This is a genomic window from Nocardioides sp. NPDC059952, assembly GCF_042730435.1.
In the GTDB taxonomy this organism is placed as follows: Bacteria; Actinomycetota; Actinomycetes; order Propionibacteriales; family Nocardioidaceae; genus Nocardioides.
In genome coordinates this window covers 40,704-95,943 of sequence record NZ_JBHWLY010000009.1, presented here as the reverse complement: position 1 = coordinate 95,943, position 55,240 = coordinate 40,704, and the positions used below count along the sequence as shown (strand labels likewise).

The 55,240-nt window shown below is 69.5% G+C and carries 60 protein-coding genes (1 of these 60 running past the window's edge); 47 read left to right on the top strand and 13 right to left on the bottom strand.

Annotated features, from left to right (window positions below):
• Together ACFV9G_RS06680 and ACFV9G_RS06675 are read left to right on the top strand one after the other, a co-directional pair.
• On the top strand, positions 1 to 324 hold the 3' portion of the coding sequence (locus ACFV9G_RS06680) for a type IV toxin-antitoxin system AbiEi family antitoxin domain-containing protein (RefSeq protein WP_378726043.1). Its footprint begins 243 nt before the window's first position; 324 of the gene's 567 nt are visible here — the last part of the coding sequence; its start codon lies beyond the left edge, outside the window; its stop codon occupies positions 322 to 324.
• Complete coding sequence (locus tag ACFV9G_RS06675) at positions 293 to 1,168, top strand: nucleotidyl transferase AbiEii/AbiGii toxin family protein (RefSeq protein ID WP_378726041.1); 876 nt, start codon at positions 293 to 295, stop codon at positions 1,166 to 1,168. The genes ACFV9G_RS06680 and ACFV9G_RS06675 overlap by 32 nt, the downstream gene beginning before the upstream one ends.
• A gap of 8 nt (positions 1,169 to 1,176) precedes the next feature.
• Here the strand turns inward: ACFV9G_RS06675 and ACFV9G_RS06670 are convergent, their stop codons facing one another.
• Positions 1,177 to 2,334 carry an acyl-CoA dehydrogenase family protein gene (locus tag ACFV9G_RS06670; RefSeq protein WP_378726039.1) on the bottom strand — a complete coding sequence of 386 codons (1,158 nt, stop codon included), beginning with the start codon at positions 2,332 to 2,334 and terminating at the stop codon, positions 1,177 to 1,179.
• Between the two features lie 35 nt (positions 2,335 to 2,369).
• Positions 2,370 to 2,975 (bottom strand): TetR/AcrR family transcriptional regulator, encoded by a 606-nt coding sequence (locus ACFV9G_RS06665; protein ID WP_378726037.1) that lies wholly within the window; start codon positions 2,973 to 2,975, stop codon positions 2,370 to 2,372.
• 91 nt (positions 2,976 to 3,066) lie between these two features.
• On the opposite strand from ACFV9G_RS06665, the gene ACFV9G_RS06660 reads away from it, so the two are divergent.
• The 13 genes from ACFV9G_RS06660 to ACFV9G_RS06600 all read left to right on the top strand — a co-directional run bounded on the left by ACFV9G_RS06660 (position 3,067) and on the right by ACFV9G_RS06600 (position 13,960).
• Complete coding sequence (locus ACFV9G_RS06660; protein WP_378726035.1) at positions 3,067 to 3,522, top strand: type II 3-dehydroquinate dehydratase; 456 nt, start codon at positions 3,067 to 3,069, stop codon at positions 3,520 to 3,522.
• 69 nt (positions 3,523 to 3,591) lie between these two features.
• Positions 3,592 to 4,179, top strand: coding sequence for a hypothetical protein (locus tag ACFV9G_RS06655; protein ID WP_378726033.1), 588 nt, complete (start codon positions 3,592 to 3,594; stop codon positions 4,177 to 4,179).
• Positions 4,180 to 4,295: 116 nt separating this feature from the next.
• Complete coding sequence (gene efp / locus ACFV9G_RS06650; protein WP_091041298.1) at positions 4,296 to 4,862, top strand: elongation factor P; 567 nt, start codon at positions 4,296 to 4,298, stop codon at positions 4,860 to 4,862.
• A 3-nt stretch (positions 4,863 to 4,865) separates the two neighbouring features.
• Positions 4,866 to 5,279, top strand: coding sequence for a transcription antitermination factor NusB (gene nusB, locus ACFV9G_RS06645; protein ID WP_378726030.1), 414 nt, complete (start codon positions 4,866 to 4,868; stop codon positions 5,277 to 5,279).
• A 174-nt stretch (positions 5,280 to 5,453) separates the two neighbouring features.
• A complete protein-coding gene (locus ACFV9G_RS06640) occupies positions 5,454 to 6,635 on the top strand; it encodes a MinD/ParA family protein (protein ID WP_378726028.1) in 1,182 nt (393 codons plus the stop codon).
• 24 nt (positions 6,636 to 6,659) lie between these two features.
• Positions 6,660 to 7,670, top strand: coding sequence for an NADPH:quinone reductase (locus ACFV9G_RS06635; RefSeq protein WP_378726027.1), 1,011 nt, complete (start codon positions 6,660 to 6,662; stop codon positions 7,668 to 7,670).
• Positions 7,671 to 7,732: 62 nt separating this feature from the next.
• Positions 7,733 to 8,308 carry a bifunctional pyr operon transcriptional regulator/uracil phosphoribosyltransferase PyrR gene (pyrR, locus tag ACFV9G_RS06630; protein WP_378726025.1) on the top strand — a complete coding sequence of 192 codons (576 nt, stop codon included), beginning with the start codon at positions 7,733 to 7,735 and terminating at the stop codon, positions 8,306 to 8,308.
• Positions 8,305 to 9,246, top strand: coding sequence for an aspartate carbamoyltransferase catalytic subunit (locus tag ACFV9G_RS06625; protein ID WP_378726023.1), 942 nt, complete (start codon positions 8,305 to 8,307; stop codon positions 9,244 to 9,246). The genes pyrR and ACFV9G_RS06625 overlap by 4 nt, the downstream gene beginning before the upstream one ends.
• On the top strand, positions 9,243 to 10,532 hold the full coding sequence (locus ACFV9G_RS06620; RefSeq protein ID WP_378726021.1) for a dihydroorotase: 1,290 nt from the start codon (positions 9,243 to 9,245) through the stop codon (positions 10,530 to 10,532). Before ACFV9G_RS06625 ends, ACFV9G_RS06620 begins: the two co-directional genes overlap by 4 nt.
• Before the next feature lie 11 nt (positions 10,533 to 10,543).
• Positions 10,544 to 11,305: a methyltransferase domain-containing protein gene (locus tag ACFV9G_RS06615; RefSeq protein WP_378726019.1), complete on the top strand. Its 762-nt coding sequence runs from the start codon at positions 10,544 to 10,546 to the stop codon at positions 11,303 to 11,305.
• 10 nt (positions 11,306 to 11,315) lie between these two features.
• On the top strand, positions 11,316 to 11,666 hold the full coding sequence (locus ACFV9G_RS06610; protein WP_378726017.1) for a DUF2200 domain-containing protein: 351 nt from the start codon (positions 11,316 to 11,318) through the stop codon (positions 11,664 to 11,666).
• A gap of 126 nt (positions 11,667 to 11,792) precedes the next feature.
• A complete protein-coding gene (locus tag ACFV9G_RS06605) occupies positions 11,793 to 13,415 on the top strand; it encodes an ABC-F family ATP-binding cassette domain-containing protein (protein ID WP_378726014.1) in 1,623 nt (540 codons plus the stop codon).
• 110 nt (positions 13,416 to 13,525) lie between these two features.
• Positions 13,526 to 13,960, top strand: a complete 435-nt coding sequence (locus tag ACFV9G_RS06600) for a hypothetical protein (RefSeq protein ID WP_378726012.1) — start codon at positions 13,526 to 13,528, stop codon at positions 13,958 to 13,960.
• Here the strand turns inward: ACFV9G_RS06600 and ACFV9G_RS06595 are convergent.
• Positions 13,944 to 14,135: a type II toxin-antitoxin system VapB family antitoxin gene (locus ACFV9G_RS06595; protein ID WP_378726010.1), complete on the bottom strand. Its 192-nt coding sequence runs from the start codon at positions 14,133 to 14,135 to the stop codon at positions 13,944 to 13,946. The genes ACFV9G_RS06600 and ACFV9G_RS06595 overlap by 17 nt on opposite strands.
• Before the next feature lie 123 nt (positions 14,136 to 14,258).
• Here ACFV9G_RS06595 and ACFV9G_RS06590 point away from each other — a divergent pair, with 123 nt between their 5' ends.
• Positions 14,259 to 14,846 (top strand): NUDIX hydrolase, encoded by a 588-nt coding sequence (locus ACFV9G_RS06590; protein WP_378726008.1) that lies wholly within the window; start codon positions 14,259 to 14,261, stop codon positions 14,844 to 14,846.
• Between the two features lie 218 nt (positions 14,847 to 15,064).
• Here the strand turns inward: ACFV9G_RS06590 and ACFV9G_RS06585 are convergent, their stop codons facing one another.
• Complete coding sequence (locus tag ACFV9G_RS06585) at positions 15,065 to 15,571, bottom strand: endonuclease V (RefSeq protein WP_378726006.1); 507 nt, start codon at positions 15,569 to 15,571, stop codon at positions 15,065 to 15,067.
• A gap of 109 nt (positions 15,572 to 15,680) precedes the next feature.
• Between ACFV9G_RS06585 and ACFV9G_RS06580 the strand changes: the two genes are divergently transcribed.
• The 15 genes from ACFV9G_RS06580 (at position 15,681) to ACFV9G_RS06510 (ending at position 33,036) form a co-directional block, all read left to right on the top strand.
• Positions 15,681 to 16,667 (top strand): AIM24 family protein, encoded by a 987-nt coding sequence (locus ACFV9G_RS06580; RefSeq protein ID WP_378726005.1) that lies wholly within the window; start codon positions 15,681 to 15,683, stop codon positions 16,665 to 16,667.
• Between the two features lie 155 nt (positions 16,668 to 16,822).
• Positions 16,823 to 17,959, top strand: coding sequence for a glutamine-hydrolyzing carbamoyl-phosphate synthase small subunit (gene carA / locus ACFV9G_RS06575; protein ID WP_378726003.1), 1,137 nt, complete (start codon positions 16,823 to 16,825; stop codon positions 17,957 to 17,959).
• Between the two features lie 3 nt (positions 17,960 to 17,962).
• The gene (gene carB, locus ACFV9G_RS06570; protein ID WP_378726001.1) at positions 17,963 to 21,298 is read left to right on the top strand and encodes a carbamoyl-phosphate synthase large subunit; all 3,336 of its coding nucleotides are present in this window, start codon (positions 17,963 to 17,965) and stop codon (positions 21,296 to 21,298) included.
• Complete coding sequence (locus ACFV9G_RS06565) at positions 21,295 to 22,335, top strand: quinone-dependent dihydroorotate dehydrogenase (protein WP_378725998.1); 1,041 nt, start codon at positions 21,295 to 21,297, stop codon at positions 22,333 to 22,335. The genes carB and ACFV9G_RS06565 overlap by 4 nt, the downstream gene beginning before the upstream one ends.
• On the top strand, positions 22,332 to 23,159 hold the full coding sequence (pyrF, locus tag ACFV9G_RS06560) for an orotidine-5'-phosphate decarboxylase (RefSeq protein ID WP_378725996.1): 828 nt from the start codon (positions 22,332 to 22,334) through the stop codon (positions 23,157 to 23,159). Before ACFV9G_RS06565 ends, pyrF begins: the two co-directional genes overlap by 4 nt.
• Before the next feature lie 127 nt (positions 23,160 to 23,286).
• Complete coding sequence (locus tag ACFV9G_RS06555; RefSeq protein WP_378725994.1) at positions 23,287 to 23,736, top strand: hypothetical protein; 450 nt, start codon at positions 23,287 to 23,289, stop codon at positions 23,734 to 23,736.
• A gap of 164 nt (positions 23,737 to 23,900) precedes the next feature.
• Positions 23,901 to 24,221 carry an integration host factor, actinobacterial type gene (mihF, locus tag ACFV9G_RS06550; protein WP_168381123.1) on the top strand — a complete coding sequence of 107 codons (321 nt, stop codon included), beginning with the start codon at positions 23,901 to 23,903 and terminating at the stop codon, positions 24,219 to 24,221.
• Positions 24,218 to 24,853: a guanylate kinase gene (gene gmk / locus ACFV9G_RS06545; RefSeq protein ID WP_378725992.1), complete on the top strand. Its 636-nt coding sequence runs from the start codon at positions 24,218 to 24,220 to the stop codon at positions 24,851 to 24,853. The genes mihF and gmk overlap by 4 nt, the downstream gene beginning before the upstream one ends.
• Positions 24,854 to 24,860: 7 nt before the next feature.
• The gene (gene rpoZ / locus ACFV9G_RS06540; RefSeq protein WP_378725991.1) at positions 24,861 to 25,184 is read left to right on the top strand and encodes a DNA-directed RNA polymerase subunit omega; all 324 of its coding nucleotides are present in this window, start codon (positions 24,861 to 24,863) and stop codon (positions 25,182 to 25,184) included.
• A gap of 70 nt (positions 25,185 to 25,254) precedes the next feature.
• Positions 25,255 to 26,466: a bifunctional phosphopantothenoylcysteine decarboxylase/phosphopantothenate--cysteine ligase CoaBC gene (coaBC, locus tag ACFV9G_RS06535; RefSeq protein WP_378725989.1), complete on the top strand. Its 1,212-nt coding sequence runs from the start codon at positions 25,255 to 25,257 to the stop codon at positions 26,464 to 26,466.
• Between the two features lie 130 nt (positions 26,467 to 26,596).
• Entirely contained in the window at positions 26,597 to 27,796 is a 1,200-nt protein-coding gene (gene metK, locus ACFV9G_RS06530; protein ID WP_378725987.1) for a methionine adenosyltransferase, read from the top strand.
• A gap of 199 nt (positions 27,797 to 27,995) precedes the next feature.
• Positions 27,996 to 30,074, top strand: a complete 2,079-nt coding sequence (locus ACFV9G_RS06525; RefSeq protein WP_378725985.1) for a primosomal protein N' — start codon at positions 27,996 to 27,998, stop codon at positions 30,072 to 30,074.
• A gap of 55 nt (positions 30,075 to 30,129) precedes the next feature.
• The gene (gene def, locus ACFV9G_RS06520; protein ID WP_378725983.1) at positions 30,130 to 30,675 is read left to right on the top strand and encodes a peptide deformylase; all 546 of its coding nucleotides are present in this window, start codon (positions 30,130 to 30,132) and stop codon (positions 30,673 to 30,675) included.
• On the top strand, positions 30,675 to 31,595 hold the full coding sequence (fmt, locus tag ACFV9G_RS06515) for a methionyl-tRNA formyltransferase (protein ID WP_378725981.1): 921 nt from the start codon (positions 30,675 to 30,677) through the stop codon (positions 31,593 to 31,595). The genes def and fmt overlap by 1 nt, the downstream gene beginning before the upstream one ends.
• Positions 31,579 to 33,036: an RsmB/NOP family class I SAM-dependent RNA methyltransferase gene (locus tag ACFV9G_RS06510; protein ID WP_378725979.1), complete on the top strand. Its 1,458-nt coding sequence runs from the start codon at positions 31,579 to 31,581 to the stop codon at positions 33,034 to 33,036. The genes fmt and ACFV9G_RS06510 overlap by 17 nt, the downstream gene beginning before the upstream one ends.
• Before the next feature lies 1 nt (position 33,037).
• On the opposite strand, the gene ACFV9G_RS06505 is transcribed toward ACFV9G_RS06510, so the two are convergent.
• Complete coding sequence (locus ACFV9G_RS06505; RefSeq protein ID WP_378725977.1) at positions 33,038 to 33,877, bottom strand: hypothetical protein; 840 nt, start codon at positions 33,875 to 33,877, stop codon at positions 33,038 to 33,040.
• Positions 33,874 to 34,389, bottom strand: a complete 516-nt coding sequence (locus tag ACFV9G_RS06500) for a SigE family RNA polymerase sigma factor (RefSeq protein WP_378725975.1) — start codon at positions 34,387 to 34,389, stop codon at positions 33,874 to 33,876. The genes ACFV9G_RS06505 and ACFV9G_RS06500 overlap by 4 nt, the downstream gene beginning before the upstream one ends.
• Before the next feature lie 103 nt (positions 34,390 to 34,492).
• Here ACFV9G_RS06500 and ligD point away from each other — a divergent pair, with 103 nt between their 5' ends.
• On the top strand, positions 34,493 to 35,464 hold the full coding sequence (ligD, locus tag ACFV9G_RS06495) for a non-homologous end-joining DNA ligase (RefSeq protein ID WP_378725973.1): 972 nt from the start codon (positions 34,493 to 34,495) through the stop codon (positions 35,462 to 35,464).
• A gap of 3 nt (positions 35,465 to 35,467) precedes the next feature.
• On the opposite strand, the gene ACFV9G_RS06490 is transcribed toward ligD, so the two are convergent.
• On the bottom strand, positions 35,468 to 37,720 hold the full coding sequence (locus ACFV9G_RS06490; protein WP_378725971.1) for an acyltransferase family protein: 2,253 nt from the start codon (positions 37,718 to 37,720) through the stop codon (positions 35,468 to 35,470).
• A 57-nt stretch (positions 37,721 to 37,777) separates the two neighbouring features.
• Entirely contained in the window at positions 37,778 to 38,671 is an 894-nt protein-coding gene (locus tag ACFV9G_RS06485; protein ID WP_378725969.1) for a RecB family exonuclease, read from the bottom strand.
• A 76-nt stretch (positions 38,672 to 38,747) separates the two neighbouring features.
• Here ACFV9G_RS06485 and ACFV9G_RS06480 point away from each other — a divergent pair, with 76 nt between their 5' ends.
• From ACFV9G_RS06480 to ACFV9G_RS06445, 8 genes are all read left to right on the top strand, one after another.
• A complete protein-coding gene (locus ACFV9G_RS06480; protein WP_378725967.1) occupies positions 38,748 to 39,941 on the top strand; it encodes a site-2 protease family protein in 1,194 nt (397 codons plus the stop codon).
• Positions 39,942 to 39,989: 48 nt separating this feature from the next.
• Positions 39,990 to 40,979 (top strand): tRNA (adenine-N1)-methyltransferase, encoded by a 990-nt coding sequence (locus ACFV9G_RS06475; RefSeq protein WP_378725965.1) that lies wholly within the window; start codon positions 39,990 to 39,992, stop codon positions 40,977 to 40,979.
• 149 nt (positions 40,980 to 41,128) lie between these two features.
• Positions 41,129 to 42,892 (top strand): proteasome ATPase, encoded by a 1,764-nt coding sequence (gene arc, locus ACFV9G_RS06470; protein WP_378725963.1) that lies wholly within the window; start codon positions 41,129 to 41,131, stop codon positions 42,890 to 42,892.
• A gap of 193 nt (positions 42,893 to 43,085) precedes the next feature.
• Positions 43,086 to 43,586 carry a MarR family winged helix-turn-helix transcriptional regulator gene (locus ACFV9G_RS06465; RefSeq protein ID WP_378725961.1) on the top strand — a complete coding sequence of 167 codons (501 nt, stop codon included), beginning with the start codon at positions 43,086 to 43,088 and terminating at the stop codon, positions 43,584 to 43,586.
• A gap of 167 nt (positions 43,587 to 43,753) precedes the next feature.
• On the top strand, positions 43,754 to 44,071 hold the full coding sequence (locus tag ACFV9G_RS06460) for a GNAT family N-acetyltransferase (RefSeq protein ID WP_378725959.1): 318 nt from the start codon (positions 43,754 to 43,756) through the stop codon (positions 44,069 to 44,071).
• Between the two features lie 2 nt (positions 44,072 to 44,073).
• A complete protein-coding gene (locus ACFV9G_RS06455) occupies positions 44,074 to 44,325 on the top strand; it encodes a (4Fe-4S)-binding protein (RefSeq protein ID WP_378725958.1) in 252 nt (83 codons plus the stop codon).
• Positions 44,322 to 44,876, top strand: a complete 555-nt coding sequence (locus tag ACFV9G_RS06450) for an NADPH-dependent F420 reductase (RefSeq protein WP_378725956.1) — start codon at positions 44,322 to 44,324, stop codon at positions 44,874 to 44,876. Before ACFV9G_RS06455 ends, ACFV9G_RS06450 begins: the two co-directional genes overlap by 4 nt.
• 108 nt (positions 44,877 to 44,984) lie before the next feature.
• Entirely contained in the window at positions 44,985 to 45,827 is an 843-nt protein-coding gene (locus ACFV9G_RS06445) for an alpha/beta fold hydrolase (protein WP_378725954.1), read from the top strand.
• Positions 45,828 to 45,909: 82 nt separating this feature from the next.
• Here the strand turns inward: ACFV9G_RS06445 and ACFV9G_RS06440 are convergent, their stop codons facing one another.
• The gene (locus ACFV9G_RS06440; RefSeq protein WP_378725952.1) at positions 45,910 to 46,662 is read right to left on the bottom strand and encodes an SDR family NAD(P)-dependent oxidoreductase; all 753 of its coding nucleotides are present in this window, start codon (positions 46,660 to 46,662) and stop codon (positions 45,910 to 45,912) included.
• A 136-nt stretch (positions 46,663 to 46,798) separates the two neighbouring features.
• Here ACFV9G_RS06440 and ACFV9G_RS06435 point away from each other — a divergent pair, with 136 nt between their 5' ends.
• A complete protein-coding gene (locus ACFV9G_RS06435; protein WP_378725950.1) occupies positions 46,799 to 47,749 on the top strand; it encodes an AraC family transcriptional regulator in 951 nt (316 codons plus the stop codon).
• Positions 47,750 to 47,755: 6 nt separating this feature from the next.
• Here the strand turns inward: ACFV9G_RS06435 and ACFV9G_RS06430 are convergent, their stop codons facing one another.
• Together ACFV9G_RS06430 and ACFV9G_RS06425 are read right to left on the bottom strand one after the other, a co-directional pair.
• On the bottom strand, positions 47,756 to 48,217 hold the full coding sequence (locus ACFV9G_RS06430) for a GDYXXLXY domain-containing protein (protein ID WP_378725948.1): 462 nt from the start codon (positions 48,215 to 48,217) through the stop codon (positions 47,756 to 47,758).
• The gene (locus tag ACFV9G_RS06425) at positions 48,214 to 49,383 is read right to left on the bottom strand and encodes a DUF2157 domain-containing protein (RefSeq protein ID WP_378725946.1); all 1,170 of its coding nucleotides are present in this window, start codon (positions 49,381 to 49,383) and stop codon (positions 48,214 to 48,216) included. The genes ACFV9G_RS06430 and ACFV9G_RS06425 overlap by 4 nt, the downstream gene beginning before the upstream one ends.
• A gap of 167 nt (positions 49,384 to 49,550) precedes the next feature.
• Here ACFV9G_RS06425 and ACFV9G_RS06420 point away from each other — a divergent pair, with 167 nt between their 5' ends.
• Together ACFV9G_RS06420 and ACFV9G_RS06415 are read left to right on the top strand one after the other, a co-directional pair.
• Positions 49,551 to 49,757 carry a hypothetical protein gene (locus ACFV9G_RS06420; RefSeq protein WP_378725944.1) on the top strand — a complete coding sequence of 69 codons (207 nt, stop codon included), beginning with the start codon at positions 49,551 to 49,553 and terminating at the stop codon, positions 49,755 to 49,757.
• Between the two features lie 19 nt (positions 49,758 to 49,776).
• On the top strand, positions 49,777 to 50,118 hold the full coding sequence (locus ACFV9G_RS06415) for a hypothetical protein (RefSeq protein WP_091041348.1): 342 nt from the start codon (positions 49,777 to 49,779) through the stop codon (positions 50,116 to 50,118).
• Between the two features lie 10 nt (positions 50,119 to 50,128).
• Here the strand turns inward: ACFV9G_RS06415 and ACFV9G_RS06410 are convergent, their stop codons facing one another.
• On the bottom strand, positions 50,129 to 50,752 hold the full coding sequence (locus ACFV9G_RS06410) for a class I SAM-dependent methyltransferase (protein WP_378725942.1): 624 nt from the start codon (positions 50,750 to 50,752) through the stop codon (positions 50,129 to 50,131).
• A gap of 6 nt (positions 50,753 to 50,758) precedes the next feature.
• The gene (locus ACFV9G_RS06405) at positions 50,759 to 51,385 is read right to left on the bottom strand and encodes a GNAT family N-acetyltransferase (RefSeq protein ID WP_378725940.1); all 627 of its coding nucleotides are present in this window, start codon (positions 51,383 to 51,385) and stop codon (positions 50,759 to 50,761) included.
• A 223-nt stretch (positions 51,386 to 51,608) separates the two neighbouring features.
• On the opposite strand from ACFV9G_RS06405, the gene dop reads away from it, so the two are divergent.
• The 4 genes from dop (at position 51,609) to prcA (ending at position 55,107) form a co-directional block, all read left to right on the top strand.
• Complete coding sequence (gene dop / locus ACFV9G_RS06400; protein WP_378725938.1) at positions 51,609 to 53,120, top strand: depupylase/deamidase Dop; 1,512 nt, start codon at positions 51,609 to 51,611, stop codon at positions 53,118 to 53,120.
• Positions 53,121 to 53,236: 116 nt separating this feature from the next.
• Complete coding sequence (locus ACFV9G_RS06395) at positions 53,237 to 53,434, top strand: ubiquitin-like protein Pup (RefSeq protein WP_008356645.1); 198 nt, start codon at positions 53,237 to 53,239, stop codon at positions 53,432 to 53,434.
• A 3-nt stretch (positions 53,435 to 53,437) separates the two neighbouring features.
• Complete coding sequence (gene prcB, locus ACFV9G_RS06390) at positions 53,438 to 54,274, top strand: proteasome subunit beta (protein ID WP_378725937.1); 837 nt, start codon at positions 53,438 to 53,440, stop codon at positions 54,272 to 54,274.
• Positions 54,271 to 55,107: a proteasome subunit alpha gene (gene prcA, locus ACFV9G_RS06385; protein WP_378725935.1), complete on the top strand. Its 837-nt coding sequence runs from the start codon at positions 54,271 to 54,273 to the stop codon at positions 55,105 to 55,107. Before prcB ends, prcA begins: the two co-directional genes overlap by 4 nt.
• Positions 55,108 to 55,240: the final 133 nt, after the last annotated feature.

Genomic DNA, 55,240 nt, shown 5'->3' with positions numbered 1-55,240 from the left:
CTGGCTGCGTACGACCTCGGGCAGATCAACGTGCGCCGGATCAAGGTCGCCACGACCGCTCGAGTCCGCAAGCGGCTGCCTCCTACAGTCCAGGTCGTGCGAAAGCATGTACCCACACATCTCCGGGGCGATATCGAGGGGATCCCCTCGATGCGTGTCGGTGCCGCTGTGCTCGCCTGTCGTGGCAAGGTGATGGAGACACGACTGGTCGATGCAATGATTTCGGCGTCGGCCCGGGGCCTGGTCGACCACGACGAGGCGCAGCAGATCATCTCGGAACTGGAGGCGGCGGATGGGTGGAGCACAGCCGAGGAGGGTCGGTGACCTCATCCGGTCGACGACGGTCCTGGCCGCAGAGCGCGGCATCTCCCAGAAGCGGCTGGTGGCGCTGGTTGCGAATGTAGTGCTTGCGCAGATGCTGCCCGCTGCGGCGGTCAAGGGTGGCACGGGCCTGAAGCTGCGCTTCGGCGAGCGGCTCACCCGGGAGACTCCTGACGTCGATGCCGCCTATCGGGGTGACCTCGACGCGTTCCGCGATGAGCTTGCGGACCGTCTTGGCGTGGGCTGGCATGGATTCACCGGCGAGGTGACGATGGGCGAACCGCGTGCGCCCGAGTCGGTTCCGGTGGCGTACGTCATGCAACCCTTCCGGGTGCAGCTCAAGTTCGCGCACAAGACGTTCAAGGCGATCGACCTCGAGATCGGGTACGACGAGCTCGAGGCGACGACGAACGAGCCGCCCGAGATGGTGATGTCGTCGGAGGTTCTGGAGATCTTCGACGCACTCGGCCTCCCGGAGCCGGCCGCGGTCCGGGTCCAGCCGCTCCCTCACCAGATTGCTCAGAAGATCCACGCCTGCACCGCTCCGCGGAGCCAACGAGCCCACGACCTCATCGACCTTCAGCTGATCGTTCCTGCGACGGATCCGAGGCTGGTCGCGACGGTGACCGAGCGGCTCTTCGCCTTTCGTCAGGAGCACGACTGGCCGCCGCTGCTGTCGCCGGGTGCGCGATGGGACTCGCTGTACGAGGAGGCGTCCGAAGGGCTCGACGTACTGGCCTCGGTCTCCGAGGCGGTCGTATGGCTCAACGACTACATCGCCGAGCTGGAACTGGCAACGGGGGAGACCAAGCGGGCCGGACCTTCGGAGAAGACCCAGCCCGCCTGACGCTCGTCTTACAGACCCATGTCCTTGGCGATGATCAGCTTCATGACCTCGGAGGTACCGCCGTAGATCCGGTTGACGCGGTTGTCGGCGTAGAGGCGGGCGATGGGGTACTCGTTCATGTAGCCGTAGCCGCCGTGGAGCTGGAGGCAGCGGTCGATGACGCGGTGTGCGACCTCGGTGCAGAACAGCTTGGCAGAGGCGGCTTCGGCGGCGGTCAGGGTGCCGGCGTCCTCGGCCTCGATGGCGCGGTCGACCACGGCCTCGGCGGCGTCGACCTCGGCCTTGCACGCGGCCAGCTCGAACTTGGTGTTCTGGAAGGAGGCGACGGTGGTGCCGAAGACCTTGCGGTCGTGGACGTACGCCTTGGCGAACTCGACGGCGGCCGCGGCCTGGGCGTAGGCGCCGACAGCGATGCCGAGGCGCTCGACGGGAAGGTTCTGGCCGAGGTAGGAGAAGCCCTTGCCGACCTCGCCGAGGACGTCCTCGACCGGGACGTGCACGTCGGTGAAGGAGAGCTCGGCGGTGTCGGAGACCTTGAGTCCGAGCTTGTCGAGCTTGCGGCCGACCTCATAGCCCGGGAGCGAGGTGTCGACGGCGAGCAGGGTGATCCCGCCACGCCGGTCGTCGGCGGAGGCCGGCGCGGTGCGGGCACAGACGATCACCCGGTCGGCGTTGACGCCGCCGGTGATGAAGGTCTTGGCGCCGTTGAGGACGTAGTGCTTGCCGTCCTCGGTGAGCTTGGCGTTGGTCGTCATCCCGGCCAGGTCCGAACCGGTGCCCGGCTCCGTCATCGCGATCGCCCACATCTCCTCACCGGCGACGAAACCGGGCATCCAGCGCTCCATCTGCTCCTTCGTGCCGAGCTTGAGCAGGTAGGGCAGGCAGAGGCCGACGTGGGTGCTCGAACCGCCGAAGGAGACTCCGGCGCGGGCGAGCTCCTCGGTGATGACCGCGGAGTACTTGAACGACTCGATCCCGGCGCCGCCGTACTCCTCGGGCACCTGGATGCCCCACACGCCGAGCTCACCGAGCTTCAGGTAGAAGTCGTGGGGAACGATCCCGGCCGAGTACCACTCCTCGTAGACGGGGGTGACCTCCTTCTCGATGAACGAGCGGATGGTCTCGCGGAAGGACTGGTGGTCCTCGGTGTAGATGGTGCGGCGCATGACGGTGCTATCTCCTCGGGTGCTTCGTGTAGGGGTCAGGGTCGGACGCCGACGACGCGGAGCGCCAGGTCGGCATAGAAGTCGGCGAGGGCATCGGGGGTCCAGGAGCCGTCGTCGCGGTACCACCGGGCAAGGTCGATGCCGAGGGAGAGCAGGGCGGTCGCGGCCTTGGCGGGGTCGGGGGTGTCGAAGTCGCCGCTGCGTACGCCTTCCTCGACGACTTCGCGCATGACGGTGTCGATGGCGCGGCGCAGTCCGGCGATCTCGCGGAAGTGCTCCTCGGTCAGCGCGGCGAGCTCGTAGTTGATGACCCGGGCCGTCGTGTGGGAGCGCGCGTGGAAGAGGACATAGGTCCGTACGGCGGCCGCGACCCGCTCGGCGGGCGTGGCGTCGGCGCGGGTCGCGTCGGTGACCGCCTCGAGGATCACCTCGTGGCCGCGCACCGCGATCGCGTGCAGGAGCTCCTCCTTGGAGCGGTGGTGGACGTAGACCGCGGCCGGGCTCAGCCCGGCCGCCGTGGCGATGTCGCGGGTGCTGGTGCCGTGGAACCCCTTGGCGGAGAAGGCCTGGACCGCCGCATCGAGCAGACGGGCACGGCTACGGTCGCCGCGCGCCTGGGTGCTGGTGCGGAGCTCGTTCATCAGGCATCCTCGTGTAGGAGTCGTGGCTGTCGGATCCAGTGTCGCACAATATAAGTGACCGCTTAGATTTGGTTCGTGACAGGATGACCCGGTGAGCAAGAAGCTGCAGCCGGTCCTGGTCCTCAACGGCCCCAATCTCGGACGACTCGGGAAGCGTCAGCCCGAGATCTACGGGCACACCACCCACGACGAGCTCGCCGCGATGTGCGTCGACTGGGGTCATGCGCTCGGCTTCGCCGTGGACGTACGTCAGACCAACCACGAGGGCGACATGGTCGACTGGCTCAACGCCGCGGCCGACAAGGGCGTCCCGATCGTGCTCAACGCGGCCGCCTGGACCCACTACTCCTACGCCATCTACGACGCCTGCGCGCAGCTGACCGCCCCGCTCGTCGAGGTGCACATCTCCGAGCCGCTCGAGCGGCCCGAGGTCTTCCGGCACACCAGCGTCATCACCCCGCACGCCGCCGCGGTCGTGGCGGGCAAGGGCATCGACGGCTACCACGAGGCGCTCTCGGTCATCGCCGCGAAGCTCACCGACGCCTGACCTGACCCATATTGGCGATCGCCGCCGCCTGACTCCTGACAGGACGGCTTCCTGGGCCACCGTGAGCACATGGGTCGGGTGGCGGCAGGTCTCGCGCGGGTCCTCGCCGTCCTGCTCGCGGGCGGGGTGCTCGGCGCGCTGATCGGTGGCGCCGGCGGGCGGGTCGTGATGTACCTGATCATCCGGCTCAGTCCGGAGGCCGAGGGCGCCACCAGCGACGACGGGTTCGAGATGGGCCGGTTCACCCTGGACGGCTCACTGAACCTCGTCGTGGTCTGCACGGTGCTCGGTGTCGTCGGCGCGGTGGTCTACCTGATCATCCGGTGGCTGCTGTTCGGGCCCTGGTGGTTCCGCGTCCTCAGCGTCACCCTCGCCGCCGGCGTCGGAGTGGGCAACATCATCGTCCACACCGACGGCGTCGACTTCAGCCTGCTCCAGCCGGCCCTGGTCTCCGTGCTGGCGTTCGTGGCGGTTCCCGCGGCGTACGGTGCCGCCCTGACCGTCGTCGCGGAGCGATGGATCCTGGCTGCCTGGCCCGTTCCGCCCGAGACCGGGGCGGTGGGGAGCGCCACGCTGTGGGTGTTGCGCGCGGTGGCGCTGGCCGTCGGCGTACTGTCGCTGGTGGATCTCGCCGGTAAGACCGCGGTCGTTGCTTGATTCGGCCCTGTGCGGACTCGCGGATAGGATTCTCCGAGGCCCTTCGGGCCCCAGGGACATTGACAAATGAAGCCTGCATCGGTGCAGGTCAAAGAGACGAAGGCTGACGGACGGTTATGGCGACGACGAACGACCTCAAGAACGGCATGGTGCTGAAGATCGAGGGCCAGCTCTGGCAGGTGGTCGAGTTCCAGCACGTGAAGCCCGGCAAGGGTCCGGCCTTCGTCCGCACCAAGCTGAAGAACGTCGAGTCGGGCAAGAACGTCGACAAGACCTTCAACGCCGGCACCAAGGTCGAGACCGCCACGGTCGACCGCCGCTCGTTCCAGTACCTCTACAACGACGGCTCCAACTTCGTCTTCATGGACGTCGCGGACTTCGACCAGGTCGAGGTCGACCCGGAGATCATCGGCGACAGCGCCGGCTTCCTCCTGGAGAACCAGGAGGTCATCCTGGCCACCAACGAGGGTCGCGTGCTCTTCGTCGAGCTCCCGCCGTCGGTCGAGCTCGTCATCTCCTACACCGAGCCCGGCGTCATGGGTGACTCGGCCACCGGCCGCACCAAGCCCGCCACCCTGGAGACCGGCGCCGAGATCCAGGTGCCGCTCTTCATCGAGCAGGGCGAGAAGATCAAGGTCGACACCCGCGAGGGCGGTTCCTACCTCTCCCGCGTCAAGGGCTGACCTGTGGCTCACGTCGCCACCGCCCGCACCAAGGCCCGTAAGCGCGCGCTCGACCTGCTCTTCGCCGCCGAGGCCCGTGGACTCTCCGCCGGTGATCTGCTCGACCAGCAGATCCGCGAGGGTGAGGTGCCCAACAACCCGTTCACGGTCAAGCTCGTCCGTGGTGTGGTCGCCGAGTCCGAGCGCATCGACGCTCTGATCTCCGCCTTCGCCAAGGACTGGTCGCTGACCCGGATGCCCGCGGTCGACCGCAACGTGCTCCGCCTCGGCGTCTGGGAGCTCATCGACGGCGACGTCGCCGCCGAGGTCGCGATCAGCGAGGCCACCGCCCTGGTGACCGAGCTGTCGACCGACGACTCGCCGTCCTTCGTCAACGGTGTGCTCGCCGCGGTCGCGAAGGACCTCGCCAAGGCCTGATCGGCATGAGACGTACGCCTGTCCGGGACCGTTCCGGGCAGGCGTAGCGTCATTTCAGGGTGCGGCGCGACGCGTGTGTTTTCCGGTTATCGACGATTGCTTCGGTCGGGACCGTATGTTTGGACCCAAGGCTGAGATGGAGGCCGTAACCCAGCACCCGTATTCGGAGAGCGCATGACGCAGGAGAACAACCCCTACGACGAGCCGGACTCGCGCACCCGGCCGACCGGAGCACCCTCGCACTGGGTGACGCCGCCTCCGCCGCAGACGGCGGGACGGCCGCCGACGCCCCCAGCACAGCCCCAGCCCGACCCGAGTCAGGAGGCGACTCGCATCACCAACCCACAGGTCACCACGACACCCGCCCCGCCCCCTCCGGTGGCGGTGACGCCGCCCCCTCCGGCCGTCCACGGCCTCGAGGTGCCCAGCGCAACCGACTTCCTCGACCGGCGCGCGGAGTCGGCCGGGTTCGGTCCCGCGACCTGGGGCTGGCGAGGCGCGATCCGCAAGATGTCCGGTGGGCTGATCAGCCCCAAGATGGGCCAGGACGAGGTCGCCTACGAGCAGGACCGGGCGATGATCCAGCGCGACTTCGACGGGCCTCGCACCATCGTCTTCATCAACCCCAAGGGTGGTGCCGCCAAGACCACCGGCGTGCTGGCGGCGGGCTACACCTTCGGCACCGTGCGTGGTGGCGGGATCGTCGCCTGGGACAACAACGAGACCCGCGGCACCCTCGGCATCCGCGGCATGCGGAGCACCCACCGCAACACCACCCGCGAGCTGCTCGACAACCTCGCCGCGTTCAACAACGTCCACCAGTCCCGCATCGGCGACCTCGGTGCGTTCGTACGCTCCCAGGGTGACGCTCACTTCGACGTGCTCGCCTCCGACGAGCGCCCCGATGTCACCGGCCAGATCCACGCCGACGACTTCGGGCAGGTGCACCAGCTCCTGGAGCGCTTCTACAAGGTGATCCTGGTCGACACCGGCAACAACATGCGTGCCGAGAACTGGCTGGCCGCCGCCGACACCGCCGACCTGCTGGTGGTGACCTCGACGGTGCGCGAGGACACCGGCTACAGCGGCCTGTGGATGCTCGACGCGCTGCAGGAGTCGGGCTACGCCGACCTCAAGCTGAAGACGATCACCGTGCTCTCCGACCCGTCCCCGAAGGTCGACACCAACCTGGCCCGTGACCTCACCGAGGTCTACCAGCAGCGCACCCGCGGGGTCTACCGGGTCCCGTTCGACCCGGTGCTCGTCGCGGGGTCCACGGTGCAGTACTCCCAGCTCTCGGAGGACACCAAGATGTCGTGGCTGAAGGCCTGCGCCGGGATGGCGCACGCTCTCTAGCCGCGGGCCGCTAACGTCGGAGTCATGCGCGCAGTCGTCTACTCCGAGAACGGTCCCTCCTCCGCCATGCGTCTGACCGAGCGCCCGGTGCCGAAGCCCGGCCCGGGCGAGGTCCTGGTCAGGCTGGTGCGGGCGGGGGTCAACCCCACCGACTGGAAGGTACGCGCCGGCCTGAGCGCCACCCTCACGACTCCCGAGGCGACCCCGGGCCAGGACGGCGCGGGCGTGGTCGAGGAGGTCGGCGAGGGCGTCAGGACCCACATCGTCGGTCAGCCGGTGTGGCTCTTCATGGTCCAGCACGGGCAGGCCTGGGGCACCGCGGCGGAGTACGTCACCGTCCCTGCCCACAAGGCCGTCGAGCTGGCCGCGGGTGCCTCCTACGACCTCGGCGCCTCGCTCGGCGTCCCGGCGATGACGGCCCACCGGGCGCTCACCTCCGGCACGGTGGAGCGGGTGGCCCCGGGGTCCTTCGACGGCCTCACCATCCTCGTCCACGGCGGTGCCGGCGCGGTCGGCAACGCCGCGATCCAGCTGGCCGTATGGGCCGGTGCAACCGTGATCACCACGGTCAGCTCCGCGGAGAAGGCGGAGCTGGCGAAGGCCGCCGGTGCGCACCACATCGTCAACTACCGCGAGGATGACGCGGCCGCTGCGATCCGCGAGATCGCGCCCGACGGCGTTGACCTGATCGTCGAGGTCGCCCCGGCGGTCAACAACGACCTGGACCGTGCGGTCATCGCCAAGCGCGGCACGATCGCGATCTACGCCAACAACGGCGGCGACGAGCTCACCATGCCGCTGCGGGCGACCTTCTCGCTCAACCTGCGCTACCAGTTCATCCAGCTCTACGGCATCGAGCCGGAGCAGATCCGGGCGGCGGCCGACGACGTCGCCGCCGCTGTGGCGGCAGGGGCGCTGCGGGTCGGCCCGGAGGGCGGCGTACCTCTTCACCACTACCGGCTCGAGGAGACCGCCGCCGCCCACGACGCGGTCGAGGCGGGTGCGGTCGGGAAAGTGCTGATCGACCTGGAGTGAGGATAGGGTTGGCCCGATCCTTTAACGAGCCGTCCCGTGAGGCGGAGAAGGAGACCACAACCTTGTCTGATGCTGTCCACGAGCCGTCGACCGATGGCCGTGTCGTGCTCGATGCCCGTGACATCTCCCGGGCGCTGACCCGGATCTCCCACGAGATCCTGGAGCGCAACCGCGATGCGGAAGACCTGGTGCTGCTGGGTCTGCACACCCGTGGGGTGCCGCTGGCCAAGCGGATCGCCACGCGGATCGAGGCCGCCGAAGGCCATCCGGTCGCGCACGGCGCGCTCGATGTGACGATGTACCGCGACGACCTGCGCACCCATCCCACCCGCGCCCCGCATCACACCGAGATCCCGCCCGGCGGCATCGACGGCAAGACCGTGGTGCTGGTCGACGACGTGCTCTTCTCGGGCCGCACCGTCCGCGCCGCGCTCGACGCCCTCGCCGACTACGGCCGCCCCGCCGTCGTACGCCTGGCCGTTCTGGTCGACCGCGGCCACCGGCAGCTGCCGATCCGGGCCGACCACGTCGGCAAGAACCTCCCCACCGCCCGCTCCGAGCGGGTCGGGCTGCGCCTGGAGGAGATCGACGGCATCGACGAGGTACGCATCGTGGAGCTGGAAGGGGTGCCCGCATGACCCGCCACCTGCTGTCCATCGACGACGTGAGCGCCGAGGAGATCCAGCGGCTCTTCGCCACCGCCGCCGAGATGCACGACGTCCAGAAGCGCGAGGTCAAGAAGCTCCCGGCGCTGCGCGGGCGTACGGTGATCAACCTCTTCTTCGAGGACTCGACCCGCACCCGGTCCTCCTTCGAGATCGCGGGGAAGTGGCTCTCGGCCGACGTGATCAACCTGTCGGCGAAGGGCTCCTCGGCCTCGAAGGGTGAGTCGCTGCGCGACACCGTGCTGACCGTGACCGCGATGGGAGTCGACGGCCTGGTGATGCGCCACTCGGCCTCCGGCGGGGCTCATCAGGTCGCGGGCTGGCTCGACATCCCGGTGATCAACGCCGGCGACGGGATGCACGAGCACCCGACCCAGGCCCTGCTCGACGGCTACACGCTCCAGCGTCAGCTCGGCGGACCTGGCTCCCTGGAAGGTAAGCGGATCGCGATCGTCGGCGACCTGACCCACTCGCGGGTGTTCCGGTCCAACGTGAAGTCGCTGATCAAGCTCGGCGCTTCCGTGACCGCCGTCGCTCCGCCCACGCTGATGCCCTCGGGCATCACCGAGTGGGCCAAGGCCGACGGCTTCGCCACCTCCTACTCGCTCGACGACGTGCTGCCGGAGGTCGACGCGGTGATGATGCTGCGCGTCCAGCGGGAGCGGATGAGCGGTGGCTACTTCCCGACGTCGCGGGAATACACGGTCGGCTACGGGCTCACCCGTCAGCGGCTCGGCATGCTGCGCCCGGGCGCGCCGATCCTGCACCCCGGGCCGATGAACCGTGGCCTGGAGATCTCTCCGGAGGCCGCCGACGACGCCTCCTCACGGATTCTCGACCAGGTCTCGGCCGGGGTCGCGATCCGGATGTCCGTCCTCTACCACCTGCTTGCCGGCGAGGAGTCCGCATGAGCCTGTTGATCAAGGGAGCCTCCGTCCTCGGGGCCGAGCCGACCGATGTGTACGTCGAGGACGGGGTGATCCGCGAGGTCGGTGCCTCCGCTGCTTCGGCTGACGAGGTCGTCGACGCCTCGGGGCTCGTGCTGCTGCCGGGCCTGGTCGACCTGCACACCCACCTGCGTCAGCCGGGCCGCGAGGACGCCGAGACGGTCGCCTCGGGTGCGGCGGCGGCCGCTGCCGGCGGCTACACCGCCGTGCTCGCGATGGCCAACACCTCGCCGGTCACCGACACGGCCGAGGCCGCGGTCTCGGTGTGGGACCTCGGCCGCGAGGCGGGGCTGGCCGACGTGTTCCCGGTCGGCGCGGTGACCAAGGGCCTGGCCGGGGAGGAGCTCGCCGAGCTGTCCCTCATGAACCGTTCCCGGGCAGGCGTCAAGGTCTTCTCCGACGATGGCAAGTGCGTCTCGGACCCGCGGGTGATGCGGCGGGCGCTGGAGTACGTCAAGGCGTTCGGCGGCGTGATCTCCCAGCACTCCCAGGACCCCTCGCTGGCACCTTACGGTTCGGCCTGCTGCCACGAGGGTGAGCTCTCCGGCAGGCTCGGTCTGCCCGGCTGGCCGGGAGTCGCGGAGGAGGTCATCGTCGCCCGCGACGTGATGCTCGCCCGCCACACCGGCTCGCGCGTCCACGTCGCCCACGCCTCCACCGCAGGCACGGTCGAGGTGCTGCGCTGGGCGAAGGCGCAGGCCGAGAAGGACGGCAGCTGGGCGGTCACCGCGGAGGTCACCCCGCACCACCTGCTGTTGACCACCGACCTGCTCGCCGGCTACGACCCGACCTTCAAGGTCAACCCGCCCCTGCGCCCCGCCGAGGACGTCGAGGCCCTGCGGGCGGCCCTGGCCGACGGCACCATCGACGCGGTCGCGACCGACCACGCGCCGCACGCGCGTCAGGACAAGGAGCACGCCTTCGTCGACGCGGCCTTCGGGATGCTCGGGCTCGAGGAGGCGCTCTCGGTCGTCTCGACCGTCATGGTCTCTGCCGGCCTGCTGGACTGGGCCGGCGTCGCCCGGGTCATGTCCACCACCCCGGCGCGGATCGCCGGGCTCGAGGAGCACGGTCGCCCGATCGCGGTCGGTGAGCCGGCCAACCTGGCGCTCGTCGACCCGGCCGCGACCTACGTCGTGGATCGCGCCCGCTCGCTCTCGCTCTCCCGTAACAATCCCTGGCACGATCGCAAGCTCACCGGTCGCGTCGTCGCCACCTACCTGCGGGGGAAGCAGACCTACGCCGGTTAGGCTCCACCGCCGTGACCGACGTCTTCTCCGAGAAGCTGGCGCAGTGGCGCGCCTACACCGCGACCCCGTGGGGCCGGATCCGCTACACCGTGGTGGAGGAGATCCTCCGGCGCCAGTGTGCGGAACTGGGGGAGGGGCTCCGGATCCTCGACGTGGGCGGCGGAGACGGAATGGACGCGCTGCCGCTGGCGCTGGCCGGGCACGACGTCACGATCCTCGACCCGTCGGAGTCCTGGCTGGCCGAGGCGGAGCGGCGGGCTGTGGAGGCGGGCACGTCGGTGACCACGCTCGTCGGCGGTCTCGACGACCTGCTCGAGGGGGAGTGGGATCTGGTCCTGTGCCACTTCGTGCTGCACTATCGGTCGGCCGCGGCTGGAGACGTACGCCGCCTGGCGGCCGCCGTGCGCCCGGGCGGTCGTGTCTCGGTGATGGTCCCCAACCCGGCGAGCATGGTGCTGCGCCAACTGGTCACGGGCGGTCCCGAGGCCGCGCTCACCGAGCTGCGCGCGGACACCAAGCGCACCGTGACCTTCGACCATGACGTACGCAAGGTCTCGATGGGCGACCTCGAGGCCGAGCTCGCTTCGGCGGGGCTTCGGCTCACCGGCCGCTTCGGCACCAGGATCGCCAACGACCTGCTCACCGACGACGCCGCGAAGGCTGACCCCGCCTACTTCGACCGCCTCCTCGAGCTCGAGCGTGAGCTGTGCGACCAGGAGCCGTTCGTACGCGTCGCCGGGATGTACCAGCTCGTCGCGGAGCGGCCGGGTTAGGCTCGGGAGGGTGGATAACCTCGAGCGCGTCTACAAGATGCCCTTCGGCTCCGTCTACCCGCACTACGTGACGAAGGTGGAGAAGAAGGGCCGGACCGCGGCCGAGCTGCACCAGGTGATCACCTGGCTGACCGGCTTCGATGACGACGCGATCGCCAAGCACATCGAGGCGGGGACGAGCTTCGAGGAGTTTTTCGCCGCCGCCGACCTCAACCCGAGCTCGGAGCTGATCACCGGTGTGGTGTGCGGCGTGCGGGTCCAGGAGATCGAAGACCCGGTGATGCGCCAGGTGCGCTACCTCGACAAGCTCGTCGACGAGCTGGCCAAGGGCAAGGCGATGGAGAAGATCCTGCGCGGTTAACCGGTTGGACGGCGCAGCGGTCGCCGCGTACTCTTTACTCATCATGAAGTTCCTGCGCTGACCTCCGACCCGCGCCCGAGGCACATGCCCGGCGGGTCGTCCTCGAACCCGAAGGCCAGCGCTCTGATGTCATCTTCCATCGTTTCCGGACCGATCGTCGTCCGCGACCTCTCCGTCTCCTTCCGCAGCGGCTCCGTCCTCGCCGGGATAGACCTCACCGTCTCCCCGGGCGAGCGGATCGCGCTCGTGGGGGAGAACGGTGCCGGCAAGTCCACGCTGCTCCGCGCTATCGCACGCCGGCTTCCGCGCACCGCTCAACGCACGGGCACGCTCGAGGCGCCGGATGATCTCGTCTGGCTGCCCCAGGAACCGCCGTTCCGCGACGCGGCGAGCATCGAGGACGTACTCGCGACCACCCTGCGCCCGCTTCGCGAGGCCGTCGCCACGGTCGAGACGCTCGCCGACCGTCTCGACGACCCCGAGGTCGCCGAGACGTACGCGAGCGCGCTCGACTTCGCGGTGGCCCACGACGCGTGGGACGCCGACCGGCGGGCGATCCTGGCCGCCGAGCGTCTCGGCCTCAGCGGCCTGGACCGGGAGCGCCCGGTCAGCACGCTCTCCGGCGGGCAGCGGACCAGGCTGGCGCTGGCGACCGCGATCACCCGCCGCCCCGACGCGCTGCTGCTCGACGAGCCGACCAACCACCTCGACGACGAGGCGGTCGCGGTCCTGGGGGAGTTCCTGCGCGACCTCCCCGGCGTCGTGCTGATGGCCTCCCACGATCGCGTCTTCCTCGACGAGGTCGCCACCGGCCTCTTCGACCTCGACCCCACAGCCTTCGGCACCGACGGTGCCGGCGGGCGGCTCTTCGGTGGCGGCTGGAGCGCCTACGAGGAGGCACGGCAGGCAGCTCGCGAACGGTGGGAGCAGACGTTCGCGGAGCAGCAGGACGAGCTCAAGCGGCTGCGCACCGCGACCAGGATCGGCAACGACGCGATCGCCCACAACCGCGGCCCGACCGACAACGACAAGTTCATCTACAAGTTCAAGGGCAGCAACGTCGAGCGCACCGTCGCCCGCCGCAAGAAGGACGCCAACCGGCGCCTGGAGGAAGCCGAGGAGGCACAGGTACGCAAGCCGCCACCGCCACTGCGGCTCAACGCCGAGCTGTCGGCTGCGGGCACGAGCGGGAGGATGGTCGTCGTACGCGACCTGGTCGTCGAGGAGCGGGTCAGCCTGCCGGTCCTGGACATCACGGCGGGCGAGCACCTGCTGATCACCGGGCCCAACGGCAGCGGCAAGTCCACGCTGCTCGGCGTGATCTCCGGCCGGGCGAAGCCGACCTCGGGCGAGGTCCAGGTCAGCGCCCGTCACGTCGAGGAGCTCACCCAGGACCCGCAGTTCGGGGATCTGCGCCGCAGGGTCGCCGACGTCTACCTGGAGTCGGTCGGGGAGGTGCTGGCGACCCGGGTGCCGTTACGTGACCTCGGCCTGGTCCACCCGCGTGACCTCAACCGGCCCGTCGGCGCGCTGAGCGTCGGACAGCGTCGCCGGCTCGACCTGGCGATCGCCATCGCCACCGGCCCGGACCTGCTCCTTCTCGACGAGCCCACCAACCACATCTCGCTCACCCTGGCGGGCGAGCTGGAGGAGGCGATCGGGGTCACCCTGGGCACCATCGTCGTCGCCTCTCATGACCGTTGGCTGCGCCGACGCTGGTCCGGTCCGGAGCATCGCCTGGTGCCCTGAACGGGGCGCTGACGGGCCACTTACGAGCGAAGCCCTGTGGATGAGCAGCGTTATCCACAGGGCTTCGGATCATCGTTGTCCTCGCCGGCGGGCCATGGTGCCGTTGACCCATGACCGACAAGATTCCGTACGCTCCAGTCCTCCGCACCCAGGCCGACGTCGAGGCGGCCTGGCGACACCTGATCAACCCGCTCGGGTGGCCCGAGCCACGGCTGTGGTTCATGCTCGTCGGTGCGGACGGCGTCCCGTTCCCGCAGCTGTGCCAGATCGAGGAGGTGCCCGTCGAGATCGGCGACGACGGTGCTGCCCAGGTTGCCGCGATGCTCCATCACCTGGTCGATGATCTGGGCCTCGACCGGGTCGAGCTCCTGCTCTGTCGGCCGGGCGGTGGCCCACCCAGCCAGTCCGACCGGACGAACGCCGCTCATCTCTACGGAGCGTGTGCCGCGGCCGCGGTGCCGCTCGATGTCATCCACCTCGCGACCGACCAAGACTTCTGGCCCGTCCCGTTGGACGCGCTCGGCGAGCTCAGAACTCCAGCGTGACCTTCGTGTCGCCGAGCTCGCGCGAGACGATGCCGTCGAACTCCGCCGAGGCGGCCTCACGCTCGACCAGGTCACGCAGCGCGTGGTCGATCGCAGCCTGGTTGGTCGTCGTCCCGGCGATCTTCCTCGCTTCGGCCAACAGCTCTTCGTCGATGCTGATCGACGTCTCGGTCATGGCGTACCCCCGCACGGAAATCTGGATGAAACATCGAAACGCTAGCGGTGCACAACCATGCAACGCAATGACCTGCGAGAACCGTCACATCGTGTCGCACTCACCCGGCTATGGTGCACGACCATGAGCCCGGAGGATCGACTGCTGACCGACATCTCGATCATGGTGGACACGATCGAGCCGATGGACACCGAGGAGAGCGGCCACATCGCCGACGCGTCGGCCTGGCTGTGCGTGACCAACGACGTCTTCCGACGTCGCACCGCTCCGACCGAACCTGCCAAGCACCTGGTCTCCTACTTCCTGCTGCTCGACCCGGTTAGTGGCCACATCCTGCTCGGGGACCACCGCAAGTCGGGCCTCTGGCTGCCCTCGGGCGGTCACGTCGAGCCAGGGGAGAATCCCGCCGACACGGTCCGTCGGGAGTGCGTCGAGGAACTCGGCGTCGAGGCTCGGTTCCACCCCGACCTCGGGCCACGCCCGATGTTCATCACTGTGACCACGACCCGGCCCGACCGCCCGGACCCGCACACCGACGTCAGCCTCTGGTTCGTGCTCGCCCACGACCACCGGATCGGTGTGGTGCCGGACGAGCGGGAGTACGCCGGGGTGCGCTGGTGGACACCGTCCGAGATCCGCGCCGCCGACCCGAGATCCTTCGACCCGCACATGGGCCGGATGCTTGACAAGCTGAAGACCCTCGGCGCCTGAGCGTCATTCGTCCCTCCTCGTAGGGCGCCGTCAGGTGGCTGGGGCGTCCGACGTGCTCGAGGATCGGGGGAGTGGCCGCCGAAGCATTTGTCCAACAGCCGTTGGACAAATGCTTCGTGCAACGAAGAACCGACAACGGGATTGTGCAGCAGACGGCTGCACAAACATCCGCGCCGCGTGTCATGCCCACGCGCCGATTGCAGAACGAGACCGACCGGTCAGGGCAGCGATCGGGCGAGGCGGTCGACGAGTCGCAGTGCTTCGGGGATACGGGCGGTGCCGGACATCGCGCTGACGAGGGCCGCGGCATCGGTCGGCGAGATGCCGGCGGCCGTGACGTACAACGGTTTGGTCGAGCTTCCGCGGAGGACGGGTTCGGCGTGGGTGGCGCTGCGGAACGCGGTCTTGGCGACGCCGATGACCGCTGGTGCGAGGCCGGCGTTCCAGACGTGCCACCCCAGACCGGGCCGTCCCGTCGGGTCGAGGTCGACGTATCCGTCAACGATGAGTACCTCGAGCGGGTCAACGTCATCGAGAAGGGCGATCAGCGCGGGGAGCTCCCGCTCGTAGAACCTTCCCGGGACGTAGTCGGCGACCTCGTCGAGCCAGGCAGTACGTTCCTCCGCGACCGAGGTGAACTCTGCCTCGCGGCTCGCCACGAGCGCGGCGCGGCCCCCTCCGGACGGCGGGTAATGGACGTCGACGGCCCCGAACCTGATCGTCACGGTCACAGAATAGGGCGGGCGGGCGGAACACCGGTGAGTCGCGCATCGAGCACATGCCAGGATGGAGGCGAGAAGGGCCGACGTGGGTCCATAGACGTAGGGGTTAGAGATGACGGACGCGAACTGGTACCCGGACCCGACGGGTCAGGCCGAGCTTCGCTACTACGACGGGAGCCAGTGGACCGAGCACGTGTCCACGGGCGGGCAGCAGTCGACGGCACCCCTGACGCCGCCTCAGGCCACTGTGGAGCAGGAGGCGCCGACGCAGGTCGGGTCGGCGCAGGCGGTGCAGGCCGCGTACGGCGAGAGCGCCCAGGCGCAGCCGGCCCAGGCTGCGTCGGCTCAGTACGCGTCGGGTCAGTACGCGCAGCAGGCCGCGCATGCGCAGGCCGCTCAGCCACAGCCCACGGGCGACCCGTTCGCCGGGATCTCGGGTGACCTGATCGACGGCCGCTTCGCCGAGATCGAGGGCAGCGGCGCGGTGCTGCAGAACAAAAAGCTCCTGCGCGTACGTGTCGGGGAGCCGTTCCAGGCGCGCCAGGGCTCGATGGTGGCGTATCAGGGCAACGTGCAGTTCAAGTACCAGGGCGGCGGTGTGGGGAAGTTCCTCAAGAAGGCCGTGACCGGTGAGGGCCTGAGCCTGATGGGCGTCGAGGGTCAGGGCGATGTTTTCCTGGCCGACGCGGCCAAGGAGGTCCACATCCTCCAGCTGAACAACTCCGGCATCTCGATCAACGGTGACCACGTGCTGGCCTTCTCCGGCAGCCTGCAGTGGAACATCGAGCGCGTCCAGGGCGCCGGCATGCTCACCGGCGGTCTCTTCAACACGACGCTGCGCGGCACCGGTTGGATCGCCGTCACCACGGAGGGCGACCCGGTGGTCCTCAACGCCGGTGAGGCACCGACCTTCGCCGACACCAACGCGGTCGTCGGCTGGTCGCTCGGTCTGCAGACCAGCCTGCAGAAGTCGCTCACCGCCGGTGCGCTCATCGGCCGGGGCAGCGGCGAGGCGTTCCAGGTCGCCTTCCACGGCGCGGGCTTCGTCATCGTGCAGCCGTCCGAGGGCGCGGTCGTGCCGCCCCACTCGCACGGCTGAGCACGTCCCGAACGGGCTGAGTGCCGCGTACGTCACATGGTGGCGTACGCGGCGGACGCCAACTGCCGTCAACCGGCATCGGCTTGATACTGTCACCAGCAAGTTGACCGACATCCTTTAAGCACCGTCCTGTGAGGCGGAGAAGGAGGTACGGCGTGCCGCTGCATGCCCACAAAGAAGCACTCCTCGTACTCGAGGATGGTCGATCGTTCCGGGGGGAGTCGTTCGGTGCCGAGGGTGAGACCTTCGGCGAGGCGGTCTTCTCCACCGGCATGACGGGCTATCAGGAGACGCTGACCGACCCGAGCTACCACCAGCAGGTGGTCGTCATGACCGCGCCGCACGTCGGCAACACCGGCGTGAACGACGAGGACCCCGAGTCCCGCCGGATCTGGGTCGCCGGATACGTCGTCCGCGACCCTGCCCGGGTCTCCTCCAACTGGCGCGCCCAGCGCACCCTCGACGACGACCTGCGTGACCAGTCCGTGGTCGGCATCAGCGGGATCGACACCCGCGCCCTGACCCGCCACCTGCGGGAGCGCGGCGCGATGCGCGTCGGCATCTCGACGATCGAGACCGACCCCGAGGTCCTGCTGAAGAAGGTGCTCGCCAGCGCCGAGATGAGCGGTGCGAACCTCTCCGACGCGGTCAGCACCCAGGAGGCGTACGTCGTCCCCGCCAAGGGTGAGAAGCGGTTCACCGTCGCGGCCCTCGACCTGGGCATCAAGGAGATGACCCCGGAGCGGATGGCCGAGCGCGGCATCGAGGTGCACGTCCTGCCGGCGACCGCGTCCCTCGAGGACGTCCTCGCGACGAACCCTGACGGGCTCTTCTACTCCAACGGCCCCGGCGACCCGGCGGCGACCACCGGCCAGGTGGAGCTGCTCAAGGCGGCGCTGGCCGAGAACATCCCCTACTTCGGCATCTGCTTCGGCAACCAGCTCTTCGGCCGCGCGCTGGGTTTTGGGACGTACAAGCTCAAGTACGGCCACCGCGGGATCAACCAGCCGGTCATGGACCTCACCACCCGCAAGGTGGAGGTGACCGCCCACAACCACGGCTTCGCGGTCGACGCACCCGTAGGGGAAGAGACGACGACCGAGTACGGCATCGCGACCGTCTCCCACGTCAACCTCAACGACGACTGCGTCGAAGGCCTCGAGCTCAAGGACGCCGAGACGGGGAAGCTCAAGGGCTTCTCGGTCCAGTACCACCCGGAGGCAGCGGCAGGCCCGCACGATGCCGCCTACCTCTTCGACCGGTTCATCTCTCTCATGGCGAAGGAGGTCTGAGCGATGCCCAAGCGCGAAGACATCAAGTCCGTGCTCGTGATCGGCTCCGGCCCGATCGTCATCGGCCAGGCCTGCGAGTTCGACTACTCCGGCACCCAGGCCTGTCGCGTGCTGCGCGAGGAGGGGATCCGGGTCGTCCTGGTCAACTCCAACCCGGCCACGATCATGACCGACCCGGAGTTCGCCGACGCGACCTACGTCGAGCCGATCACCCCGGAGTTCGTCGAGAAGGTCATCGCCAAGGAGCGCCCCGACGCGCTCCTGGCCACCCTCGGCGGCCAGACCGCGCTCAACTGCGCGGTGGCGCTCGACGAGCGCGGGATCCTGGAGAAGTACGACGTCGAGCTGATCGGCGCGAGCATCGAGGCGATCCAGCGCGGTGAGAACCGCGAGCAGTTCAAGCAGATCGTCGCCGAGCTCGGTGGCGAGAGCGCGAAGTCCGTCATCTGCCACTCGATGGACGACCTGCTCGCCGGCGCCGAGGTGCTCGGATACCCCGTGGTCATCCGACCGAGCTTCACGATGGGCGGATCGGGTTCGGGCTTCGCGTACGACGAGACCGAGCTGCGACGCCTGGGCGGGGCCGGTCTTGCGGCCAGCCCGACCACCGAGGTGCTCCTGGAGGAGTCGATCCTCGGCTGGAAGGAGTATGAGCTCGAGGTCATGCGGGACCGCAAGGACAACTCGGTCATCGTCTGCTCCATCGAGAACCTCGACCCGATGGGCGTGCACACCGGCGACTCGATCACCGTCGCCCCGGCGATGACGCTGACCGACCGCGAGTACCAGAAGCTCCGCGACCTGGCGATCGGCATCATCCGCGCGGTCGGCGTGGACACCGGCGGCTGCAACATCCAGTACGCCGTCAACCCGGCCGACGGCCGGATCATCGTCATCGAGATGAACCCGCGCGTCTCGCGCTCCTCCGCGCTGGCCTCCAAGGCGACCGGCTACCCGATCGCCAAGATCGCCGCCAAGGTCGCCATCGGCTACACCCTCGACGAGATCGAGAACGACATCACCGCCGGGCCGAACGGCTCGACCGCCGCCTCCTTCGAGCCGACGCTCGACTACGTCGTGGTCAAGGTCCCGCGCTTCGCCTTCGAGAAGTTCCCGGGCGCCGACACCAAGCTGACCACGCACATGAAGAGCGTCGGCGAGGCGATGGCGATCGGCCGCAACTTCACCGAGGCGCTCCAGAAGGCCCTGCGCTCCCTGGAGAAGCCCGAGGCGGTCTTCGACTGGACCCAGGAGGTCGTCGAGCTCGACAAGCCGGCGCTGCTGGAGGAGATCAAGGTCCCCACCGACGGCCGGCTCAAGCGGGTCATGGACGCGATCCGCTCCGGTGCGACGCCGGAGGAGATCTTCGAGAGCACCAAGATCGACCCCTGGTTCGTCGACCAGCTCTTCCTGATCAACGAGATCGCCCAGGAGATCATCGCGGCGCCCGAGCTGACCGCCGACGTGCTCCGCTACGCCAAGCGGCACGGCTTCTCCGACTACCAGCTCGGCAAGATGCGCGGCATGACCGCGGACGTCGTTCGCGGCGTACGCCACGCGTTGAACATCCGCCCGGTCTACAAGACGGTCGACACCTGCGCGGCCGAGTTCGAGGCGCGTACGCCCTACCACTACTCCTCCTACGACGAGGAGACCGAGGTCGCGCCGCGGGAGAAGGAGGCCGTGATCATCCTCGGCTCCGGTCCGAACCGGATCGGGCAGGGGATCGAGTTCGACTACTCCTGCGTGCACGCCTCCCTCGCGCTGAGCGAGGCCGGCTACGAGACCGTGATGGTCAACTGCAACCCGGAGACGGTCTCGACCGACTACGACACCTCCGACCGGCTCTACTTCGAGCCGCTCACCTTGGAGGACGTGCTCGAGATCGTCCACGCCGAGCAGCAGGCCGGGCCGGTCGTCGGGGTCATCTGCCAGCTCGGTGGCCAGACTCCGCTCGGGCTCGCGCAGGCGCTCAAGGACAACGGGGTGCCGATCGTGGGCACCAGCCCCGAGGCCATCCACCTCGCCGAGGAGCGCGGCGCCTTCGGCCGGGTGCTCCACAAGGCCGGCCTGGTCGCGCCCAAGCACGGCATGGCCACCACGTTCAACGAGGCCCGTGAGATCGCCGCCGAGATCGGCTACCCGGTCCTGGTCCGACCCTCCTACGTCCTCGGTGGCCGCGGCATGCAGATCGTCTACGACGACGACGCGCTGCGCTCCTACATCGAGGCCGCGACCGAGGTCACCCCGGACAAGCCGGTGATGGTCGACAAGTTCGTCGACGACGCCGTCGAGATCGACGTCGACGCCCTCTACGACGGCACCGAGCTGTTCCTGGGCGGCGTCATGGAGCACATCGAGGAGGCCGGCATCCACTCCGGCGACTCCTCCTGCGCGCTGCCGCCGATCACCCTCGGCGCCGCCGAGGTCGAGCGCATCCGCGTGGCCACCCTGGCGATCGCCGAAGGCGTGGGCGTGCGCGGCCTGCTCAACATCCAGTACGCCCTCGGCTCCGACGTGCTCTACGTCATCGAGGCCAACCCGCGCGCCTCCCGCACCGTCCCGTTCGTCTCCAAGGCGACCGCGACCCCGCTGGCCAAGGCCGCGGCGCGGGTGATGCTCGGCGAGTCGATCGCGGAGCTCCGCTCGGCCGGGGTGCTGCCGGCGACCGGAGACGGGGGAGCGCTGCCGCCCAACCAGCCGATCGCGGTCAAGGAAGCGGTCATGCCGTTCAACCGGTTCCGCACCCCGGAGGGCCAGCAGGTCGACACCGTGCTCGGTCCGGAGATGAAGTCGACCGGCGAGGTCATGGGGCTCGACTCCGACTTCGGCCGCGCCTTCGCCAAGAGCCAGGCCGGTGCGTTCGGCCCGCTGCCGACCTCCGGGCGGATCTTCGTGAGCATGGCCAACCGTGACAAGCGCACCATGATCTTCCCGATCAAGGTGCTCGCCGACCACGGCTTCGAGATCTTCGCGACCGAGGGCACCGCCGAGGTGCTGCGCCGCAACGGGGTGCCCTCGCGGCTGATGCGCAAGCACTCCCAGGGCACCGGGCCCGACGGCGAGAAGACGACCGTTCAGCGGATCCTCGACGGCGAGGTCGACCTGGTCATCAACACGCCCAACGGCACCTCCAACGCCAGGTCCGCCCGGATGGACGGCTACGAGATCCGCACCGCCGCGGTGATGGCCAACATCGCCTGCATCACCACGGTCCAGGGTCTCGGCGCCGCCGTGCAGGGCATCGAGGCGCTGCGGCGCGGTGAGATCGACGTACGCAGCCTGCAGGAGTGGCGCGACGTCGTCGGTCACCACGACGGCGGAGTGTCGGCCCAGTGAAGGCCTACCGGACCCTGTTCGACAAGGTCCTGACGAAGACCGATCCGGAGCGTGTTCACCAGCAGGCGTTCGCCGCGATCCGGGCCGCCGGGCCGGCACTGTCCAGGACGCGTACGCCGGGTGCTCCCGTGCACGCGATGGGACTCACCTTCCCGAACGTGATCGGCCTGGCCGCCGGCTTCGACAAGAACGCGGTCGGCATCGACGCGCTGGGCGGGCTCGGCTTCGGGCACGTCGAGATCGGCACGGTCACCGGGGAGGGGCAGCCGGGCAACCCGGCGCCGCGCCTGTTCCGGCTGCCGGCCGACCGCGCCGTGATCAACCGGATGGGTTTCAACAACGAGGGCGCCGAGGCGGTCGCCGCCCGGCTGGCGAGCCGTCTGGAGCGCCGGGGCACGGCGGCCGGCGGACCGGTCCTCGGCATCAACATCGGCAAGACCAAGCTCGTCCCGGAGGACGACCAGGCGGCCGTCGAGGCCGACTACGCCAAGTCGGCCCGGCTGCTGGCCCCCTACGCCGACTACCTGGTGGTCAACGTCTCCTCGCCAAACACGCCCGGCCTGCGCAGCCTGCAGTCGGTCGAGAAGCTGCAGCCGCTGCTGGAGCACGTCCGCTCCATCGCGGACCAGGTCACCAAGCACCGGGTCCCGCTGCTGGTCAAGATCGCCCCCGACCTGGCCGACTCCGATGTCGTCGAGGTCGCCGACCTGGCCGGCGCGATCGGCCTGGACGGGATCATCGCGACCAACACCACCATCGGTCGTGAGCACCTCGCCTCGGCGCCCGCCGAGATCACCGCGGCCGGTGCCGGCGGTCTCTCCGGCGCCCCGCTGAAGGCGCGTGCCCTCGACGTCCTGCGGCTGCTCCGCAGCCGGGTCAGCCCCGAGATGACTCTCGTCGGGGTCGGTGGCATCGCCACCGTCGAGGACGCCCGCGAGCGCCTGGCCGCCGGTGCCGACCTGCTCCAGGGCTACACCGGGTTCATCTACGAAGGGCCCGGCTACGCCCGCCGGATCGCGAACGGGGTGGCTCGATGACGTTCGGTGCTCGCTATGCCGCCGCCCTCGCGGAGCGGGGGAGGCTCTGTGCCGGGATCGACCCGCACGCCTCCCTGCTCCTCGACTGGGGCCTCGACGACGACCTCGCGGGCCTGGAGCGGTTCGCCCTGACCGCGGTCGAGGGCCTGGCCCCGTACGTCCCCGCCATCAAGCCGCAGAGCGCCTTCTACGAGCGGTTCGGCTCGCGCGGCATCGCGGTGCTGGAGCGGGTCATCGCCGAGTCGAAGGCCGCCGGCGCGCTGGTGCTCCTCGACATCAAGCGAGGCGACATCGGCTCCACCAGCCAGGCGTACGCCGACGCCTACCTCGATCCGACGAGCTCGTTGGGCGCCGACGCGGTGACGGTGAGCCCCTATCTCGGGTTCGGCTCGCTGACGCCGTTCGTCGAGACGGCCACGAAGTTCGACGCCGGGCTGTTCGTCCTCGCCCTGACCTCCAACAAGGAGGGCCCCGAGGTGCAGCACGCGACCGTCGAGGACGGCCGCAGCGTCGGGCGGGTCATGCTCGATCACCTGCGCCGGCTGAACGAAGCCGAGACCCCGCTGGGGTCGTTCGGCGCAGTCGTCGGCGCGACCGTCGACGGGGCGGATGGTGCTGGGGTGGCGTACGACTTCGGGTTCAACGGCCCCATCCTGGCGCCGGGCTTCGGCGAGCAGGGCGGCACCCCGGCCGACCTCGCCCGGATCTTCGGTGCCGCCAACGCCAACGTGGTCGCCAGCACCAGCCGCGGACTGCTGCGCAAGGGCCCGGACGTGGCCGCGCTGCGTGACGAGGCGCTGCGGCTGCGCGACCAGCTCGGCTGAGGTCTGTTCCTTCATCAAGGTATGCAGCCGAAGGGACACATCCCTCGCGGATCTCCGCACGGGATGTGTCCCTTTCCCCGCATACCTTGATGAAGGAACCCACCCCCGCGCCTGCGAGACTGACCCGATGACCAGTCTCCGGATGGCCGCCCAGCTCCTCGTCCTGCCGATCCTCGCCGCCGGCCTGAGCTCGTGCGGTGATCCGATCGACGACTACTGCAAGTCCCTCGAGGGCCATCAGGAGCAGCTGACGAACACCCTGGGGGAGGACGGCACCAGCGGGCTGATCGCCGCCCTGCCGATCTTCGAGGACCTCGAGCGCAACGCGCCCGACGACATCGCGAAGGACTGGAAGACGCTCACGGGGGCGATCTCGGGCCTCAGCACGGCTCTGGAGGACGCCGGCGTCTCGGCCGACGACTTCGAGAACGGCGAGCCGCCCGAGGGCGTCAGCGACGCCGAGGCGAAGAAGATCGCCGAGGCGGCCACGAAGGTGAGCGACACGAAGACGCAAGAGGCGTCCGTACGCGTCCAGCAGCAGGCCCGGGACGTGTGTCACACATCTTTGACCCTGTGAACCGAATGGACACCAGTTAGGCGACCCCGATTGCCGCCCCGGCAACGTAATGGCTAGATTGGCGCGAGCGCTTACTTTCAGCGCTCAGCCGGGGGGCACGATCCCTGTACCGCGCGACCCGGTTGCCCTGTCGACTACACATCTGATCGTGAAAGGGAGTCTTCGTGGCTCTGCCTCCGGACATCACCCCTGAACAGCGCGCTGCCGCGCTCGTCAAAGCCGCGGCCTCGCGCCAGGAGAGGGCTGCTGTCAAGAACAAGGTCCGCACTGGCGGCATGTCCGTCCTCGAGGTCATCGAGGAAGGGAAGAAGAACGAGGTCGTCGGCAAGATGAAGGTCATCGACCTGCTGACCTCCCACCCCGGCCTCGGTGAGGTGCGGGCAACCCAGATGATGGAGCGTCTCGGCATCGCGATGAGCCGCCGTGTGCAGGGCCTCGGCCCCAAGCAGGTGGCCGCGCTTGTCGAGGAGTTCGCTCGCCGATGAGTCTGATGACGGACGAGAAGACCCCGGCCGGCGCCGGCGAGGGCCACGAGAAGCGACTGGTCGTCCTGGCCGGTCCGACCGCGGTCGGCAAGGGCACCGTCGCCGCAGCGGTGCGCGACGACCACCCCGAGGTCTTCTTGTCCGTCTCGGCGACGACCCGTAAGCCTCGCGTGGGCGAGGTGCACGGGGTGCACTACCTGTTTGTCTCCGACGAGGAGTTCGACGCGATGATCGCCGGTGGCGAGCTGCTGGAGTGGGCCACCGTCCACAACCTGGCGCGCTACGGCACTCCTCGTGGTCCCGTCGAGGCGGCGCTGTCCGAGGGCCGCCCGGCGATGCTCGAGATCGACCTGCAGGGCGCCCGGCTCGTGCGCGAGACCATGCCCGAGGCCATCTTCGTCTTCCTGGCCCCGCCGAGCTGGGATGAGCTCGTACGCCGACTGGTCGGTCGAGGCACCGAGACCGAGGCCGAGCGGGAGCGCCGCCTGGAGACCGCGCGGGTCGAGCTGGCGGCGGAGAAAGAGTTCGACGTCACGATCGTGAACCACGAAGTTCATCAGGCAGCCGATGAGTTGGTAACCTTGATGACGCTCGGGCTTCCGAGCAAGAAATCCGACCAAGCCGACAAGTGAGGCTCACGTGGCTGCCCCTCAGATCGACGCCCAGGGCGTGACCAACCCCTCGATCGACGACCTGCTGACGAAGACCGACAGCAAGTACAAGCTGGTTCTCTACAGCGCCCAGCGGGCTCGCCAGATCAACGCCTACTACTCCCAGCTCGGCGAAGGCCTCCTGGAGTACGTCGGCCCCCTGGTCGACACCCACGTTCAGGAGAAGCCCCTCTCGATCGCGCTGCGCGAGATCAACGAGGACCTGCTGACCTGCGAGGACATCGACCCGGCCGAGCTGGCCGCCCAGGCCGCGGCTCAGGCCGCTGCCGAGGCGCCTGCCGCCGACGCCTGATCGTCCAGGTCTTCCGCTGTCCACCAACAGCACCACTCCGGCCGCTCCCCCCGAGGGGGAGCGGCCGCGCGTGGTCCTAGGGGTCGCCGGCGGCATCGCCGCCTACAAGGCGGCCGAGCTGCTACGCCGGTTCACCGAGTCCGGCCATGACGTGAACGTGGTCCCCACGGCCGCCGCCCTCGAGTTCGTCGGCGCGCCCACCTGGGCGGCGCTGTCGGGCAAGGAGATCGCCACCGGCGTCTTCGAGAACATCACCGAGGTCCCGCACGTACGCATCGGGCAGCAGGCCGACCTCGTCGTGGTCGCGCCCGCGACCGCCAACACGCTTGCCCGCGCGGCCCACGGCCTCGCGGACGATCTGCTCAGCAACGTACTGCTCACCGCGCGCTGCCCGGTCGTGTTCGCCCCGGCGATGCACACCGAGATGTGGGAGCACCCGGCGACCCAGGCCAACGTCGCCACCCTGCGCGAGCGCGGCAACATCGTCATCGAGCCCGCCGAGGGCCGGCTGACCGGTAAGGACACCGGCAAGGGTCGCCTGCCCGAGCCGGCCGAGATCTTCGAGCTTTCCCGTGCCGTCCTCGCCCATGGCGGGCGCGCCGACCTCGTCGGTCGCCGCGTCGTCGTCTCGGCCGGTGGCACCCGGGAATACCTGGACCCGGTCCGCTACCTCGGCAACCGCTCCTCCGGGCTCCAGGGCTATGCCATCGCCCGTGCCGCGGCCGCCCGGGGTGCCGAGGTGACCCTGGTCGCCGCCAACGTGACCCTGCCCGACCCGGCCGGCCTGAAGGTCGTACGTGTCGGCACGACCGCCGAGCTGCGCGACGCCGTGGTCTCCGCGGCCACCGGCGCGGATGCGGTCGTCATGGCCGCCGCCCCTGCCGACTTCCGGCCGACCGGGATGAGCGAGTCCAAGATCAAGAAGGCCGCCGACGGGTCGGCACCGACGATCGAGCTGATGCAGAACCCCGACATCCTGGCCGAGATCTCCCACCACCGGACCAAGCCCGGTCAGGTCGTCGTGGGGTTCGCGGCCGAGACCGGCGACGCGACCGGATCGGTGCTCGAGCTCGCCACGGCCAAGCTGAAGCGGAAGGGCTGCGACCTGCTCGTCGTCAACGACGTCAGCGGCGGCGCGGTCTTCGGCAGCGAGGTCAACAAAGCGGTCATCCTGGGCGCCGACGGAGGACACGTCGACGTGGCCGAAGGGGCGAAGTCAGCCCTCGCAGAGGTGATCTGGGACCAGATCTCCTTACGCCTCGATGAACAACGTACAAACTGAACGACACGCCGTGCGCCACGATGAGGACCACCCCTGTGGTCCTGGGGTTCGGGGTCTATGTTTGTCGACCAGAACGATTGACGTTTATCTGCTTGAACTACCCACATGAACCTGTGAAACGGAGCTACACGTGACCGGACGTCTCTTCACGTCGGAGTCGGTGACCGAGGGGCACCCGGACAAGATCGCCGACCAGATCAGCGACACGGTGCTCGACTACCTGCTCGAGCACGACCCCAAGAGCCGGGTGGCTGTCGAGACCCTGCTCACCACCGGCCTGGTCGTCGTCGCCGGCGAGGTGACCACCGACGCCTACGCGCCGGTCGCCCAGCTCGTGCGCCAGAAGATCCTCGAGATCGGCTACGACTCCTCCCTCAAGGGCTTCGACGGTCACTCCTGCGGTGTCCAGGTCGCCATCGGCGCCCAGAGCCAGGACATCGCCCAGGGCGTCGACACCGCCGAGGAGCACCGCCTGGAGAGCTCGGTCGACGAGCTCGACCTGCAGGGTGCCGGCGACCAGGGTCTGATGTTCGGCTACGCCTGCGACGACACGCCCGAGCTGTTCCCGCTGCCCATCAAGATGGCGCAGACGTTCGCGGAGCGACTCACCGCGGTCCGCAAGGACGGCACGCTGGACTACCTGCGTCCCGACGGCAAGACCCAGGTCACCATCGAGTACGACGACGAGGGCCGCGCCGTTCGCGTGGACACCGTTGTCCTCTCCACGCAGCACTCCGAGGAGACCTCCCAGGAGCAGCTCCACGCCGACATCAAGAAGTACGTCATCGAGCCGGTGCTCGAGCAGTTCAAGTCGTCGGTTCCCTTCGACGGCTACAAGCTGCACATCAACCCGACCGGCCGTTTCGTCGTCGGTGGCCCGATGGGTGACGCCGGCCTGACCGGCCGCAAGATCATCGTCGACACCTACGGCGGCATGGCCCGCCACGGCGGCGGCGCCTTCTCGGGCAAGGACCCCTCGAAGGTCGACCGGTCGGCTGCGTACGCCATGCGCTGGGTGGCCAAGAACATCGTCGCCGCGGGCCTGGCCCGTCGCGCCGAGGTCCAGGTCGCCTACGCCATCGGCAAGGCCCAGCCCGTCGGCGTCTTCGTGGAGACCTTCGGCACCCACACCGTGCCCGAGGCCAACATCCAGAAGGCCGTCCTGGAGGTCTTCGACCTCCGCCCGGCCGCGATCCTGCGTGACCTCGACCTGCTCCGCCCGATCTACGCCAAGACCGCTGCGTACGGTCACTTCGGCCGCGAGCTCCCCGAGTTCACCTGGGAGCGCACCGACCGCGCCGACGCGCTCAAGGCTGCCGCCGGCGCCTGATCCACCCAACACCCTGCCGAGTCGGCGCGTTCTAACGCGCCGACTCGGCGTGGTTTTCGGTCAGGACGCGGCGTCGTTCACGTCGATCTCGACCCGCTTCGCGGGTTCGCAAGCTCACCCGCTGCGCTCGCTCGATCTCCTCGCGTTTGCCCGGCGCACGCGCCGGGCAAGGCTCGGATGTCGGCGCAGGCTGATAGAAATGGCGGTTGTGAGCCGGGGTCCGCAGGAGGCAGCCGGGGCAGCCGAGCTGGAGCTGCCCGGGCTGGTTCGCGACCGGGTCAAGGAGGGGCGGGCGAAGGCGGCGGCCACGCGGGCGCGGAAGGCCGCGGAGGCGTCGATCGCCGAGGTGGATCCGGTCGCCAAGGTCTTGGTCGACCTGCCGATGGCCCACCTGGACCGGCCCTTCGACTATGCGGTTCCGGCCTCGATGGCCGAGGAGGCGCAGCCCGGGGTCCGGGTGAAGGTGCGGTTCGGTCCCAAGGATGTCGACGGGTTCGTCGTGGCGCGGGCCGAAGCCTCCGAGCATGCGAAGCTGCAACCGCTCAAGCGTGTCGTCAGCGCCGAGGCGGTGCTCACGCCGCAGGTCGCTGCGCTGAGCGAGTCGGTCGCCCGGCGCTATGCGGGTGCCCGGGCCGACGTCCTCCGACTGGCGATCCCTCCGCGGCACGCGTCGACCGAGAAGGAGCCGTCAGCGCTCGCCCCGGCCCAGCGGCCCTTCGACGCCGCAGCCGCGGCGGAGGCGTGGGCCGGTCACGAGCCCGCGGCTGCGTTCCTACGACACCTGGCCTCCGGCGGTGCGCCGCGCGCGGTCTGGCACGCCGCAGCCGGGACCGATCACGCCGACCTGATCGCTCACGCGACTGCGGCGACGCTGGCCTCCGGGCGCGGTGCGCTGGTCGTGGTGCCGGACTGGAAGGACCTCGCCCGTCTCGACGACGCGATGACCACGGTGCTGGGGGAGGGGCAGCATGGGGTGCTGGCCGCCGACGCCGGTCCCGCCACGCGCTACCGGGAGTTCCTCCGGGTCGCCCGGGGCACGGTGAAGGTGGCGATCGGCACCCGCGCCGCGGCCTTCGCGCCGGTGCACGACCTCGGCCTGGTGGTCGTCTGGGAGGACGGCGACGACCTGCTCGCCGAGCAGCGCGCGCCCTACCCGCACGCGCGCGACGTGCTGCTGCTGCGGGCCGAGCAGGAGCAGTCGGCCGCGCTCGTGGGTGGCTTCGCCCGGACCGTGGAGGCCGGCTTCCTGGCCGAGACCGGCTGGGCGCAGGAGATCCGTCCCACCCGGGCGCTGGCCCGCGAGCGGGTGAGCATCGAGATCACCGGCGACACCGACTTCGACCTCGAGAAGGACCCGCTCACCCGTGCCTCGCGGGTGCCTCGCGAGGCCCACGAGATCGTCCGGTCCGCGCTGGCCACCGGCCCCGTCCTCCTGCAGACGCCACGGCGCGGGTACGCGGCGTCGCTGGCGTGCGACCGGTGTCGTACGCCGGCCAGGTGCTCGGCCTGTCAGGGGCCGCTGCGGCTCGGGGGTCCGGCCGAACCGCCGACGTGCGGCTGGTGCGGTCATGTCGAGACGGCCTGGGCGTGCGGGGCGTGCGGCGGGTTCGGGCTGCGGGCTCCGATCATCGGTGAGGCGCGCACGGCCGAGGAGATGGGTCGCTCGTTCGCCGGGGTGCGGGTGGTGACCTCCTCGGCGGGGGCGGTCAGGCAGACGGTGCCAGGAACACCGGCGATCGTGGTCGCGACCGTCGGCGCCGAGCCGGTCGCCGAGGGCGGTTATGCCGGGGTGCTGCTGCTCGACACCTGGCTGCTGCTGGGGCGGCCGGATCTGCGTACGGACGAGGAGGCGCTGCGTCGCTGGAGCAACGCCGCGGGGCTGGTGCGGCCCGGTGGGCGGGTTCTCGTGGTCGGTGACCCGGCGCTGTCGGTGCTGCAGGCGCTGGTGCGCTGGGACCAGCCGGGGTTCGCCCGGCGCGAGGCGGCGGCGCGCCAGGAGGCCCACCTTCCGCCGGCCTCGCGCCTGGCCACCATCACCGGCACGCCCGGGGCGCTCGACGACGCGCTCACCCTGCTCGCGCTGCCGCCGGGCGCGGAGGTGCTCGGGCCGGTGCCCGCCGAGCCCACGTCCACCGGAGAGCCACGGCTGCGCGCGGTCGTACGGGTGCCGCGATCCCTCGGAGTGCAGCTCACCGAGGCACTCGGGGAGCTGCAGCGGGTGCGGTCGGCGCGCAAGCTCGACCCGGTGCGGGTCCAGGTGGATCCGCCGACGCTCTGACCCACGCTCAGCCCACGTATTGTGGTCCCGACACGCTCGACCACCTAGGAGACCAGTGGCAGTCCAGTCCATCCGACTCTTCGGCGACCCCGTGCTGCGCAAGCCAGCGATCGAGGTCGTCGACTTCGACAAGGAGCTGCACAAGCTCGTCGCCGACCTGACCGACACCATGCTCGAGGCACCCGGCGCCGGACTGGCAGCTCCCCAGATCGGGGTGAGCCTGCGGGTCTTCACCTGGTACGTCGACGGCCAGGTGGGTCACCTGATCAACCCCGATCTGACCCTGTCGGAGGAGACGCAGGACGGGGGAGAGGGTTGTCTGTCGCTGCCCGACATCACCTTCGACTGCCGCCGGGCCCTGTCGGTGGTGGCGAAGGGGTTCAACATGCACGGTGAGCCCGTGACCATCGAGGGCTCCGAGCTGCTCGCCCGGGCCATCCAGCACGAGACCGACCACCTCGACGGCATCCTGTTCATCGACCGGCTCGACGAGGCCGCGCGCAAGGCGGCGATGAGGGAGATCCGGGAGTCGGAGTGGTTCGGCCTGGAGAAGCCGACCGTGAAGATCTCCCCGCACGCGACGAACGGGTTCGGGTTCTGATGAGGGTCGTCTTCGCAGGTACGCCCGAGGTGGCCGTCCCCTCGCTGGACGCGATCGCGGCCTCGCGTCACGAGCTCGTCGGTGTCGTCACCCGCCCCGATGCCGCCCAGGGCCGCAGCAAGCGGCTGGTGCCCTCGCCGGTCGCACAGCGGGCCGAGGAGCTGGGGATTCCGGTGCTCAAGCCGGAGCATCCCCGCGAGCCCGAGTTCCAGGCCGAGCTGAAAGCGCTCGAACCCGACTGCTGCCCGGTGGTCGCCTATGGCGCGATGCTGCCGCAGTCGGCGCTGGACATCCCGCGGCACGGCTGGGTCAACCTGCACTTCTCGCTCCTGCCCGCCTACCGTGGCGCCGCTCCGGTGCAGCGCGCGGTCTGGGCCGGCGAGGAGATCTCCGGGGCCACCACCTTCCGGATCGTCAAGGCGATGGACGCCGGCCCGGTCTTCGGCACCATGACCCAGGCGCTGGCGCCCGGCGAGACCTCCGGTTCGCTCTTCGAGAAGCTCACCGAGGGTGGGGCCGGGCTGCTGGTGTCCACGCTCGACGGCATCGAGGACGGCTCGCTGGAGGCGCGCGAGCAGCCCGTCGACGGGGTCACCTACGCCGACAAGATCACCGTCGAGGACGCCCGGATCGACTGGACGCAGAACGCCGTGGCCATCGACCGGCAGATCCGCGCCTGCACGCCGGCGCCGGGGGCCTGGACACTGCTCGACGGGGAGCGGTTCAAGGTCGGGCCGGTCACGATCGCCGAGGAGTCGGTGACGGCCGGCGAGCTGGTCGTCCGCAAGAACGAGGTCCTCGTCGGCACCGGCACCACCGCGGTCCGGCTGGGCCGGGTGAAGGCGTTCGGAAAGAAGGAGATGCCGGCGGCAGACTGGGCCCGCGGCGTACGTCTGGAGTCCGGTGTCACCTTCGAATAGAGCGCAGCCGGGTAGACGCCCCGGCAGGCGGCCGCAGGGCCCGCGTGGACCGGGGGCGAAGGGCAGCACGAAGCCGGCCGATCCGGCCCGGCTGGCCGCGTTCGAGGTACTCAAGGCGGTGCGGGTCGATGAGGCGTACGCCAACCTGGTGCTGCCCCACGTCCTCGGCCGCCTCGGGTTGGAGGGCCGTGACGCGGCCTTCGCCACCGAGCTCGCCTCAGGGACGCTGCGGCAGCAGGGGACCTACGACGCCGTGCTGGCCGCCTGCATCGATCGCCCGCTGGCCAAGGTCGAGGCGAAGGTGCTCGACGTGCTGCGGCTGGGGGCGCACCAGGTGCTGTCCATGCGGGTGCCCGACCATGCCGCGATCTCGACCAGCGTGGATCTGACCCGGTCGAAGGTCGGCCAGGGGCCGGCGGGGTTCGTCAACGCCGTGCTGCGCAAGCTCACCCGCAAGTTCCTGGACGAGTGGGTCGCCGAGGTGGCGCCCGCGCGCGAGCGGGACCATGACGGCTGGGCTTCGGTCGCCTTCAGCCACCCCCGCTGGGTGGTCGAGCGGCTCGCCGAGGCCGTCGGTCGTGACCAGGTCGACGCGCTGCTCGAGGCCGACAACGCGCCGCCGTCGGTCACGTTGGTCGCCCGGCCCGGGCGGGCAACGGTTGCCGAGCTCGGCGGCACGCCGACGCCCTACTCGCCCTTCGGGGTCACGCTCGACTCCGGCTCCCCGGCCGGGATCGTCGCCGTGGCCGAGGGGCGTGCGGGCGTACAGGACGAGGGCTCGCAGCTCGTGGCCATCGCCTTGGCCGAGGCCGGCGCCGACCGATCTGAGGGCCGGACGGAGTCCTGGCTGGACCTCTGCGCCGGACCGGGCGGGAAGTCGGCCCTGCTGGCCGCCCTGGCCGCCCAGCAGGACGCGCTGCTGGTGGCCAACGAGCGCCAGCCGCACCGCGCCGGACTCGTGCTCGCCAACCTGACCGACCGATCAGCCGGGACGCAGGTGGACGGCGTCGCCGGGGTCGTGGCGGGCGACGGCATCAGGCCGCCGTTCAAGGACGCGGCCTTCGACCGCGTCCTCGTTGACGCCCCGTGCACCGGCCTGGGCGCGCTGCGCCGCCGCCCGGAGGCACGGTGGCGACGGGCGACGGCCGATCTGGACGTACTCGTCGACCTGCAGCGCTCCCTCCTCGACCGAGCGATCGACCTGACCCGGCCGGGCGGCGTGGTCCTCTACGCCACCTGCTCACCGGTGCTCACCGAGACGAAGGGCGCGGTGGAGAGCGTGCTCGAGGGCCGTTCCGACGTCACCCTCGAGCCCATCTCCGGCACAGCCGGCAACGTGCCCGACAGCGCCGGACCGCTGCCGGGCACCGTTCAGCTGTGGCCGCACCGCCACGGCACCGACGCGATGTTCCTGGCGCTGCTGCGACGTACGCCGGAGTAGCTCAGCCGACCCACCTGAGCGAGCCGGCGAGGGCCTGGAGCTCGGCGTCGGTGGTGCCCTGCCCACCGTGGACGCTGATGAAGATGTCGCCGTGGACCTCGGTGAGGTAGGCCCCCGAGCCGGGGCCAGCCTTGTCGGGGTCCGCGCTCCACTTGGCGAAGACCTTCGCCGGGCGGATCACCAGGCCGGCCACGCCACCGTCCTCGGAGGTGCAGGACGCCTTGTCATCGATCAGGTACCACTCGCACGTCCACCCCGCGGGCTGCTTGACCGGAGCCGCGTCGAGGAGCCCGTGGGGAAGGCCCTCGGTGGCGAGAGTGATCCCGGGGTAGTCCTCGAGCAGCGGGCCGTTGCTCCACATCTGTTCGACCGCATCGGCGGGTCCGGACAGGACGATGGTGAGCCCGATGCCGACGCCCGGAGACTCGCCCGGGGCCGCCTGCGCGGTGCTCTGCGCCTGCACGGTGATCTGCATCGTCTCGGCCTCGGCGTTGGTGACGACCAGACCGGTGACACCCGCATCGAGGTCGAGTCGCTGCCCCGCGGAGAGCGGAGCCGTCGACGGTGAGGCCGAGGCGGAGGGCGCCCCGGCTGCACCCAGGGGGGACTGGTCCACGGCGGTGGTGCTCAGGAGCTGGGAGAGCCCGATGCCGCCCGCGGCGAAGGCGCCCACGGCCGCAGCGGCACCGACGGTCACGGCGATGCGCCGGCGGCGCCGGATGCGTGAGCCCGCGCTGATCGCGCCGGCCGAGAGCCCGGCGTAGTCGGGGTGCTGGTCGGCGACACGCTCGTGCAGTGCCGTACGGATGCTGGTCTCCGGGCTGTCCATGGAATCGTTCATCGGGTGGTCCTCTCCGGGAAGATGTCCGCGACCAGCGGGCGCAGCCGTTCCAGGGCACGCTTCGAGCGGGTGCGGACCGCCGTCTCGGTCAGTCCGAGATCGGCAGCGGTCTGGGACACGGATCGGTCCTCCCAGTAGCGCGCGACGAGCACGGCCCGGTCGGTCGGCGACAGCCGCTGGAGGGCGGCAAGCAGGTCGATCCGGGCGCTGGGGTCGGCATCGCTGCCCGGATCGTCCGGCAGCGTGGAGGTCGGCATCTCGGCGTTGCGCCGGAGCCGTCGGTGGGAGATGAATCCGTTGAGGAGCACACGTCGCGCGTAGGCCGCCGGGTTGTCCGCCCGGCTGACTCGCCGCCAGGACGCGAAGACCCGGGCGTACGTCGTCTGGGTCAGGTCCTCGGCGAGGTGATGGTCACCCGTCAGCAGCAGCGCGGTGCGGTAGAGCGTGCCACCCGTCGCATGGACGAAGTCGGCGAACTCCTCGGCGGAGGTCCTCGCGGTCGATGTGCTCACACCCTCTCGACGCCTCGGCCAGACCTCCACGTGACACTCCTGTGCGGATTCGGATGAGCGGGTTTCGGGTCAGCACATCATCGCAGCGCCTACGCTGGCGGGCATGGCCAAGTCATCCCCGTCGGTGGAGATCGAGGTGGACAACCGCGTCGTCAGGATCTCCAACCCGGACCGGGTCTACTTCCCAGAGACCGGCGCGACCAAGCTCGACGTGGCCCAGTACTACCTTGCCGTCGGCCCGGGGATCGTCAACGCGCTGTGGGAGCGGCCGTGCATGCTGCACCGGTTCCCCAAGGGCCTGGCCGGGCCGAAGGTGCACCAGAAGCGGCTGCCGCAGGGGGCGCCCGACTGGATCGAGACCGTACGCCTCTACTTCCCGCGCTGGGGCCGCACCGCCGACGAGCTCTGCGTGACCGAGCTCGGTGCGGTGATCTGGGCGGTGCAGATGTCGACGGTGGAGTTCCATCCCTGGAACAGCCGCCGCGAGGACACCGAGAAGCCCGACGAGTGGCGCATCGACCTGGATCCCGGTCCGGCGTGCCCGTTCTCGACCGTGCAGACGGTGGCCGGCATCGTCCGCGAGCTCCTCGACGAGCTGGGCGCGGTCGGCTACCCGAAGACGAGCGGTGGCTCGGGGATGCACGTCTATGTCCGGATCCCGGCGGAGCACGGCTTTCAGGACGTACGCCGCGCCGCGCACGCCTTCGCCCGCGAGGTCGAGCGCCGGGCACCGAAGCTGGTCACCACGGCCTGGTGGCGCAAGGATCGCGACCCGGCGCAGCTGTTCGTGGACTTCAACCAGAACACCAGGGACCACACCATCGCGTGCGCCTACTCGATCCGCGGCGTCGCCGACGGCCGGGTCTCCACCCCGATCACCTGGGAGGAGACCAAGGACGTCGACCCGCGTGAGTTCACGATGCGTACGGTGCCGGCCCGGTTCGCGGAGATCGGCGACCTGCACGCCGACATCGACGACCATCCGTTCTCGATCCAGCCGCTGCTCGAGTGGGCCGACCGGGACGAGCGCGACGGCGCCGAGACACCACCCGACGCCGAACCCGACGCCGAGTGACCGTCACCAGACCTTGAGCCGCTCGCCCAGGGTGCGACCCAGCTCCTGGGAGTAGGTCGCGGTGAGGTGGTGGCCGTCGCGGTGGGTGATCGTGTCGCCCACGACGGTGGTGCAGATGCCGACGCTGTCACAGAACATGTCGTCGAGGTCGACGGTCTCCACGCGCGCGGCCTTGGCCGCCTGCATCTGAAGGTCGGCGCCGTCCTGCTGGCTCTCGAGCGGCTTGTAGGTGCAGGGCGAGAGCGTCTTGTTGCTGCTCAGGCAGGTGGCCGGGTCGAACTCGAGCGCTGGTACGTCGCGCAGCCACACGGTGCGCTCGGCGACGGGCTTCACCTGGGCCAGCAGGCGCTGGTAGCCGCGGTAGACGGCGCGGCGTACGTCCTCGCGGTCGGTGTGGCGGCCCGAGGAGTCGTGGTAGGCGGCGCTGATCGGGCGCGAGGAGATCAGCAGCAGGTCGGGGCGGAGCTTCTTGACCGACGAGAGCATGAAGTCGTGGAAGTCGTCGCACGACGTCATCGGGTCGGTGCTGTCGATCTTGTCGGGGGTGACCAGCGAGACGGTGCACTGGGGCATCGCCAGCATGTAGGCGCGGTAGCCCGAGCGCTCGGCGATCTCCTCGACCGCGGGTGTCCAGTGGCGGGCGTGGGAGTCGCCGATGACCACGATCGTCTTCTCGGCGTCGGCGTCACCGCGCGGGCAGAGCTTGCGTACCTTCGTCGAGTAGTAGTTGCACTCGCCGACCGACTCCACGTCGTCGGAGAGGTGGGTGAGGCCCGGCTTCAGGTTGGTCGGGATCGCCTGGTTCTTGCGGGCCGCGAGCACCGAGGCCTTCACCAGCGCGGGAAGCGCGTCGGGCTCCTGCGGCTCGGCGGCGGGTGGGGCGGCGCTCGACGCCGGTCGGTCGGGTTGCTTGGACGGTCCCGACGAGGCGGAGGAGTCCGCCTCGGCCAGCGTGATCGCCGGCTGGTAGCCGTCGCGCGCGGTCCCGGTGGCGTAGGTGTTGGCGCCGAAGCAGGTCACCGCGACCAATGTGATGCTCAGCGGGTAGAGCGCCACCGGGCCCAGCGTGGCGGCTCGGCCGAACGCCGGCCGGCGCCAGATGATGCCGCGCCGGAACGGTTCCTCGACGAAGTGGTAGGAGAGCCCCGCCAGCGCGAGCGCGAGCGCGACGAGGAGCACCTGCTCCCACCAGCGCAGCTCGCGACCCAGCTGCAGCTCGGCGAGGACCAGCACCGGGAAGTGCCACAGGTAGAGCGAGTAGGACCAGTTGCCGACGACCTGCAGTGGCGGCACCGACAGCAGCCGGCCGACCACCGTCGGGCCGTGCCACAGCGTGCCGGCCACGATGATGAAGACGCTGCCGAGAACCGGCACCAGTGCCGGGGTGCCCGGGAACGGGGTCGCGTCGTTGAACTGCAGGCAGGCGCACACGATGAAGAACATCCCGAACGCCGAGAGCACCTGCGCCCGCCAGCGCGCGGTGGCGTCCTGCGGCCCGTCGTCGCGGAACGCGATCGCCGCGATCGCGCCCAGGCCGAGCTCCCAGGCACGGGTGAACGGCGAGAAGTACGCCGCCTCCGGGCTGGTCCGGGTCAGCACCGCCGAGGCCAGCAGCGATGCCACGATGACGGCGCCGAGGGCGATAACCAGCACGCGCCTGCGTCCGCGTTGATCGGGCTTGGCGGGGCTGTCGGGCGCGGTCTTCTGGCTGCGCCATCTCATCGCCCACAGGCAGCCCAGGATCATCAGCGGCCAGACCAGGTAGAACTGCTCCTCGACCGCGAGGGACCAGAAGTGCTGCAGCGGCGAGGGCGGCAGCGCTGCGGAGAAGTAGTCGGTCTCCAGCGACGCGAACCGGAAGTTCGCGGCGAACGCCGCCGACCACAGCGCGTCGAGGGCGATCACGCGGGTGCGTACGAAACCGAGGAAGAGGGCTGCATAGACGACGGTCGCGAGCAGCACCAGCGTCGCCGCCGGCAGGATCCGGCGGGCCCGGCGCGCGTAGAAGCCGAGCAGGCTGACCCGGCCCTCGGTGCGTACCTGCCGCATGAGCTGCTGGGTGATCAGGAAGCCCGAGATCGCGAAGAAGACGTCGACGCCGACGAAGCCGCCGGTCAGCGATCCGAAGCCGACGTGCAGCGCGACGACCGCGAGCACCGCGATCGCGCGGAGGCCCTGGATGTCGGGACGATGCCGAGACGAGGTGGGGCCTGTCGACTCCACGAGCAGCCGCACCTCCCTCAGCGCATTCGTCACATTCGTCGCGACGATAACTCTCGCAACCGGCCGATCCTGGTAGACGCGCCTAGGGTCCTAGTCGAGATCGAGGTCGTCGCCTGCCGCGACGGGTCCCGGCGTCGCAGAAAGCGCGGCCGGAAGTGGGGGAGGAGTGCCGCCGAAGGCGGGGCACAGCGGCTTGTGGGCGCACCATCCGCAGAGCTTCCCCGGGTTCGGCTGCCACTCGCCGGTCTCCTGGGCGGTGCGGATGGCCCGCCAGATCGCTTCGGCCTTGCGCTCGGTCGCGAGCAGGTCGGCCTCGTCGGGCACGTAGCGCAGGATGTCGCCGGAGCCGAGGTAGATCAGCTGCAGCATCGCCGGCACCACGCCCCGCGTGCGCCAGATCACCAGGGCGTAGAACTTGAGCTGGAACAGCGCCTTCGCCTCGTACGCCTCGCTCGGGATCCTCGAGGTCTTGTAGTCGACCACCCGGATCCGGCCGTCGGCGGCGACGTCGACACGGTCGATGAACCCGCGCAGCAGCAGCTTGGAGTCGAGCAGCGCCTCGACGTAGTGCTCGCGCTCGGCGGGCTCCAGACGGCGCGGGTCCTCCAGGTCGAAGTAGCGCCGCAGCACCTGCCGGCACGACTCCAGCCAGCCCTCCTCCGCGTCGTCGGCCCCGGAGGTGAAGAGCGTCGCCAGGGCCGGGTCGAGGCTGCGTACGTCCTCCCATGCCTGCTCCACCATCGACCTCGCCTGCCGGGGCGTGCGCTCGGGACCGGGCAGGTCGAAGAGGTCCTCGAGCACCTTGTGCACCACGGTCCCGCGCGCAGCCGCCTCCGAGGGCGGCTCGGGAAGCTGGTTGATGGTGCGGAACCGGTAGAGCAGCGGGCACGAGGTGAAGTCGCTCGCGCGGCTCGGGGAGAGCGACCCCAGCACGTTGACGCCGTCGACCGGGGTCGACAGCGAATCGGCAGGTGAGGTGCTCATGACCTCGACACTATTCGCAAGCACCGACAACCGGGTCGACACCACCTGGCAACCGCCGTTCAAGTACGCTCGGAATGTGGCAGACCCTGACCCACGCCCCGACCGCGACAAGCCGGTCGACGAGGCGGAGCCCACCCCCCGAGTCCCGGGCACGATCAAGGTCGGCTCGATCGCGGGCAGCGACGTCCTGGTGACGCCGTCCTGGTTCCTCATCGCGGCGCTGATCGCCTGGTTGATGGCGCCCCAGATCGAAGCCGTGGAGCCCGGCCTGGGCTGGCTGGCGTACGTCGCCGGCTTCGCGTTCGCGATCGTCCTCTACGGCGCGGTGCTGCTGCACGAGGCGGCCCACGCGATCGTCGCCAAGCGGCTCGGTTATCCGGTGGGAGTGATCATGCTCCACTTCCTCGGCGGTGCGACCTCCGTGGAGAAGGAGGCGAGGCGCCCCCGCGACGAGTTCTGGATCGCGGTGGTGGGGCCGCTGGCCTCCCTCGCCGTCGCGGGCGCCGCGTTCGGCGTCTCCGTGCTCGCCTTCGAGGCCCCGTTCCGCACGTCCAACGGACTGATGGGTCTGATCGTCACCGGCCTGTGGGTCACCAACCTCTTCGTCGGCGTGCTCAACCTCGTCCCCGGTCTGCCTCTCGACGGCGGCCGGTTGCTCAAGGCGGGGGTGTGGGCCGCGACCGGCAACATCAACCGCGGCAACATCGTCGCCGGCTGGGCAGGGCGGGTCCTTGCGGTAGTCGTGCTGCTGTGGCCCTTCATCCAGGGGCAGATCCTCGGCGTCCAGCCCGACCTCACCGACTACGTCCTGGCTGTCATCATCGGCGTCTTCCTCTGGAGCGGCGCCTCCGCGGCGATCATGTCGGCGAGAGCGCGCATGCGGCTCCCGCTCCTCGTCGCCCGCGACCTCGCTCGCCGCACCCTGGCCGTGCCCGCCGATCTTCCGCTCGCCGAGGCCGTACGCCGCGCCCAGGAGGCCGAGGCGGGCAGCATCGTCACGGTGAGCAGCGGCGGCGAGCCGATCGGTCTCGTCCACGAGGGCGCGCTGCTGGCCACCCCGGAGGATCGTCGTCCCTGGATGGCCACCTCGACGGTCACCCGTCAGCTCGAGGACGGCCTCACCCTCCCGGCCGACATCGACGGCGAGTCCCTGGTCAAGGCGATCTCCAAGACCCCGGCACCCGAATACCTCTTGGTCGAGCCCGACGGCTCGATCTATGGCGTACTGGTCACCTCCGACGTCGACGCTGCCTTCCGCGCGGGAGCTTGAGGGATCGCGGTTTGCCGGGTTGGCCGGGAGAACGGGTAGCCTCGGCGGGTGTCAAGCGCTGATATCCCAGACATTCCGGCCGAGGCCCGAGCGGGCGTGCACCGCGGGCCGCTTCGTGAGGGCGAGTGGGTGCGGCTGACCGACACCAAGGGTCGCCGCCACAACTTCGAGCTCGTCGCCGGCAAGCGCTTCTTCTCCAACAAGGGCCACATCGATCACGACGAGCTGATCGGCCGCGAGGAGGGCTTCACGGTCACCGCCTCGACGGGCGGTGAATACCTGGTCTTCCGCCCGCTGCTGTCGGAGTTCGTGGTCTCGATGCCGCGCGGCGCCGCGGTGGTCTACCCCAAGGACGCCGCCCAGATCGTCGCCATGGCCGACATCTTCCCGGGTGCCTCCGTAGTGGAGGCCGGGGTCGGCTCCGGCGCCCTGACCTGCTCGCTGCTGCGCGCGGTGGGCCCGTTCGGCAAGGTCACCTCCTTCGAGCGTCGCGAGGAGTTCGCCGAGGTCGCCCGCAAGAACGTCGACCAGTTCTTCGGTACGCCGGCGGGGGAGTCCCACCCGAGCTGGTCGCTCAACCTGGGCGACCTCCAGGAGGAGCTGCCGCGCCAGCAGATCCGCTGCGACCGGCTGATCCTCGACATGCTCGCTCCGTGGGAGTGCGTCGACGCGGCGGCCGAGGCGCTCTACCCCGGTGGCATGGTCTGCGCCTACGTCGCGACCACCACCCAGCTGTCCCGCTTCGTCGAGACGGTCCGCGCCCACGGCGGGTTCACCGAGCCGCAGGCCTGGGAGTCGCTGGTGCGCGACTGGCACGTCGAGGGTCTCGCGGTCCGGCCGGGTCACAAGATGATCGGCCACACCGCCTTCCTGGTCACGGCCAGGAAGCTGGCACCGGGCGAGCGTGCGCCGCGCAAGACGCGTCGACCTGCCCCCGGGGCGTACGGACCTGACTACACCGGCCCGCGCCCGGCTGACATGCCGGTTCCCGAGCCGGTCGTGGAGGTCCTGCCCGAGGATGGCGCCGAGGTGGACTGAGTCCACTCCGCGTCGGCGCACATCTTCCGGTGTGCCACGGGTCGACACGAACTCGGCCGCTACCGACGAATAGTGTCCAACACCGGTAAATCCTTCTCCTCTCCTGCCCCTCTCCCTTGTAGGGTCGAAGCAGTAGAGGAGGTGTGCTGATGTCGACATCCGATGGATTCCGTTCCGAGGGGCGCAGCCCCGAGGAGCTCGAGAGTCATGTCCGTTTCCTTGAAGCTGAGGTGACCGACCTGCGGCACAGACTGACCGAGATGCCCGGATCTTCGCGTGGCCTGGAGGCGCGGCTCGCCGACGCGCAGCGCTCCCTGTCCGCCGTTACGTCGCAGAACGAGCGACTCACCGTGACGCTTCGGGATGCCCGAGACCAGATCATCAAGCTCAAGGAGGAGGTCGACCGGCTGGCACAGCCGCCAGCAGGCTTCGGCACCTTCATCGAGCGCAACGAGGACGACTCGATCGATGTCTTCACCGGCGGGCGCAAGCTCCGGGTGACCGCATCGCCCAACGTCGACCTCGACGAGCTGCGCTATGGCCAGGAGGTCATGCTCAACGAGGCGCTGAACGTCGTGGCCGCGATGGAGTTCGAGAAGGTCGGCGAGGTGGTGATGTTCAAGGAGCTGCTCGCCGACGGTGAGCGCGCCCTGGTGATCGCCAACGCCGACGAGGAACGGGTCGTACGTCTGGCCGAGCCGCTCCTGCAGGACGCCATCCGCGCGGGTGACTCGTTGCTGCTCGAACCACGGTCGGGATATGTCTACGAGAAGGTGCCGAAGTCCGAGGTCGAGGAGCTCGTCCTGGAGGAGGTGCCCGACATCTCGTATGAGTCGATCGGTGGCCTCGCCGGCCAGATCGAGCAGATCCAGGACGCGGTCGAGCTGCCGTACCTCTACCCCGACCTCTTCATCGAGCACCAGCTCAAGCCGCCCAAGGGTGTGCTGCTCTACGGTCCTCCGGGCTGTGGCAAGACCCTGATCGCCAAGGCTGTCGCCAACTCGTTGGCGAAGAAGGTCGCGGCGAAGACGGGAGCGGACGGCAAGTCCTACTTCCTCAACATCAAGGGCCCCGAGCTCCTCAACAAGTACGTCGGTGAGACCGAGCGCCACATCCGCCTGGTCTTCCAGCGGGCTCGTGAGAAGGCCGCGGCCGGCACCCCGGTGATCGTCTTCTTCGACGAGATGGACTCGCTGTTCCGCACACGTGGCACCGGTGTCTCCTCCGACGTGGAGAACACCATCGTTCCGCAGCTCCTCTCCGAGATCGACGGCGTCGAGGCTCTGGAGAACGTGCTGGTGATCGGTGCCTCCAACCGTGAGGACATGATCGACCCGGCGATCCTGCGTCCGGGCCGTCTGGACGTGAAGATCAAGATCGAGCGTCCCGACGCTGAGGGTGCTCGTGACATCTTCTCGAAGTACCTGGTCCCCGGCCTGCCGCTGCACCCGACCGACGTGGGCGAGTTCAACGGCGACAAGCAGGCCACCGTCGACGAGCTGATCCGCACGGTCGTCGAGCGGATGTACACGGAGTCCGAGGAGAACCGCTTCCTGGAGGTCACCTACGCCAACGGCGACAAGGAGATCCTCTACTTCAAGGACTTCAACTCCGGCGCGATGATCCAAAACATCGTCGACCGGGCCAAGAAGATGGCCATCAAGTCCTTCCTGGACTCCGGCGAGGACTCCGGCCAGAAGGGTCTGCGGGTTCAGCACCTGCTCCAGGCCTGCGTGGACGAGTTCAAGGAGAACGAGGACCTCCCCAACACCACCAACCCCGACGACTGGGCCCGCATCTCCGGCAAGAAGGGCGAGCGGATCGTCTTCATCCGCACGCTCATCACCGGCAAGCAGGGCACCGAGCCCGGCCGTTCGATCGAGCAGGTCTCCAACACGGGTCAGTACCTGTAGTCCTCGGGAGCAACCGAGATCGGCCCGCCACCTGCGGATACGCGGTGGTGGCCGATCTCGTCCGGGCGCGTACGCGGCGCCGTCTGCAGTCGCTTTTGAGCGAGTCGCACGCGAGTCCGAAGAGTGTGCGTCTGTCGCAGCCATGGACGGGTGTCCTTATTACGTCAAGCAACTACACGCTAGCCTCGACGGTATGGACGATCGGCGTACGACGGCTGGGAAGGTTGCCCCGTTCTCGCCGGAGGAGGAGGCGGCCTGGCGCGCTCTGGCGCGTGCGGTTGTGGTGATTCCGCGGGTGCTCGATGCCGACCTCATGCAGGCGGAGGGGCTGACCCTCACCGAGTACACCGTGCTGATGAACCTGTCCGAGGCTCCCGAGCGTTCGTTGCGGATGAGCGAGCTCGCCAACTATGTGGCGATCTCGGTGAGCGGGCTGACCCGCGTCGTGGAGCGGCTGGAGCGGGGCGGTCTGGTCGAGCGGATGCGTTCGGTGGCAGACGGTCGCGGCCAGCTCGCGTGCCTGACCCCGGCCGGTCTGAAGTGCATGAAGCAGGCCTGGCCCGCGCACCTCGAGAGCGTCCGCCGGCACGTGATGGACCACCTCCAGAGTCTTGATCTGGTCGCCTTGGCCGATGCGCTCGCGCCGATCGCCCAGGCCGAGGTCGGGCCGCCGGCTCGCCGCCGAGGCCGCTGACACCGGGCGCATCCCGGCGTCGCCTCTCTCGGTCGCCGCCGCGCAGCGACACCGTCGTGACGCTCCTTGATTTGCCTCACCTTCCTCATATCATTGCTTGTGCAAACAGATACAGGTGCTGTCCCGATGGCGCACGAAGCATGCAGGCCCCCGAGCAAGGACAAGAGATGACGGAAATCGATGTTGAGGTCGCCCATGCCCCCGAGCGCCTGCGCTACGAAGCGCGTGTGGGCGGATCCGTGGTGGGGTTCGCCGAGTACATCCTCGCCACCGACCTGATCGTGTTCACCCACACCGAGGTCGACCCCGCCTTCGAGGGGAAGGGTGTCGGCGCGGCGATCGCCCGGTTCGCGCTCGATGACGTACGTGACACGAGCCAGCGCAAGGTGATGCCGCTGTGCCCGTTCATCAAGGGCTGGATCGGCCGCCACCCCGAGTACATCTCCCTCGTGAAGCGTGTCCCCGCATCGACGGCGAAGGACTGAGGATGGCGCGCAAGACCTACACCGGCCCCGTGGTCGACGTCTCCTTCGACGCAGATGTGTGCCGGCACGCCGCCGAGTGCGTACGCGGCATGCCCACCGTCTTCGACACGGCCGCACGGCCGTGGATCGACCCCGGCCACGCTGATTCGGAGGAGACCGCACAGACCTTGCGGGACGTGATCGGGCGCTGCCCCTCGGGCGCGCTCCGCCTCCACGAGCACCAGGGCGACCAGGACAAGGAGTCGCGAGCATGAACATCACGGTGATCGGACGCGGCAACATCGGCGGTGGCCTGGCGGATCTGTGGGAGCGTGCCGGGCACCAGGTGACGAGACTGGGGCGAGGCGGCGGTGACGCCAGTGCCTCCGACGCTGTCCTGCTTGCCGTCCCCGGCGCCGCTGTCGAAGCGGCGCTGGCGTCCGTCACCGGGCTCGAGGGGAAGACGGTGCTCGACGCCACCAACCTCTACGGGGGCGCTCGCCCACCGGACGGGTTCTCCTCCAACGCCGAGTACGTCAAGTCGGTCACCGGCGGACCGACGGCTAAGGCCTTCAGCACCAACTTCGCCTCCCTCTTCGGACGGATCGCCGACGCCCGCGTACGACCGAGCGGCCTGTGGGCCGGCGACGACCAGGCCCAGGATGTCGTCAGCCGGCTCAGCGACGATGCCGGGTTCGAGGCGGTGCGCCTGGGCGACCTGAGCATGGCCGCCACCCAGGAGGGTCTCGCCGGCACCCTGTTCGCGATCGCGCAGTCAGGTCTCGGCGAGTTCGTCTATCGAATGGCGCCGCCCGAAGAGCTCTGAGCTGCAGCCGCGGGCGGAACCACCATCTGGATGGCCCGCCTGGAGGCACACTGTCCATGAGGTCAACGAGCTGCCAGCGTCGCGCTGGTCGTACAGGAAGGGGAGATGATGGCTTTCATCACGGTGGGTCAGGAGAACAGCGCGCCGGTCGAGCTGTACTACGAGGATCAGGGAACCGGTCAGCCGGTCGTGCTCATCCACGGATACCCGCTCAACGGTCACAGCTGGGAGAAGCAGACGCGCGAGCTGCTCGCTGCCGGCTACCGCGTGATCACCTACGATCGGCGCGGCTTCGGGAACTCGTCCAAGGTCGGCAGCGGCTACGACTACGACACCTTCGCCGCCGACCTGAACACGGTCCTCGAGACTCTCGACCTGAGCGATGTCGTACTCGTCGGCTTCTCGATGGGCACCGGTGAGCTCGCGCGGTACGTCGCCAGGTACGGACACGAGCGGGTCGCGAAGCTCGCCTTCCTCGCGTCGCTCGAGCCGTTCCTCGTGCAGCGCGACGACAACCCCGAAGGCGTCCCGCAGGACGTGTTCGACGGGATCGCCGCGGCCGCGAAGAACGACCGCTACGCCTGGTACACCCAGTTCTTCAACGACTTCTACAACCTGGATGAGAACCTCGGCTCCCGGATCAGCCAAGAAGCCGTCACCGGCAGCTGGAACGTCGCTGTCGGTAGCGCCCCGGTGGCCGCGTACGCGGTGGTCTCTTCCTGGATCGAGGACTTCCGCGGCGACGTCGAAGCGGTTCGCGAGGCCGGCAAGCCGACACTGATCCTGCACGGCACCAAGGACAACATCCTGCCCATCGACGCCACCGGACGCCGCTTCCGCGACGCCGTTCCTGGGGCCGACTACGTCGAGGTCGAGGGCGCTCCCCACGGTCTCCTGTGGACCCACGCCGATGAGGTGAACGCCGCGCTCGCGGAGTTCCTCCGTAAGTGAGCATCACCTGGTGAGGACCGATCGCGGAGGGCAGCGGTACGGCTGCCCTCCGCGACCATGGGACGCCGCCGCGGGTCCGGGCTCAGGTCTGGTTCGCTCCGCCGTCGACGTAGAGGTTCGAGCCGACGACATAGCTGCTCTGCTCAGAGGCCAGGAATGCGATGACAGCGGCAGCCTCCTCGGGCCGACCCATGCGGCCCTTGGCCACGGTCGCGGCGACGTGCTCCTTCATGGCGCGGGCGGTCTCCTCGTCGCCGAAGGCCGCGGTGCCCCCAGGGGTCTCGATCCATGCCGGCGAGACCACGTTGACCCGGATACCCCGGTGCTTGAGCTCGGCCGACCAGGTCCGCGCGAACGACCTGACCGCCGCCTTCGACGCCGCGTACGCTCCGAACGCCTCCATCCCGCGGTCGGCCGCCGTGGAGCCGGTCAGGATGACCGAGGCGCCCTCGTTGAGCAGGGGGAGCGCCTTCTGCACGGTGAACAGGGTGCCTCGGGTGTTGACCCCGAAGGTCTGGTCGAAGTGTTCCTCGGTGGTCTGCTCCAACGTCACGAACGTGCCGACCGCAGCATTCGCCACCAGCACGTCGACTCCCGCGCCGCGGGCGCGGACCGCGTCGTAGAGCCGGTCCAGGTCGGCCGGCTCGGAGATGTCGCCAGTGACCCCCGTCGCCCGATCCGGTCCGATGGTCTTGACGGCGGCCTCCAGCTCAGCCTCACGCCGCCCGGTGACGAACACGTGCGCGCCCTCTTCGGCCAGTCTCACAGCGGTGGCGAGGCCGATCCCGCTGCTCGCACCGGTGACCACTGCCGTCTTGCCGTCCAGCTGTCCCATGTGAGTCTTCTCCATCACTCGCCCCGTGCGGGGCGTACTCGTGTGCAGGTGATCTACCTACGACATCGATAGTGCAGCCGCTTTGCTGGAAGATCCATAAGTCAGAGTCCGGTATTCTTTACGCATCGTCCAGGAGGTGTTGGTAGTGCTCGGTTTCCGAGATCCAGTGGCCGACGCGATCGGACTGCTCAGGCCCCGCACGGTGGTCGGCCCCAGCCTTCAGGCGACGGGGGAGTGGGCCTTGAGCTTCGACACGTTCTTGCACGTACGGATCGGTGGTCTCGTATGCGGCACCTGCTGGCTGATCCTCGAAGGGCATGAACCGGTGCTCCTGGAGGAGGGCGACACCTTCATGCTGGGCAACCCGCCGCCGTACGTGCTGGCCAGCACGCCCGCTGCCAGCCCGCGCCCCGCGGAGCAGGTGTGGGCGAGCGCCGAGGAGGGGTTCGTCCGCATCGGCCCGGCCTCCGAGGACGATCTCTATCTCTGCGTCGGGCACATCGAGTTCGATCACCAGAATGCGGCCCTCCTGACCGATCTCCTGCCGCCGCTGGTGATCGTGCGTGCCGGCGATCCGCATGGCAACCGCCTCGGTCAGCTGATCGATCTGCTGGCCACCGAGGTCGGCCTCACCGCTCCAGGCGGCCCGCTGGTCCAGAACCACCTCGCCCAGATCCTGCTCGTGCACATGCTGCGTGCGCACGCCGGGCAGACAGACCGGCCGACCGGCTGGCTCGGCGCCCTGAACGAGGACGGCATCGGCGCCGCCCTTCGCGCGGTGCACGCGGACGTGGCCTACCCCTGGGACATCAACGAGCTCGCCGAGATCAGCCACATGTCACGCTCCGCGTTCGCCCAGGCCTTCAAGAGCCACGTCGGGGTCCCACCGCTGGAGTACCTGATCCAATGGCGGATGAGCCTGGCCCGCGACGCTCTTTCCCGTGATGCGCTGTCGATCTCCGAGCTCGCACGGGCCACCGGCTACCGGTCCGAGAGTGCGTTCAGTACCGCGTTCCGCCGGGTGGTCGGCTCATCGCCCACGCAGTTCCGCGCCCAGGCGCGCAGATCGGCCGAGGTCGGACGCTGAGGATCTTCACGGCGTCCGGACTGCGACGAGGGCCGCGTGGCCGCGCGAGTCGACCTTCACCACCGCGACGGCGTCGCCGCCGTTGACCTCGGTCTCGATCTCCTGGGCGCGGTCCTGCGGGAGGAAGAGGCTCTCGATGCCACAGCTGAGCCGCCAGCCGTCGTCGTGGCACTTCAGGAACAGTCCCTCGGCGGGTGGCTCGGTGGACACGCCGCTCGCCTCCCAGACCGGGCCACGACGTGCCAGCGAGACGTACGCATCGCCGGTCTCCTTCGTCGTGCGTGTGCTGATGCCGGCATAGGAGAGGTCCACGTAGGCGCCACGGAACGGGACGATCGGATCGACCGGCTCGACGCGGAGCCGGATGTCCTCGCCGGTGGCGCGGGCGGAGAGCTGGCCGGCGACGGCGAGGCCAACGAGGCCGAGATTGAGGACGCAGACGAGCGCCACCCGGGTGCGAGCGTTCACGAGAGGGCCTCACTGAGGTTGGCGGCCACGCCCCGGCGGGCGCGGTCGAAGACGAAGCCGGTGGCGAGCAGGAGCACGCCGAGCAGCAGGAAGAGGGTCGCGCCGGACATGATCGGGGCGAAGACCGCGAAGCTCTGCATGGTCGTGAAGACGACAAGCGCGCCGGTGGCCAGCACGACGAGCAGCGTCTGGTCGCGCACCGAGCCGTCGACGGCGACCGCGCCGGCGATGACGACGTACACCGCGATGCTGACGAAGGCGGACAGCCATGCCTCGCCCGACACGGAGGCGAGGTCGTCGACCTGCGGGTCCCAGGCGACCAGTGCCAGCCCGATCGGCACGATGAGCGCCGAAGCCAGCACCTCCCACCGGGACAGCCCGTCCGTACGCGCTGCCGCGACGATGACGAGGAGAACTGCGATCACCAGCGCTACGAGGAGCGTCGGGCTCCACGCCAGCTCGCGATCACCGATCTGCGGGACGGCGGCGACGAAGAGGCCACCCAGAACCAGTACGCCGCCCGCCAGCCGCCATACCTGGGCGAACGGCTCCCGGCGTCGATCGTGCAGCGCGGCCATCGCGGTTGCGACCACGCCCCCGACCAGCACCGCGAAGACGCCGGCGAACACGCTCTCGCTGCTCGCCACCACCTGCCAGTCGAACCAGACCATGGTCGTCACGATGCCGACCACCAGCGGCGCCAGAGCGTTGCTCGCGTAGGCGTAGAGAAGCGCCCCGAGCCCCCACAACCCCACCAGAGAGGGCTCGTATGCCGGCACCTGGAGGCTCTGCGCGGCCTGGAAGACGACACCACCGAAGCTCATCGCCGCGATGCCGCGGAACGCGCCACGCAGCGGTCGGGGGAGAGGGAGTGCCTCCGCCGCGGCTGTGAATGCGAGCCAGACGACGACGATCCCGACGAACCGCACCAGCGGCGAGAGCACGTCGAGGTTGGTCGCCACGAGCCACAGCAGCCCGACTCCCAGGAACGCCCCACCCAGGTAGGAGATGATTCGCGTCAGCGAGTTGGTGCGCGAGGCGACGTACTGTCCTCTGATCGCCTCCGCGGTGTGCTCGGTGAGGATCCCCTCGCTCACCCAGCGGGCGGTCTCGTCGTTCAGCCAGTCGAGCCGCCTGGGCGCGACGGGTCTTGCCCCGGTGTCCATAGGACCATTGCAGCGGCTCGCGGGGGAGCGGCGCGTGAGCCCCGGTACTCAACTCGACCGCCGTGCGACCTCGTCGCTCGAGGTCATTTCGGCTGCGGGGCCGGGGCCGCGGCGATAGCCTTCGGGTATTGGCGGGAACGCCCGCGGGGCATGGACGGAGAAGACGAGTGGCGGCGTGGTTGTTGATCCTGGTCGGCGCAGCGGCACTCGTGGTCGTGGTCGCCGTCGTGGCTCTGGTCTGGATGCTGTCGGGTCGAGCCGAGCCGGGTGGCGTGATCGATCCGAACAACGACCCCGGCGTCCAGGCCGCGCACGGCCACGCCGAGCGAACCAACATCCAGCACAACGTCGGGGGCCTCGGCCCCGGCATCTGATCCCCTAAGGTTGATCGACGTGGCAGACGAGATGGCGCGCAAGGACATCGAGGCGGGTCTGGAGACCCGCCATGAGCTGGGGGACGCGTTCGACGCGGAGCTGGTGGCCGGCTTCGCCGACCGCATCGAGAAGACGGTCCAGGACCGGGTCGGTGCGACCGCCGCCGCCCGCACCCTCGCCGAACGCAACGAGTCGCGCACCTCGGTCTTCCAGTTCGTTCTGGGCGCCGGGTCGGCCGTCGCCGGCATCCCGATCAGCATCACCCTCGGAGTCACCGACAACCTAGGCGCCCTGGTGATCTCCTGGGTCGGACTCGTCGGCGTCAACGTCGCTCACGCGCTGCGTACTCGTAAACGCTGAGGCGGAGCCGTCAGGCGGAAACCGCTCGCCCGACCGAGAGATACCCCCACGGCCGCGAGAACGACGGCCCGGGCAGATAGGACTGCTCCAGAGCGTCGATGGTGAAGCCGGCGGCCCCGACCAGCCGCGGGATGTCGCGGGTGAGGTGGCAGCCGCCGAAGAGGCGCTGCTGGAGGCCGTCGAGGCGGCGCTGCCAGCGGGCGACCGCGGGGTCGGGTGAGAGGCCGTGCTCGAGGAAACCGAGGGTGCCACCCGGGCGAAGGACGCGGCGCAGCTCGGCCAGGGCGCCGGCGACGTCGGGGATCGTGCACAGCGAGAAGGTGACCAGCCCCGTGTCGACCGAGGCGTCGGCGAGCGGGAGCTGGGCGCCGTCGAGCCCGACGCGGCTCACCGGGACCGATGAGCCCGAACGGCGCGCGGCCGAGAGCTGCCAGGCCACGTCGGAGGGCTCGACGGCGATGATCTCGGTGACCGCAGGCGGATAGAGGCCGATGTTGCTCCCGCTGCCGAAGCCGATCTCGACGACCTGGCCGCGGAGACCTTCACAGGCCTGCTCGCGCAGCGGCTCGAGCTGCGCGATGCCGCAGGTGCGGTCCACGAGGCGTGGCACCACCCGCGCTTCCCACAGTCCCATGGGAGCTCACTCTTCCATCTCGCCGGTCCATTGGACACCGAGAAGCATCGAATCCTCGCCCTCGACGAGCGTGGTGAAGCCGACGCGCCGGTAGAACCCGATCGCGCGGGTGTTGGCGGAGCTGACGCCGAGGTGCGCGCCGCGTACGCCGGCGACATGGAAGGCGCCGAGCATCATCCCGATCAGCTCCTTGCCGACGCCTTGGCCCTGGGCGCGGGGGAGCAGATTGATGTGAAGGTGTGCCGGGAACTCGCTGAGGATCTCGCCCAGCATCCGTGGCGGGCGGTGGATCTGAGACCGGAGACGGGCGTTCCAGTCGGTGCGGTCGTGGTCGGGCCCCGGGTCGGGGTTGACCACGCGGAGGGCGGGCCACCAGTCCTCCTCGCACTCCTTCTCGAAGGCACGGGTGAACGGGGTGCCGACGACGTAGCCCACGACGCCCTCGGAGTCGACCGCCACGAACCCGAGCCCCAGACGCAGCACGATGTAGGGGGCGGCGTAGATGTTGCCCGGCAGCCTCGGGTCTTCGTAGAACTCGGTGGCGTCCTCGCCCGATGCCCCGGTCAGCAGACAGATCGAGAAGAGATCGTCGAGGTCGTCGGCGGTAGCTCGCCGGATCTCAGGAGTGCCCATGGGCCAACCTCACCATGACCGCTGCCACGCTCCCCTCACCAGGTCTCCTCTCGGTGCCGCCCAGCCGAACAACCTCGGGCAACCTCAGCGTGGCGTGTGGATGCTCACGTGCCTTCGTGCACGTGGCCGGTAGCCTTGCAGGCATGAGCGAGCGTCAGCGAGCGACAGTCGGCCTCATGCCGCCACGTCCGTATTTTTGCGCTTGCGCTACGGAGGTGGCGGGATGAGCGTACGACGGGTGATGGGCACGGAGGTCGAATACGGAATTTCCGTGGCCGGGCAGCCCCAGGCCAACCCGATGGTGGCGTCCTCGCAGGTCGTCAATGCGTACGCATCCTCGACGCTGAAGGCGAGGAGAGCGCGCTGGGACTTCGAGGAGGAGTCGCCGCTGCGCGACGCGCGCGGCTTCGACATGTCGCGCCAGGTGGCCGATCCCAGCCAGCTCACCGACGAGGATCTGGGGCTGGCCAACGTCATCCTCACCAACGGAGCCCGGCTCTACGTCGACCACGCCCACCCGGAGTTCTCCTGCCCCGAGGTGACCAACCCGCTGGACGTCGTGCGCTGGGACAAGGCGGGTGAGCAGGTGATGCTCGACGCCTCCCGCGCGGCCGCGCGGCTGCCGGGAAACCCGCAGATCCACCTCTACAAGAACAACACCGACAACAAGGGTGTCTCCTACGGCGCGCACGAGAACTTCCTCATGCGCCGCTCGACCGCGTTCGCCGACATCGTCAAGCATCTGACCCCGTTCTTCGTCTCGCGGCAGGTCTTCGCCGGCGCCGGGCGGGTCGGGATCGGCCAGGAGCGCCCCAAGCATGGCTTCCAGATCTCCCAGCGCGCCGACTTCTTCGAGGTCGAGGTCGGGCTGGAGACCACCCTCAAGCGGCCGATCATCAACACCCGCGACGAGCCCCACGCCGACCCGGAGAAGTACCGCCGCCTCCACGTGATCCTCGGCGACGCCAACCTCGCCGAGATCTCGACCTACCTCAAGGTCGGGAGTACGTCGCTGGTGCTCGCCATGATCGAGGACGGCTACATCACCCGCGACCTCAGCGTCGACGGCCCGGTCTCCTCGCTGCGCGCGGTCTCCCACGACCCGACGCTGAAGACCCTGATCACGCTCAAGGACGGTCGCAAGCTGACCGGTGTCCAGCTGCAGATGGAGTATCTGGACCTGGCCAAGAAGTTCGTCGAGGAGCGCTACGGCTCCGACGCGGACTACCAGACCAAGGACGTCCTGGAGCGCTGGGAGTCGGTGCTCGACCGCCTCGAGCGCGACCCGATGGAGTGCGCCACCGAGCTCGACTGGGTGGCCAAGTACAAGCTCCTCCTCGGCTACCGCGACCGAGACGGTCTGGAGTGGGACGACCCGAAGCTCCACCTGATCGACCTGCAGTACGCAGACATCCGCCCCGAGAAGGGCCTCTACCACCGTCTCGTCCGCGCCGGGCGGATCCAGCGCCTGATGACCGACGACCTGGTGGAGAAGGCGATGCACGAGCCGCCGAGCGACACCCGGGCCTACTTCCGCGGCCGCTGCCTGGAGAAGTACTCCGAGAACGTCGCCGCGGCCAGCTGGGACTCGGTCATCTTCGACCTGCCGGGCCGCGAGTCGTTGCAGCGAGTGCCGACCATCGACCCGCTGCGCGGCACGAAGAAGCACGTCGGTGGCCTGCTCGACTCCTCCGACACCGCCGTCGACCTGTTCAACCGGCTGACCGGTTCCTGAGCGTCGATCGCGACTCGTGCCACATCTCGGCCCAACGTTCGACTTCTGCTTCCTCCCGTAGCGAAATCGGGCATTGTTTCCTCAGGTTTGTCGGTGCTAGTGGATAGGTTGAAGACATGGCACAGGAGCAGAAGCAGCCGAAGAAGTCCTCCGAGACGGAGGAGTCCGTCGAGACCGCGCCCGAGACCGATGTGAATGAGCGCAAGGAAGCGCTTGACTCCGACGTCGACGACATCCTGGACGAGATCGACGACGTCCTGGAGACCAACGCCGAGGACTTCGTGAAGTCCTTCATCCAGAAGGGCGGGCAGTAGCAGATGTCCGAGTCCCGTATCCCGGCTGCCTACATGACGCCGGGCACCTCGTCCTTTGCCGATTTCCTCACCGCGCAGTCCCCAGAGCTGCTCCCGGGTCATCACCCGGTCCCGGCCAACCTGGGCGACATCGCGCCGCACGGCACCACGATCGTCGCGGCCACCTTCCCCGGTGGCGTGATCATCGCCGGTGACCGGCGGGCCACCCAGGGCAACCTGATCGCCGAGCGCGACATGCGCAAGGTCTTCCCGTCCGACGAATACTCCGCGGTCGGCATCGCCGGCTCCGCGGGGCTCGCGGTCGAGCTGGTCAAGCTCTTCCAGACCGAGCTGGAGCACTACGAGAAGATCGAGGGCACCACGCTCTCGATCGAGGGCAAGGCCAGCCGGCTCTCCGCCCTCGTCCGGGGCAACCTCGCGATGGCCATGCAGGGCCTGGTCGTGGTGCCGCTCTTCGTCGGCTTCGACCCCGATGCCGGCACGGGGAAGATCTACGGCTACGACCCGACCGGCGGCCGCTACGAGCAGACCGGATACTCCGGCGTCGGGTCCGGCTCGCTGTTCGCCAAGGGTGCCCTCAAGAAGCTCTACCGGCCCGACCTCGACGAGGCCACCCTGGTCGCTGTCCTGGTCCAGGCGCTCTACGACGCGGCCGACGACGACTCGGCCACCGGTGGCCCCGACCTGTCCCGCAAGCTATTCCCGCTGGTCCACGTGATCACCGCCGACGGTGGGCGCACGCTGCCCGACGCCGAGGTCGCGGCGGTCGCCGAGGCTGTCATCACCGGGAGGCTCCAGCGGCCCGACGGTCCCATCGCCGAGCTGGAGGGTCGCCCATGAGCACTCCGTTCTATGTGAGTCCCGAGCAGCTGATGCGCGACCGCGCGGACTTCGCGCGCAAGGGCATCTCCCGAGGTCGGGCGCTGGTCTCGCTGCAGTACGCCGACGGCATCGTGTTCGCCTCCGAGAACCCCTCGGCGGCGCTGCACAAGGTGAGCGAGATCTACGACCGGATCGCCTTCGCCGCGGTCGGCCGCTACAACGAGTTCGAGAACCTCCGCATCGCCGGGGTTCGGCTGGCCGACATGCGCGGTTACGCCTATGACCGGCGCGACGTCACCGGCCGCGGCCTGGCCAACGCCTACGCCCAGACCCTCGGCACGATCTTCTCCTCGGGTGGGGAGAAGCCCTACGAGGTCGAGCTGTTCGTCGGCGAGATCGGTGACTCCGCCGAGGACGACCAGCTCTACCGGCTCACCTACGACGGCCAGGTCGTCGACGAGCACGGCTTCGCCGCCATCGGCGGTGCCGCCGAGGCGGTCGGCGGCTACCTCAAGGAGCGCTACACCGAGGGCGCCAGCCTCGAGGACGCCATCAAGCTCGCCGTGGCCGCGCTGGGCCACACCGAGACCGAGGACCGGGAGATCGAGGCGAAGAACCTCGAGGTCGCGGTGCTCGACCGCAACCGCACCCAGCCGCGCAAGTTCCGCAGGATCCGGCCGGCGACGCTGGTCGAGATCCTCGGCTCGGCCACGGCAGCAGCACCAGCAGAGGTCGAGGCCGCCGAGCCGGCGGTCGTCGAGCCGCCCGCCGAGAAGCCGGTGACCGAGGCCCCGCTGGCCCCGCCGGCCGACGACGACGGCGAGCCACCGATCGCCCCGCCGCTCGGCTGAGTCCACGAACGTGGGGGTTTGGTGGGGGGCCAGGGTAGCCACCACAAAACACAAAAACGTAAATGGGGAGAACCCAACACAGGGGGGGGGGGTGGGACAGAAGCACAGCCCGCCGCGCGCGGACCCACCCCCC

Bases quoted from the DNA above. Each gene is read 5' to 3' on its own strand.
- ACFV9G_RS06675 (WP_378726041.1), top strand. From the start codon at position 293: ATGGGTGGAGCACAGCCGAGGAGGGTCGGTGACCTCATCCGGTCGACG.
- ACFV9G_RS06670 (WP_378726039.1), bottom strand. From the start codon at position 2,334: ATGCGCCGCACCATCTACACCGAGGACCACCAGTCCTTCCGCGAGACC.
- ACFV9G_RS06665 (WP_378726037.1), bottom strand. From the start codon at position 2,975: ATGAACGAGCTCCGCACCAGCACCCAGGCGCGCGGCGACCGTAGCCGT.
- ACFV9G_RS06655 (WP_378726033.1), top strand. From the start codon at position 3,592: ATGGGTCGGGTGGCGGCAGGTCTCGCGCGGGTCCTCGCCGTCCTGCTC.
- efp (WP_091041298.1), top strand. From the start codon at position 4,296: ATGGCGACGACGAACGACCTCAAGAACGGCATGGTGCTGAAGATCGAG.
- ACFV9G_RS06640 (WP_378726028.1), top strand. From the start codon at position 5,454: ATGACGCAGGAGAACAACCCCTACGACGAGCCGGACTCGCGCACCCGG.
- ACFV9G_RS06635 (WP_378726027.1), top strand. From the start codon at position 6,660: ATGCGCGCAGTCGTCTACTCCGAGAACGGTCCCTCCTCCGCCATGCGT.
- ACFV9G_RS06625 (WP_378726023.1), top strand. From the start codon at position 8,305: ATGACCCGCCACCTGCTGTCCATCGACGACGTGAGCGCCGAGGAGATC.
- ACFV9G_RS06620 (WP_378726021.1), top strand. From the start codon at position 9,243: ATGAGCCTGTTGATCAAGGGAGCCTCCGTCCTCGGGGCCGAGCCGACC.
- ACFV9G_RS06605 (WP_378726014.1), top strand. From the start codon at position 11,793: ATGTCATCTTCCATCGTTTCCGGACCGATCGTCGTCCGCGACCTCTCC.
- ACFV9G_RS06600 (WP_378726012.1), top strand. From the start codon at position 13,526: ATGACCGACAAGATTCCGTACGCTCCAGTCCTCCGCACCCAGGCCGAC.
- ACFV9G_RS06595 (WP_378726010.1), bottom strand. From the start codon at position 14,135: ATGACCGAGACGTCGATCAGCATCGACGAAGAGCTGTTGGCCGAAGCG.
- ACFV9G_RS06590 (WP_378726008.1), top strand. From the start codon at position 14,259: ATGAGCCCGGAGGATCGACTGCTGACCGACATCTCGATCATGGTGGAC.
- ACFV9G_RS06580 (WP_378726005.1), top strand. From the start codon at position 15,681: ATGACGGACGCGAACTGGTACCCGGACCCGACGGGTCAGGCCGAGCTT.
- carB (WP_378726001.1), top strand. From the start codon at position 17,963: ATGCCCAAGCGCGAAGACATCAAGTCCGTGCTCGTGATCGGCTCCGGC.
- pyrF (WP_378725996.1), top strand. From the start codon at position 22,332: ATGACGTTCGGTGCTCGCTATGCCGCCGCCCTCGCGGAGCGGGGGAGG.
- ACFV9G_RS06555 (WP_378725994.1), top strand. From the start codon at position 23,287: ATGACCAGTCTCCGGATGGCCGCCCAGCTCCTCGTCCTGCCGATCCTC.
- gmk (WP_378725992.1), top strand. From the start codon at position 24,218: ATGAGTCTGATGACGGACGAGAAGACCCCGGCCGGCGCCGGCGAGGGC.
- ACFV9G_RS06525 (WP_378725985.1), top strand. From the start codon at position 27,996: ATGGCGGTTGTGAGCCGGGGTCCGCAGGAGGCAGCCGGGGCAGCCGAG.
- fmt (WP_378725981.1), top strand. From the start codon at position 30,675: ATGAGGGTCGTCTTCGCAGGTACGCCCGAGGTGGCCGTCCCCTCGCTG.
- ACFV9G_RS06505 (WP_378725977.1), bottom strand. From the start codon at position 33,877: ATGAACGATTCCATGGACAGCCCGGAGACCAGCATCCGTACGGCACTG.
- ligD (WP_378725973.1), top strand. From the start codon at position 34,493: ATGGCCAAGTCATCCCCGTCGGTGGAGATCGAGGTGGACAACCGCGTC.
- ACFV9G_RS06485 (WP_378725969.1), bottom strand. From the start codon at position 38,671: ATGAGCACCTCACCTGCCGATTCGCTGTCGACCCCGGTCGACGGCGTC.
- arc (WP_378725963.1), top strand. From the start codon at position 41,129: ATGTCGACATCCGATGGATTCCGTTCCGAGGGGCGCAGCCCCGAGGAG.
- ACFV9G_RS06465 (WP_378725961.1), top strand. From the start codon at position 43,086: ATGGACGATCGGCGTACGACGGCTGGGAAGGTTGCCCCGTTCTCGCCG.
- ACFV9G_RS06460 (WP_378725959.1), top strand. From the start codon at position 43,754: ATGACGGAAATCGATGTTGAGGTCGCCCATGCCCCCGAGCGCCTGCGC.
- ACFV9G_RS06455 (WP_378725958.1), top strand. From the start codon at position 44,074: ATGGCGCGCAAGACCTACACCGGCCCCGTGGTCGACGTCTCCTTCGAC.
- ACFV9G_RS06450 (WP_378725956.1), top strand. From the start codon at position 44,322: ATGAACATCACGGTGATCGGACGCGGCAACATCGGCGGTGGCCTGGCG.
- ACFV9G_RS06445 (WP_378725954.1), top strand. From the start codon at position 44,985: ATGGCTTTCATCACGGTGGGTCAGGAGAACAGCGCGCCGGTCGAGCTG.
- ACFV9G_RS06440 (WP_378725952.1), bottom strand. From the start codon at position 46,662: ATGGGACAGCTGGACGGCAAGACGGCAGTGGTCACCGGTGCGAGCAGC.
- ACFV9G_RS06425 (WP_378725946.1), bottom strand. From the start codon at position 49,383: ATGGACACCGGGGCAAGACCCGTCGCGCCCAGGCGGCTCGACTGGCTG.
- ACFV9G_RS06410 (WP_378725942.1), bottom strand. From the start codon at position 50,752: ATGGGACTGTGGGAAGCGCGGGTGGTGCCACGCCTCGTGGACCGCACC.
- ACFV9G_RS06405 (WP_378725940.1), bottom strand. From the start codon at position 51,385: ATGGGCACTCCTGAGATCCGGCGAGCTACCGCCGACGACCTCGACGAT.
- dop (WP_378725938.1), top strand. From the start codon at position 51,609: ATGAGCGTACGACGGGTGATGGGCACGGAGGTCGAATACGGAATTTCC.
- ACFV9G_RS06395 (WP_008356645.1), top strand. From the start codon at position 53,237: ATGGCACAGGAGCAGAAGCAGCCGAAGAAGTCCTCCGAGACGGAGGAG.
- prcB (WP_378725937.1), top strand. From the start codon at position 53,438: ATGTCCGAGTCCCGTATCCCGGCTGCCTACATGACGCCGGGCACCTCG.
- prcA (WP_378725935.1), top strand. From the start codon at position 54,271: ATGAGCACTCCGTTCTATGTGAGTCCCGAGCAGCTGATGCGCGACCGC.